Genomic DNA, 56,963 nt, shown 5'->3' on the forward strand with positions numbered 1-56,963 from the left:
CGGCCGCGACGAGCGACAGCGTCAGCGTCAGCGACGCGCCACCTGCCGAGCCGATCGCGAAGGCCGAGCCGGTCGCGAGAGTCGCTGCGCCGCAAACCTTCTCCGCTGCCGCAGTCCCCGCGCCCGCGCCTGCGCCGCTCTCGGTCCTTGGCGTCGTGCAGGAAGTCGTCAACGCGATCATCGTCAACGTCGGATCGCTGGTGATCAACACCGTGCAGGCGATTGAAGCCCTGGTCACCGGGCCGCCCGTGGTCCCGCCGGGCAGCACCGTCACCGTGCGGAGCTCCACGGTGCAGCTGAGCAACGGTCAGCGGGTGGCAGCCAACTGGTTCTACCCGAAGACCGAGACCGGTGAGCCGCCGACCAAGATGATCCTGCTGCAACACGGCTTCTTCGCGCTGGGTCCCATGTACAGCTATACCGCCGCGAATCTCGCCGAGACGACGGGCAGCGTCGTCGTGACGACGACGCTGACATCCAACCCCTTCGCGGGTGACTCGGTCTGGCTCGGCGGTACCGGGACGTCCGCCGCCATCGCCGACCTGTTCACCGGTGACCGTGCCGCGCTCACCGCGAGCGCCGTGGACGCCGGTTACGCGACGAAGTACGACTTCGGCACTGGTCCCGCGGTGTTGCCGCAGAAGTTCGCTCTGATCGGGCATTCGCTCGGCGCCAACCTGGTCTCGGGCGCGGCGGGGTTCCTGGTCGACAACGGCGCCGCCGACGACCTGGTCGGCGTCATCCTCCTCGACGGGGTGCCCATCGGGACCACGCTGCCCGTCGCACTGAAGAAGCTGGACGCCTACGCAGAAAGCCTGGGCGGGCACTACATCCCGGTGCGCGAGATCGGCGCACCGCCGAACCTCTACAACTCCACCAGCAAGGTCAACACCGACCTGACGGCGGCTCGACCGGGCCGGTACAACGGCGTCATCCTCGACGGCGGTGTGCACTCCGACTCCATGCGGGGCGGCAACCCGCTCATCCAGTTGTCGCTGTACATCGCCGCAGGCTTCCCGCTGCCGCAGAACCCGCCGGCCGTGGATTCACTGTCCGCGCAGTGGTTCAACGAATGGTTCGCCGGCAACACCAGCGAGGGAGACGGCCTGATCCCCGGCACGGTGCTCGACGTTCCCACGCCCAGCGGCACGGCCCACGGCGTCGTGATCGGTGACCCGCCTGCGGTGCTGCCGCTGCTCGCACCGGTCGACATCGCGTCGTCGACGCCATCGACCATTCCCACGGCGAACCCGACGCTGGCCACGCTGGCCGCCTAGGCCACATTCGGCGAAGCCCCTCGTAGGCCAGGTTGGTCGACGCCCTAGGCTGACGAGAACGGTATTACCAAGTTCGCCAAAGGTGGTTCTCAGTGGATCGTCAAGAAGCCGGGGCCGACGGTATACGGCTGCTGGTCGTCGGAGCGTCGTCCGGAATCGGTCACGCCGTGGCCGTCAACGCAGCGGAGCGCGGCGCCAAGGTCGCGGTCGCCGCCCGCCGCATGGATCGGCTGACCCAGCTGGCCGACGACATCGGTGGTTTCCCCTTCGAGCTCGACGTCGAGGACCCCGGCGCCATCAAGCGGGTCGTCGACGCGGCGGCCGACACCCTCGGGGGACTCGACGCCGTCGTGTTCACCAGCACCGTGGTGCCCTTCGCCCACATCGAGGACACCGACGTCGCTACCTGGGTCCACGCGTTCAGCGTCAACACCGTCGGCGCCAACAACGTTCTGCGCGCCGCCCTGCCGCATCTCACCGCCAACGGCGTGGTGCTGGTCGCCTCGAGCAACGACGTGGGCCGGCCCCGCGCGGGGGTGGCCGCCTACGACGCCAGCAAGGCCGCACTCGACGAGATCCTGCGCTCGTGGCGCAGCGAGCACCCTGAGCTGTCGATCATCCGCGTCGGCATGGGGCCCACCCAGGACACCGAGATCCTCCGCGGCGCTGACCGCGACCTCTTGGCCCAGCTGTTCGAGTCGTGGACCGAACACGGCCAGCTTCCCGCTCAGATGTCGGCACTGCGCGATGTCGCAGGCACGCTGGTATCGCTGGTCACCATGTCGCACGCCAACCCGACCGTCGTTCCCGAGGTGGTGCAGTTGGCGCCCCGCATCAAGCTGTCCGACGGCTGAACCTCTACGGTCGCCCCGTGGGTCCCGTGCGACGAGGCCCGATCGCGAGTAGGTTGGCCAGCGGGAGATTCATGACCATCAGCGTCTTCGAACTGTTTTCGATCGGCATCGGGCCGTCGAGTTCGCACACGGTGGGACCCATGCGCGCAGCCAAGAGCTTCGCCGACGAGGTCGCACTGCGCGCGCAACTCGAGGCGACGGCCGACGTTCGGGTGGACCTCTTCGGCTCACTGGCAGCCACCGGATCCGGTCACGGCACCATGGCCGCCATCCTGCTCGGGCTGGAGGGCTTCGCGCCGGAGACCATCGATACCGACGAGATGGAACGACGACTGCAGACCGTCCGGGAACAGGGCCGGATCCAGTTCGCAGGCAGCCGACCCGTCCCGCTCACCGAGGCCGCGATGGTGTTGCGGCCATTGACGTTTCACAAGCGGCATGCCAATGCCATGACGTTCACCGCACTCGACGAGCACGGCGCCGAACTCTTCACCCAGACGTACTTCTCCGTCGGCGGCGGGTTCATCGTCACCGCGGACGACGACGACGGTGGCGGGCCCGTCAGCGTCGAGGTGCCGATGGCGTTCGGGAGCTCCGAGGAACTGATTCACCTGGCCGATCTCCACGACCTGCCGATCAGCCAGATCATGCTCGCCAACGAATGCGCCTCACAGCCCGAAAGCGAGGTCCGCGCAAGGCTTCTGCACATCCACGACGTGATGATGCAATGCCAGCGCAAGGGTATCGAGCGCACCGGGCACCTGCCCGGCACCCTGGGCGTCCGCAGGCGTGCGCACGACTGGCACGAGCGGCTAGTTCAGGACGACCCCGACCGTGACGTCGCCTTCGCCGAGGACTGGGTCAACCTCGTCGCGCTCGCGGTGAACGAGGAGAACGCCTCCGGCGGGCGGGTCGTCACGGCTCCGACGAACGGCGCAGCCGGGATCATCCCCGCGGTGCTGCACTACGCACTGCACTACACGCCGCCGGGACGTCAGGACCCCGACGACGTCGTCGTCCGGTTTCTCCTCACCGCGGGTGCCATCGGCTCCCTGTTCAAACAACGCGCGTCGATCTCGGGAGCCGAGGTCGGGTGCCAGGGCGAAGTCGGATCCGCCGCGGCGATGGCGGCGGCGGCCCTGGCCGAAATCCTCGGTGGTACGACGCATCAGGTCGAGAACGCCGCGGAGATCGCCATGGAGCACAGCCTGGGCCTCACCTGTGATCCGATCGCCGGGCTGGTGCAGATTCCGTGCATCGAACGCAACGCCATCTCCGCGGGGAAGGCGATCAACGCGGCCCGAATGGCGCTGCGCGGTGATGGGATTCACCGCGTCAGCCTCGATCAGGTGATCGAAACCATGCGCGTCACCGGGGTCGACATGAGCTCCAAGTACAAGGAGACCTCGACCGGCGGACTGGCCATGCACGTCCCAGTGAACCTCGTCGAGTGTTGAGGTCCGGCCGTCACCTGCCGTGCGCGGCGAAGAACTGAGCGCTGGCCAACGACGCATTGGTCGCGGTGGTGGTCAGCCCGGCGTCCGGCGGAGCGAAGTTCCCGGTGGGCCAGGTGTGGCCGCCCCCGTTGATCTGCAGCAGGACCACCGCAGTGCCGTCGGCGCATCCCACGCCGGAGACGCGGCGTACCACCGTGCCGTCACCCGCACTCGGCAGGTCGTCCTCCTGCGGCGCGCCGGCGCAGCGGTCCAGATCGCGCCACCGTGAAGCCATCGCCGCTGCGGACACGATGTCGCTCGCCCCGCCGCGGCCCAGCATGCCACCGCCGCCGAAGGGAACTATCGGGTCGGCGGTGCCATTGAACTGCAGGACCGAGACCGGCCGGGACGGGGCACACGGCACACCCGACCCGAGCGTGCCCGCCACCGGGGCGATGGCCGCGATGACGTCGGCCCGGTCGCAGCCCATCCGCGTGGCCATGAACGCACCCGCCGACATCCCCGTCGCGAAGACCCGGCCGGGCGGTATGCCGTAGTCGCTGACGAGGCGATCGACCAGTGCCGTCAGGAAGCCGACGTCGTCGACCCCCTGCCGGTCGGGAATCGAGGCTCCGCGCCCGTCGGCCCAGCTCTGGTCGATGCCGTCGGGGTAGGCCACGACCAACCCCAGCGCGTCGGCGGCCGCGTCGTAGTTGGTGGAGGCTGCCTGTCCTGCGCCCGTGGACCCGGCTCCGTGCAGGTTGATCACCAGACCCGACGGCACGCCGCCAGGGGCATGGACCAGGTAGGTGCGCTGCAATCCTCCGAACGACAACTCCCCCCGAGCGTTGCCGACGGGGATCGCCGACGCCACCGGGGCCAACCCCAGCAGCGCGCAACCGAGCACGGTGGTCCACGCCGTCAGGCGTGCGAGGGCGTTCACGAGGGGTTTGGCCACACGGTCAGTATTGGTAGCGAAGTTGGACGGCGGGTGAATATTGGGGGCCTTGGCGGATTTCCGCATTGCGCAACACGTAGTGCCGCAGCGGCAGATGGACCTAGTATTCGACGACCGCGTCGAGGCGGCTCCTATGAGTGGGAGGACGACACCATGGGTTACGTCGCACGTATCGGTCGCGCCGGGGCACTGGCGGTTGCCCTGACGTTCGGGTTTGCGGAAGCGACCACGCTGGGAATCGCCCACGCCGTCCCGTCGGATTCGACTTCGGCGCCCACGCCTGCGGAGGATTCGTCCTCGCCGTCGCAATCACCGTCGTCCTCGACCTCCGAACCACCTGCTACGCCGACGACGGGAGGAGCCGGCACAACCTCAGCCTCGGGGTCGGCGGCGGCGCCGCCGCCGGAATCCATGACGGCGTCCTCGACGACCGTGCTCGACGACGGCCACGGTCCGGTCGTGACGATCAGCAGCTCCGGCGGGGCCCACGCGTCCCCCGATCCCCACGACGACGCCGAGGAAGCCAACGATCGGGTGGACGTCGCGCGCGCATCGAGTCTCCAAGTGGCGAAGAATGATTCGCGGCTGGTACCCGAGGCGACTCCGGCCACGAGGCGCGCGACGTCGCAGGCGGCCACCGTCGACGAACACGAGCAAGCGACGGTGCGGAGCATGGCGGCACCCGCCGACGATGAAGTATCGCCAGCCGCGGTGACACCGGCGATGGCGATGGTCGTCGCTGCCCCCCAGCTGCACGTCGCAAAGGTCCCGGAGCGGCCGCGCCCCCTCCTGATCGGTGCCGTCGCGCAACTGGCCGGTGCAGTTCTGGACGCGCTGATGACGCCCTTTGGGCCCGGCATGCCACTGCAGTCCCCCATGGTGTGGACGGTTCTGGCCTTCGTAAGAGATGAGTTCAAGCGGATTCTCCTCCCGTACGCCGCACCGGCGAACACGGCGTCCAGCCTGGTTGAGAGCCCGAACCTACTGGTCAACCCGGGCGCAGAGGCCGGCGATCCGTCCCTGTCGGGCTACGCCGCAGTGACCGTGCCGGGCTGGGAGTTGACCGGCACACCAACGGTCATCAGGTACGGCACCGAGCGCCGATTTCCGTCGCCGACGGCATCACCGGGCCCGGTGCTTCCTGGCTTCTTGGCGTTCCCCCGCAGTGCCGGCGCCACCCTTGCCCAGGGCGCGCAGTTCTTCGGCGGCGGCCCCGTGGCAGATTCCACACTCACTCAGATCGTCGACCTCAGCGCCGCACACGCATCGATCGACGCGGGCGTTGGCGTCTTCACCCTTGCCGGCGACCTCGGCGGGTTCTTCATCGACCCGTCGAGGACCAAGGCGGAGGTCGACTTCTTGGACGGCACCGGCGTCAAGCTGGGCACCGGCGCGCTCCAGTCGGTGTCGGCCTGGGACCGCTTGTTCGCGACTGGCTTCATCCACCGCCAGACCTCGGGTGCGCTTCCGGTGGGTACCCGCAGCGCGAAGGTCGTGGTGAGCTTCGACGATCGCAACCCGATACTGGGCAATTACAACAACGCCTACGCGGACAACCTGTCGTTCACCGTCAACGATCCGACTCTGACCCCAGCGCTGCTCGCACCGCCCGTGGTGCACGTCGGCCCGCTGGACCACGTGTTCATGGTGTATTTGGAGAACAAGGGCGTCGGCCAGATCGTCGGCAGCCCCAACGCGCCGTACCTCAACCTGCTCATCGACAACTACGGGTACGCCTCGAACTATTACGGCGTGACCCATCCCAGCGATCCGAACTACTACCCGATCATTGGTGGGTCCGACTTCGGGTTCAACTACAACTGTCCGTCGAATTGCTTTCCCACCGGCACGCCGAACCTGGCCGACAACATCGAGGCGGCGGGGAAGTCGTGGGCTGGGTACGCCGAGGGTGGCGGCGGCTACTCCACGCCCACCGATCGGCTTCCCTTCCTGGCCTTCAGCGATATCTTCAACGACCCCCAGCGCGTCGCGACCCACCTGTTCGACATCTCGGCCCTGGGCCAGGGCCTGACCAATCCAGATACCGCCCCGAACTTCGTCTGGTTCGCCGCGGACGACGGGACCAACATGGAAGGCCCTACCGACCTTCCGTTCGGCGTTCTCAATTGGCTTCTGGGGTTCCTCAACCCGGCTCACCAATACAACGTCAAGGCGGGCGACGACTGGCTTCAGGGCCCGTTGACGACGATCTTCAACTCGCCCACGTGGCAGGACGTCGACGAGAAGAGCGCCATCTTCGTGACGTTCGACGAGGACTACAACAATCTCACGACCGGCGTCGGCAATGAGGGCAACCACATCGTCACTGTCGCCATCCCGTCGCTGGGAGCCGTTGCCGGTGGGATGCGTGCAGGCGGCTTCGTCGGCGATGTCCACTACAACCACTACAGCTTGCTGCGCACCATCGAAGCCGCGCTCGGCCTCTCGGCTCTCACCAACAATGATGCATACGCCCAGCCGATGAACGAGTTCTGGGCGTGAGGCGAGATCCGCCATAACGCAAGAACGCGCCAAACTGCGCAAAAGGCAACGGCCGCAGGCGACAATGACCCGATGCGCTTCGGAAACTTCATGGCTCCGTTCCACCCCGTCGGGCAGAACCCGACGCTCGCCATCGAGCGGGACCTCGACTTGATCGTGGCGATGGACCGGCTCGGCTTCGCCGAGGCGTGGATCGGCGAGCACCACTCCGCCGGGTTCGAGATCATCTCCTCCCCCGAGGTGTTCATCGGCGTCGCCGCCGAACGGACCAAGCACATCAAGCTCGGCACCGGCGTCAGCTCGCTGCCGTATCACCACCCGCTGATGCTGGCCGATCGCATGGTCCTGCTCGACCATCTGACCCGGGGCCGGGTGATGCTCGGCTGCGGTCCGGGTCAGCTGACGTCGGACGCACACATGCTCGGCATCCCCGCCGACGCGCAGCGGCCCCGGATGGAGCAGAGCCTGGACGCGATCATGCGCCTACTCCGCGGTGAGACGGTCACCATGCACACCGACGGATTCACGCTTCAGGACGCCCGCCTCCAATTGAAGCCCTACAGCGAGCCGTGTTTCGACGTCGCCGTTGCGGCGTCGTTCTCCCCCACCGGTCCGCGCGGGGCAGGTAAGCACGGTGTCGGCATGCTGTCGATCGCCGCCACCGCGAAGCAGGGCATGGATCTCCTTGCGCAGCACTGGCAGACGTGGGAGGACGTCGCACTCGAACACGGCCACGTCGCCGACCGATCGAAGTGGCGCCTCGTCGGTCCGATGCACCTGGCCGAGACCCGCGAACAGGCCGAGCGCGACGTCGAGCACGGCATCGTCGAGTTCTCGAAGTACTTCAAGCACCTCCTTCCCGCCGGTCCGGTGCAGGGCGACACGGTGCAGGAGATCCTTGCCAACAATCACCAGTCCGGCTTCGCGGTGATCGGCACGCCCGCAGACGCGGTGGCGAAGATCGAGGAACTCGTCGAGGCGAGCGACGGCGGCTTCGGCACCTTCCTCCTGTTCGACCACGACTGGGCGGCGCCTGCCGCGAAGCTGCACAGTTACGAGTTGTTCGCCGAGTACGTGATGCCGCACTTCACCGGTCAGCTCGCGGGGCCGCGGGCGTCGCAGGACTGGGTCCTCGACAGCGGCACCGAGTTCATGGACCGCGCCGCCCACGCGATCGGCAAGGCGATCGAGGATCACGCCGCACAGCAAGCGGCCAAGCAGGCATGACGTCCCCGGTCGACCCGCTGTTGCAGGAAATGCTCGACGAGTACCAGCTCCGCACACTCGTTCACGCCTACTGCCGCGCAGTCGACCGCGGCCAGCTCGAGTCGCTGCGGAACCTGTATCACCTCGACGCCGAGGACTCTCACGGCGCTTTCTCGGAAGGCTCGGCCGACGACTTCATCGGTCAGCTCGCCGCCGCGCGTCCCTACCTTCGCTCGATGCAGCACCACGTCACCACGGTGAACTTCGCCATCGACGGGGAGGTGGCCGAGGGCGAGATCTACACCATCGCCACCCACACCCTGATCGCCGGCGATCGGGACGTCGACGTCGTCGTCGGCGGGCGCTACCTCGACAAGTACGAGAAGCGCGACGGCTCGTGGAAGTTCACCGAGCGAGCCACCGTCACCGACTGGGCTCGGGTGGACGACCCGTCTACCGCTCGGTTCGACCACCCGATCACCGTGGACACCCCCCGCGGCCGACCGGACGCGACCGATCCGTCGCACCAGTTCTTCACGCTGCCTTACCGGTAGCCCCGGGGGTTCTAGAACGGACTGCTGTTGGCTTGCGACCTGGCCGAGTCCGGACGCGGACCGAACCGCTGGATGTAGTCCTCGTGCATTCGGGCATCCCTACGACGTTTGATCGTGTCGACCAGGTTCGGGTCGAGGCCGTGCTGCACCAGGCGGTACCGACGCCACACCTTGTTCAGCGCGAGCGACATCAGGATGACCCAGATGTAGATGGGTGCCGTCATCTCCATGTGGACGTACAGCGACGCGGGAAGTAGCCAAAACGGGGCGAGCACGAACAGCGGCGGGATGGCCATTCGGGTGATGTGGCGGCGGACGGCGCCCTCGCCTGCGAGATCCTCGGCGACCCAGTGACGCATCGAATCGGGTAGCCGCCGACCGTAGGAATAGGCGACGTACTGCAGGGCTGAGGGACGGGCGGTGGCCATGATTGCTCCTGGTGGATCTTGGGATGGATGGGTCATGCGTCGAGCGCGCCCGCGGCCAGCGCGGCTGCGTTGACTCGCGTCAGGACGCGACGGAGTTCCTCGAGTTCGGTCAGGTCGACGCCCAACCGGGCGACGACCGCAGGCGGGATGTCCAACGCGCGGGTCCGCAACGCCTCGCCCTCGGCGGTCAACTCGACGTCGGTGGCACGCTCGTCGACCGCACTCCTGGCGCGGGTGATCAGGCCGAGCGCCTCGAGGCGTTTCAGCATCGGCGACAGCGTGGCCGAATCCAGTTGCAGCGCAACGGCAATCTGCTTCACCGACAATGCCGCTGCGCCGCTGTCGGATTTCCGGTGATCCCATAGGGCCAACATCACCAGGTACTGCGGATGGGTGAGACCGAGCGGTTCCAGCAGCGGCCGGTACACCGCCAGGACGGCCCGGTTGGTGACGGCCAACGCGAAGCACACCTGGTGTTCGAGGGCGAGCGGGTCGATCTCCGGGGACAGCGTCGTCATACTTAGATCGTACGCTAATAGTTAGGGCACTAACAATACCGCCGAATGGGTAGACACATTCGGAGAAGTGTCCTCGCGATCCCTCGGGCGGATCTAGCCTGAACCCGAGGTCAACCCCAGGAGGATTCCGTGACCGCGTCGATTCAGCTTCCCATCGAGCAGACACATCCACTCGAGACGCCGCCTCAACTGCGCGCGCTGCAGGCGGCCGGGGTGATTCACCGCATCCGCACCGAGGTCGGCGATGACGCCTGGCTGGTCACCGGGTATGCCGACGTGCGCCGTCTGATGGACACCGCATCGCTCGGCCGCGCGCACCGGGACCCCGCGAACGCACCCAGGAGCAGGACGTCGGCGTTGTTCGGCGGCCCCGTCGGCAACTTCGACACCGAGAAGGCCGACCACGCCCAGATGCGGCGGCTGCTTCAGCCGCACTTCTCGCCCAAGCACATGCGCAGCCTGCAACCCAAGGTCGAGCGGCAGTGCGCCGAGCTGCTCGACCAACTCGAAGCCCAGGGCCCACCGGCGGACCTCCTCGCCAGCCTCGCCCTGCCCCTGCCCGTGCTGGTGATCTGCGACCTGCTCGGCGTGCCCTACGCCGATCGCGATCGGTTCCGCGTCTGGGTCGACGAAGCCGCGTTCGCCCAGGACGACGCCGCCTCCGAGGCGGGCCTCGTGGCACTGCTCGCCTACGGGATGGAACTCGTCGGCCTCAAGCGGATCCACCCCGACGATGACGTCATCTCCCGGCTCTGTGACGAACCCAATCTTGCCGACGCCGAGATCGCGCTGCTCGCAATGCAATTGCTCTTCGCCGGGCACGAGACCACGATGATGCAGATCTGGCTGGATACGGTGCTGTTGCTCACCAACCCCGGGCAATGGCAACTGCTGCTGGACGCCCCCGAGCTCATCCCGAAGGCCGTCGAGGAACTCATTCGCACCGGGATGCCAGGCGGCATTGGGGTACCGCGCTACGCCAGCGAGGACATCGCCGTCGGGGAGGTGACCATCCGCGCCGGCGACCTGGTGCTGTTGGACCCGGGCTCCGCCAACCACGACCCAGCGGTCTTCCCCGAGCCAAACCGCCTCGACATTCACCGCACCGGCAGCCCGCACGTCGGATTCGGCTACGGCCTGCACTACTGCATCGGAGCCGCGTTGGCGCGCATGGAACTCAATATCGTCTTCTCGCAACTGATTCCACGATTCCCACACATGCGGCTCGCCGTCGAGGCCGCTACCCTCACGGCCGGCTTCCACTCACTGTCGCACGGTCTGGTCGCACTGCCGGTGTCGTGGTAGCCGCGCCGAAGTCACGCGCCCGCGACGTCAGCCTCCCAGCGGGGCGATGAAGTCCGACGTGTAGTGCTCGGCCGGGATCTGGGAGAACTCCGCCGCGCGGTCGATGAACACCCAGGCACCGGTGGCACCGGCTCGTCGAGTGTCCTGCACGGTGGTCTGCCCGTTGCCCAGCTGGTCGGTGTCCAAGGCGCCCACCGCGACACCGGCAACCCCTGGCCCGCAGTCGCGCGTGCTCGGTAGCGGCGTCTGAATCAGCCTGACGGTGTAGTGGGTGTTGGGGGGTGCGTACCCGAACGTCACCTGGGCGATCACGGTGTTCCCGGCGGTGCTCACCGAAGCGACGCCCTGCGCATTCCCCACCGTCGGGACGTACGTCTTGGCGCTGTGATCGCACAACCTGAAGACCCCCGCCAATGGCACGCGCACCGGGCCCGCGGATGGCGCCGCCGATGCCGGGCCCGACACCACCATTGCGGAGGTCGCGACGATCGCGGCCACTGCCGCTACCGTTGCGAGACGCTTAGCCATGGGACTTGTTCTCCACGACGTCCGGGGCCACCTCGCGGGTGGCCATCCCGCCCTGGCGACCGTGGTCGGCCGGCCCCGGCGGAGGGTCGGTGGCCTCAGCGGCAGCCTCGTCTTCGGTCTTCGAGTCACGTTTGCTCATGGACACCGAGTGCCCCGGTCGGTACAGGTTCAAGCCTGCGAATATGACGCCCATGACCCTCCGGTGACGTCCGCCCGTCGACCGTTTCGCGCTGAGCGCGGTGGGCATTTACTGAGTTCATCAACATCCGGAAGGCACTTCAAGCGTGAGCGACCTCCCTACAGACGCGTTCGGAATGGCTGAACCCCGACGGGTCGTGGTCACCGGCGCCTCGGGCAACGTCGGGGCGGGCGTGCTCCGGGCCTTGGCCCGTGAGCTGCCCGGCGCCGAGGTGATCGGCGTGTGCCGCCGCCCGCCCACGACGGGACAGGTCTACGAGCGCGTGCGCTGGCACGCCATCGACCTGTCGGCACCGACGGCCACGGCGGATCTGGAGCCCGCGATGCGGGGTGCCGACGTGGTGATTCACCTCGCGCTGGCGGTGCATCCGGTGCGTGACGAAGAGTATCTGTACCGGGCCAATGTCGTTGGGAGTCAAGCCGTCTTCGACGCGATGGCCGACGCGGGAATCCGGCAGCTGGTGTATGCGTCGAGCCTTGGCATCTATGCACCCGGGTCGACGACCCCCGTCTCGGAGTCGTGGGCGACTACCGGCCAGCCGACGTCGATCTACAGTCGGCACAAGGTGGCGGTCGAGAGCCTGCTGGATCGATTCGAGGCGGAGCACCCGGATACGGTGGTGGCCCGCTTCCGCCCGACGGTGGTGGTACAGCGGGAGACCGCGTCGATGATCCGCTCGCTGTACGTCGGCCCGCTGGTTCCACGGCTGGCATACGACCTCGTGCGGCGGGCCGGCGTGCCGGTCCTTCCCCTGCCGGCCGGGCTGGCGCTGCAGTTCGTCCACGCCGACGACGTCGGCGACGCGGTGATCCGGCTCATTCGTCGCCGCGTTCGGGGCTCGTACAACGTCGCGGCCGACGCCTTGGACGCCGAGGCGCTGGCGGCCTTGGTCAAGGCACGCCCGGTCGACGTCGACGCCCCGTTCATGCGAACGGTGATCACTGCGTTGAGCCGGCTGCGGCTGATCGCCCTGACCCCCGGTTGGTACGACGTGGCGATGAACAGCCCCGTCATGGATACCTCGAAGGCGCGGCGAGACCTGGACTGGTCACCATCGCGGTCGTCTGCCGAGGGTGCGTTGGAACTCCTGGACGGTCTGGCCGAGGGCGCCACCGGTACCAGTGCGGCAATGGGATTCGAGGACGGAGATGGGATGAACGGGCAAGTAATGATGCGGCGCGTGCATGACGCGTCGCTGCTGCTGTGGTGTGCCATGGCGGTGGCGCGGGCGACCGGGAGGGGCCGTGCCGGAGTTCCGGATGCGGCCGTCATCGGGACCAACCTCGTCGCGGGGACCCCAATGGCCCTCGACCGCCTGCGCGAGCGGCGGCGTGATCCCGTGGCGCTGTTGGCCCCGGCCGCCGTCGGTGCGGCCGTGCTCTCGACTCTGCGCGGCGGCTGGGCACCGGTCGCGGCCACCACGGTGCTCGGGGTGCTCGCCCTGGCCGAACGCAGAAGGGCAACGACGTGATGACGACCTCAGACGTCAGGGCTGGCGCCGAACCGCGAGTTGTCGTGGTGATTGGGGCCTCCAGTGGAATTGGCCGAGTGACCGCGTTGTCCTACTCCCGCCGCGGAGACCGCCTCGTCTTGGCCGCTCGGTCCACGGACGCGCTCGAACGAGTGGCCGACGAATGCCGCCGAGAAGGTGCGGCCGCAGTCCTCGTCCAACCCACCGACATCGCCGATGCCGACCAAGTCGACATGTTGTTCGACCGCGCGGTGGAGCGTTTCGGACGAGTGGACGTCGCAGCGCAGTGCGCGGCGATCACGGCCTTCGGCCGATTCGAGGACCTTCCGGCCGACGTCTTCGAGAACATCGTGCGCACCAACCTCTTCGGAGCGGTGAACGTCGCGCGGTCGGCACTCAATCACTTCCAGAGCCGTGGTACCGGCCATCTGGTGTTGGTCGGGTCCCTGCTCGGCGTCATGGCGGTGCCGTACCAATCCGCCTACGTGGTAAGCAAGTTCGCGATGAACGGCCTGGTTCGGGCGCTGCGCCAGGAGAATCGGCATCTGCCGGACGTGCGCATCCACGGCATCTACCCGGGGCCAGTCGACACCCCGGTGTACGAGACGGCCGGCAACTACCTCGGCCGTACGCCGGTTGTGCCACCCACCGCCGACGCCCCGGAGGTCGTCGCGGCCGCCATCGTCCGCGCGACCAGCCGGCGGCGGTCCAGCGAGCGCCAGGTCGGGTTGGTCAACCGCCCGGCGATCGCCTTCTACCGCCTACTCCCTCGCGTCTTCGATGCCGTGATCGGCCCCATGCTGCAGACTGTCTCGTTCTCGTCGGAGAAGACCGAGTCCAACGCAGGCAACGTCTTTCGCTCCTAGCTGGCGACGTCAGTCCTCGCGACTCTCTCCCTGGTCACCAAAGGTGACGTCGATCTGCTGAAATGCCTTGGCGCGCTGAGCCTTGGCCTGCGCCGTGTAGGTACGCCGATCGCCACGGGTGAGCGTCACGTCGTCGGTGAACTGGGTGAGCAGGGCACGCGGATGCAGGCCCTCGATCGCCACCACGTTCGCCGTCGCGCAGATGAGAAGCGTCGTCGCGATCATGTACAGGAAGGCGAGCATGCCGAGAACGAGCGCGAACACGCTGTTGGTCGCGCTCGCGGTCTTGACGACGTGCGCCACGTAGGCCGTCCCAACCCACTGCACGACCTGCCAACCGACCGCTGCGCTGATCGCGCCAGGCGCGATCTGGCGGTAGGTGACGTCCCGGGCCGTCGCGACCCGGAAGGCGACCATGCAGACCGCCGAATTGATCGCGATCGCCGCGACCACGAGCATCATCTTGCCGAAGGCGCCGAAGGACTCCGATGCCCGCCCGACGGCGGAGAGCACGGTGGTCGCCACCAGACCCGTGCCGAGCAGGACGAGCAGCAAAGAGCTGCGCAGACGAGACCGCAACGGGTCGGGCCGGTCGTTGCGCGGCACCGCCCACAACGTGTCCATGCCGTTCTGGACCGCCTGACCCACGCCCAGTCCGCCGTACAACGCACCCGCGATGCCGATGACGACGCCGAGTACCCCGCCGCTGAGCCCTTGCGGTTCACCCAGTTGGTCGCCGATGACGGGGAACTGGGCGAAGGCGGACTGCAGGATCTGCTGTTGCAGTTCGGGATGGCCGACCAGCACGACCCCCAGCACCGTGGTCAACAGCAACAGTGCCGGGAACAGCGACACGAACGCGTAGTAGGTGATCAGCGCAGCGAGGTAGCCGCCCTGGTCGTCGATGTACTTGTAGATGACGGCGATCGCGAAGCCGACCGAACGGTGTCGACGCTGAAGCCGATCCAACCAACCGACCATATGTGCGTCTCCCGGACCCGAATGCCGCCACTTCCCAGCGCCTAGTACCCCGAACATCACCCGCCGACACCGACCGCGGTAAAGGTTCGCCTCCGTCGAACGGGGTACCGCGTCACCATGAACACAAGGGAGTACGGTCCGGGCCGACTGGCCGACGTCTTCGGCGAGTCGTCGCAACCCACGGTTCTGCTGTGGCACGGGATGCAGACCGATGCCCGCGCCAGCGTCCGCACGCTTGCGCAGTCGATCTCGCACCACGACGTTGCCGTGGTGGCGCCCGACTGGGACTCGCACGCGCCCGACGGTGGCCGCGCCGCACTGCTCGAATCGATCGACTTCGCTCGTCGAATCGCCGCCGACCCCGACGGGATGGTCCTCGTCGGTTGGTCGATGGGCGGTCTCGCCGCAGCAGCACTGACTGTGAATTCGACGAGCTTCGACGTCTCGTTAGCCCACACCGTGTGCCTCGCGGGCGCGTTCTCGGCGCTCGCGCCAATCTCGGGCCGACTGGTGGCCGACGACGTCCACGCCGCCCGTGTCGCGCCCGGATCGCGAACCCCATTCACGTTGTTGCACGGCACAAACGATGATGTGGTCCCGGTCAGCGCCAGTGCGGCGTTCGCCGACGCGCTGCGGCGGGCCGACTGGCCGGTCGAGTTCGAGGAGTTGGACGCTGACCACGGATCGATCGCCGGCGCCGCCTACGATCCCGATCTCGACAAATACCTGCCGGCGCAGGACCGCACGACCATGCGCGTCGCCGACGCCGTCGCCGCCCGCATCGCCGCCCTGATCGGGCGCTGACGACCCGTCACGACGCGGTGCGTCGGGTCGCCACTCGAGACACCAGGTAGAGCACCGCCCCGACCGCGACCAGGATGGCCGCGAACAGCCACACCTTGGCACTCTGCTGAGTCAGCAACAGCACACATGACGCGACGCCCAGCACGGGGACTACCGTCCACACGCGAAAGTGGTCGTGCGACACCGTGTCTCGCCGCAACACCAGCACGGCGACGTTGGTCGAGATGAACACGAACAGCAGGAGGAGCACCACGGTCTCGGCGAGCGTCGAGAGGTCACCCACCAAGGTGAGCAGCATTGCCGCCACCGTCGTCGCGACGATGGCGACCCACGGGGTCCGGCGCTGCGGAAGCACCCGTCCCAGAGCGGCGGGCAGCAGACCTTGCTCGGCCATCCCGTAGGAGAGTCGACTCGCCATGATCATCGTGAGCAGTGCGCCATTGGCGACGGCCACCAGCGCGATGGCGCTGAACACCCACGCTGGGACACCGACGCCCGAAGCGGCGACGACGGCGAGCAACGGGCCCGATGACTCGGACAGTTCGTCGGGTGAAAGCGCCGTCGCCGAGGCAATCCCGACGAGGGCGTAGACGACGCCCGCCGTGATGAGGGCGCCGAAGAGCGCCCTGGGATAGACCTTGCGAGGGTTGCGGATCTCCTCGACGACGTTCGCCGACGTCTCGAAGCCGACGAACGAGTAGTACGCGACGATGGCGCCGCTGAGGATGGCCAGCGCCGGCGTCGTGCCGTCGGGGAATTCACCGATGCGGCCGACGTCGCCGCGCCCGCCGCCGACCATCATCGAAACGACCACCACCACGATGAGCAGACCGCTCAACTCGATGACCGTCATCACGACGTTGCTCTTCACCGACTCGCTGATCCCCCGAGCGTTGAGTGCCGCGACGAGGGCCAGGAACACCACCGCCGCAGGCACGGCAGGCACGTCGATGAAGGTGGCGAGGTAGTCCCCGGCGAAGGCGAGCGCCAGACCGGCGGCGCTCGTCACCCCCGCGGCCAGCATGCAGAACCCGACCAGGAACGACACCAGGGGCCGCTTGAACGCGCGGTCGGCGAACACCGCGGCGCCGCCCGCCTTCGGGTACTTGGTGACGAGTTCGGCGTAGGACCCCGCGGTGAGCAGGGCGAGCAGCAACGCCACCAGCATCGGCGCCCACAGTGCGCCGCCGACGTCGTTCGAGAGCACGCCCATGAGGGCATACACCCCTGCGCCGAGGACGTCGCCGAGGATGAAGAGGAACAGCAGTGGCCCGGTGATGCCGCGTTTGAGCCGGTCCTCCGCGTCGCGCGCGTCGGTGATGGTTTCCGATGTCATGAATGCCTCCTGTCGTTCGGCGACATACCCCCCTGACCGGCGGCGCAAGCATCGGGCGGCTTCGGGACAGGTGACCTGGCGATCTTGACGGCACCGCCGATACAGTTCGGACATGCGTAGGGCATTCGTGGCGCTGGTCGCGCTGGTGGCATTCATGATCTCGACGGGTTGTGGGAGTGGCGCCGGCGGTGGCATCACCACCACGACGGAGCAGATGCCGACCACCACGACGACCAGCGCGTCGTAAGGCGCGCAGCCCTCAGATCCGCGGCGGCGGTGTGGCAGCCGGGCCCAACAAGTCGGCGCCGCCGTTCGACGAGGTGCGCCGCCACCGCCCATACAGCGGCAACTCGCGTATCCCCTCGCCGCGCGGGATCGACCACCGTCGGGCAGTGAACCGCAGCACGGTGCGCGCGTAGCGGGTCGTCTCGGAGTACCACCGCCATTCGTACAGGCGACCGGTCGCCAAATACTGTGCCAGCGCCTCGGATTCGACGCCCTGCAGATACGGCCGGATCCACGTCACCATCACCCAGGCCTGATCGGCCATGTCATCGGAGACCCGGAAGGTCCAGTCGATCGGATCGTCACCGGCGGCCATGGTGTGCCGCATGGCGGGGCGTACCTCCCCGGCATCCGGCGCACCGAACAGCTGCACCCCACGCTCTGCTCGTCGCCCACTGAGCCGTTCGTCGATAATTCCGTTGCGGTGACCTTCGACGGCTCGATGTCATCCGCACTCGCTACTGAGGGCGCGTCAGACGAGGTCTGCTGCGACGAGGCGTCCAGCACGCCGACGCGGGAACGTGCGAGCCATTAGCGACCCCAGGTGAGGGTGGCCGTCGAACGTGGCATCAGCGCCCAGGTCCGGTCGAACTGGTGGGCGCCGTCGACGTCCCCACGGGTCCAGCAGGAGTCGAAGGCGCAGGCGTGGGCGGCGGCGATTCACTGCCGCGAAGCTGTGCGTCGGCATCCGGATAGAGTTGTCGGAATATCGGCGTGAACAGGACGTTCTGCGGTGACTCGCCCTGCAGGGTGAGGTACACGGTCGCCAAGATGACCACTGTGTTGCCGGCCTTCGGGTCGTGTACGGCGAGTCCCGAGAATCCGACGATGTTTCCTGGATGCCCGTACATCGGGCCTGCCCCCTCCAGCCCGAAACCGTAGGTTCCGAATCCCAGCTCGGCCGCGGGCCCCGCGGCGGACGGGTCCATCGGCTTCAAACTGGCCAATCGCCACTGCCGGGACGTCTCGTCGAGCAACGATCCGCCGACGATCGCCTCGATGAAATCCGCGACGTCCGCTGCCCGGGAGGTGACCGCACCTGCCGTCCATGCCCACGACGGATTGTCATTGGTGTGATCGGCGGGCGCGAGGGCACCGGTCAGCGCTGCCTTCTGCTGGGCCTCCGGAAGCGGACCTTCGTACGCCTCGTTGGGCCCCCACATATATCCCCGCGGATACGGGGACGGCAGCGCAGAATCGTCCGCGGCCGGTAAAGCCGTGTCGCGCAGCCCCAATGGATCGAAGATCCGGGTCTGCAGCGCGGACGCCGCCGACATGCCCGTGAGTTCTTCAATCACGAGCCCGAGCAGAACGTAGTTGGTGTTGCTGTATTCGTACTGCCTGCCCGGTGCGAAGTTGGGCGGATGAGCGAACGCGACGTCCAGGAGTTGCCGCGGGGCCCAGACGGTGTCGGGACGTTCTTCGAGGGTGGCGGAGAACGCCGGGTCACTGGTGTAGCTGTACAGCCCGCTACGCATCTCCGCCAGCTGGTGGATGGTGATGTTGTCTCCGTTTGGCACCCACGGCAGGTAGCGCGATATCGGATGAGTGATCTCGAGCATCCCCTCTTCTTGCAACTGGAGGATGACAGTGGTGGTCAGTGTCTTGGTAATACTGCCGATGCGCACGTGGTCATCGATCGAGGGCGGAACCTTGCTTCCGATGCCGGCCACGCCGAACGTCGCTGTCCAATCACCTTTTTCGCGACTGCGGACCAACACGATCGCCCCGGGGATCCCGTTGTCTCTCAGGATGGCTGGCAGCTCATCGTGGAGGGCCTCGGCGTAGGCGGGGGCCTGAGGTACCGCGACGTCGCCGGGTGGTCGCGGGTTTCTCGCGCATGCCACCAGCGCAGCCTCCGCGCCGGCAGCACCGGCGAGGAGAAGCAGCGATCGGCGACCGATCACCACACCCGGCTACCGCCACCCCTGGGTAGCGCTGCACCCAGTGTCCTACTGACGGTGTCGTGACCGACGCATACCTTCGGCAGGTCGTGGAGGGCCATCCCTGAGGGTCCCACAGTCACGGTCGCGCAGAGTCCTATGCGACGAAGTCCCCGATCACGCGGCGCCGTGTTCGACGCCTTCGTCCGGCGCAGTACGCCCCGCTACGGTGGCGCAGTCCTCGATTTGATGACGCGGCGTTGACGCCAAAAAGCCCAGGCTCGGGATGTCTCCCTGACCTGGGCTTCTCAGTGGAGCTGCCGGGAATCGCAGTTGGGTGTCAGCGGTCAGGTAATTCCCCCAGCGTGAGGGGTTGTCCGTCACGGAATTCCTCCACCCTGTCTGTCACGTAATTCCCCCACCCGGGGCGGTGTGGCAGCCGGTTGTGGGCTTCGCATACAGGTTCGCTCGACTCACGGATCGACTCGTGAGGAAGGGCGCCGATGGCGAGGAGAAGTTTCGACGTGTTCGACCTGATCGAGTTGTTGACCCATTGGCATGCGGGTCGGTCCCAGCGCCAGCTCTCGGAGAGTCTTGGCATCGACCGCAAGACGATCGCGAAGTATCTGGCGCCGGCGATTGCCGAGTCGCTGACCCCGGGCGGGGAGCCGGTCACGGAGGCGGCGTGGGCCGCCCACGTCGGCCGGTGGTTCCCCGAGGTCGCCGACCCGGGTCTGCGGGCCACGACGTGGCCGGGGATCGAGGTGCACCGCGATCGGATCGTCGACTGGCTCAAGGCCGAGGTGAGTGCGGCGACCGTGGCGCAGCGGCTGCGCGACGACCATGGTGTTGCGGCGTCGGAATCCTCGGTGCGGAGATGGATTTCGGCCAATCTCTCCGAAGAGTCGACGCGGGAGAGGGTGACCGTGGCACGCGGGCCGGTGCCGGCGGGCAGTGAGGCCCAGATCGACTACGGCAAGCTCGGGATGTGGTTCGACCCGGTCAGTGGTCGACGCGTCACGGTGTGGGCGTTCGTGATGGTGCTGGCTCACTCGCGGCACCTGTTCGTCCAACCCGTCCTGTGGATGCACCAATCCTCCTGGTGCGCATCGCATGTGGCGGCGTTCGAGTTCTTCGGCGGTGTCCCCGCCCGGCTGGTCCCGGACAACCTGAAGACCGGTGTCACCCGGTCGGATCTGTATGACCCGAAGATCAACAAGGCCTACGCCGAACTGGGTTCGCACTACGGCTGCCTGATCGACCCGGCGCGGGCGAACAAACCGAAGGACAAACCACGCGTCGAGCGTCCGATGCAGTACGTTCGGGACTCGTTCTGGCGGGGCCGGGAGTTCACCTCGCTGGAGCAGATGCAGGCCGCAGCAGTGGTGTGGTGCCGTGAGGTCGCCGGGGCCCGGGCGTCGCGGGCGCTGGATGGTGAGCAGCCCGGGTTCGTGTTCTCCACCGTCGAACAACACGCCCTGCTGCCGTTGCCGCGCAATGCGTTCCAGCTCGCGGTGTGGTCCTCTGGCAAGGTCGCCACCGACTGTCACGTCAAGGTCGGCGCGGCGCTCTACTCGGTGCCGTGGCGGCTGATGGGCCAGCAGGTCCACGCCCGCACGTGCGGGGACATCGTGCAGATCGTGCACGGCGGGGACGTCGTGGCCACCCATGTCACCCATCCGCGGGGACGGGCCACCGACTTCGAGCACTACCCGCCGGAGAAGATCGCCTTCACGATGCGCAACCCCACCTGGTGTCGCCGGACGGCCGCCGAGGTCGGGCCGGCCTGCACGCAGGTCATCGCCGAGTTCATGGAAGTCAACGCCATCCACCGTCTGCGCAGCGCTCAAGGTGTCCTGGCACTGCGCAAGACCGTCGGCGACGTCCGCCTGGAGACGGCCTGCGCGCGGGCCATCACCGTCGGCGATCCGAGCTACCGCACCGTCAAGGGCATCCTCGCCGCCGGCACCGAACTCGACGGAACCATCCCGCCGACGGCACCGCACGCCCCAGCACATCTGCGCGGACCCGAAGCCTTCGACACCACCACCGGTGAGACTGCATGACTTCCAACGTCTATCCGTCTGTCACCCAACATCATTCGATCCGAACATAGGACAACATCACCATGAGCATCCTCGATCCTTCGCTTCGCAATGCGCTGCGCACCCTCAAACTCACCGGCATGCTCGAGACCCTCGATGCCCGGTTGGCCCAAACCCGCGACGGCACCCTCGGGCACCTGGACTTCCTGCAGGTCCTCTGCGAAGACGAGATCGCCCGCCGCGAATCAGCAGCACTCACACGGCGCATCCGCCGCGCCAAGTTCGAGGAACAATCCACCTTCGAATCCTTCGACTTCACCGCCAACACCAAGCTCCCCGCGGCGATGCTGCGCGATCTCGCGGCACTACGCTGGCTCGACGCCGCCGAATCAGTCATCCTCTACGGACCCGTCGGAGTCGGGAAAACCCATATGGCACAAGCACTTGGACACGCCGTAGCCCGCCGCGGCGGCGACGTCCGCTTCGCCAAGACCTCCCGAGTGCTCTCCGATCTGGCCGGCGGCCACGCCGATCGCACCTGGGGCCAACGTATCCGCGAATACACCAAACCGCTGGTGCTGATCCTCGACGACTTCGCGATGCGCGAGCACACCGCGATGCACGCCGACGACCTCTACGAGTTGATCTCCGACCGCGCCGTCAACGGCAAGCCGCTCATCCTGACCTCCAACCGCTCACCCAAGGACTGGTACAACCTGTTCCCCAACCCCGTCGTGGCCGAATCCCTGCTCGACCGCCTGATCAACACCAGCCACCAAATCCTGATGGACGGACCCAGCTACCGACCCCGAAAAAGACCCGGCGCTCACGCGCCGGTAGACAACACCAAGCCAGCCCGGTAGACCTACACCCGAGGCCCACCGGTGGCGGAATTACATGACAGACGACCCGGCGGAATTACCTGACGGCCGACAGTTGGGTCAAGAAATGCGCTGAACTGCCGAAATGCAGGGTCACACGACGCGAAATACTTCAGGCGACGCGGAAGCACCTGCGGCAACGGGTCAATTGTTGACGCCGTAAACAGCATCCCGGGTCAGTCAACTGCAGCTTTGCGAGGCAACTCGGGTCGGTGCGTCGCCGTGAATTCACGCCGGCGTTGCGCCCGGCCGCAAATGCGCGGCGCCGCTCATTGAGCCTTCGCCTGGATCGACGGCATACGCCGGAAACTGGCCGAAGATCGCACCAGGGTTTCCTGCTGGCCCCCATGCCGAGTTCCGCGAAGACCTTTCGTTCAGACGACGCGAACGGCATCGAGCACGCGAGTGCCAAGCTCGCGGTCGCCCGCGATGCTCAACCCACACTCCCGCCACGGCCGCCGATGGGTTCCCCACGCCGGGAAGTCCTCAGCCGCACCGACAATCGTGGCGGCCGCGGCACCACCGGCGACCGATGTCGCGCTCAGCACACCGCCTCGGCGCTGTAGGGTCCAGTCGGCGCTCCCGGAACCGTTGAACCGCAACGTGATTCGCTGCCCCTCGTCCAACGGGATGCGGTCACCTCCCAACGCGGCCGCCACCAGCATCATCCACTCCAACGTTGCGGTGATCACCGCCGGCGCGGGAGTGGGCAATCGCAGGCCGAGTGCCGGTGCGATGTCGTGATAGAGATGCGTGTAGGTGTCGAAGACGATCGCCGAGGGCAGCACGCGCGACGGGAAGCTGCCCAATTCGGCCATCGGCACCTTCACCGCACCCACTCCAGGGAGCTGGGTGAGGCCGAGCAGCCGCCGGGCCCGGGGCGCCCACTGTCGATATTCCGCGACCAGGTCGGCGTCCGGCCAACTGCGGCGGATGGTGACGGCGTCTTCGTTGAGGCCTTCGATGTCCTTCGACCGCGCCACCTTCAGCATGAGCGGGCCGAACAACTGACGCACAGCCGACGACATGTGCGCGACGACGTCGTGGACAGTCCAGCCGGCGGCACGGCTCTCGGTACGCCACTGCACTGCGGTGAAGCCGGTGATCGTAGTCTCCGTCAACGCCTGGATCTGCTCGACGGCCGCCACGCGGACGGCTGATTCGACCCCTGTCACTTGCTTCATCCCGCTCGGTGATGTTCCCGCCGAATTGCTCGCCGCGGCCTACAGCCCGTAGGTCTTGGCGATGATGTTGCGCTGCACCTCGCTGGTCCCGCCGAACACCGTGCCGACCACGGTTTCCCGCATCATCTGTTCCATACCGGCCTCCTGGGTGTAGCCCATGCCGCCGAGCATCTGCATGCCCTCGATGGCGATGTGCTTGGCGAGTTCAGTGGCCTTGAGCTTGACCATGGAAGCCTCCCGCGGCATCAGGGTTTCGGGATCCTCGTCGGCCCGCTGGGCGATGTCATGCACCAGCAGCCGAGTGGCTTCCACTTCGGTGGCCATGTCGGCGATCCGCTGAGAGAGCGCCTGGAAGGTGCCGATCGGAACGCCGAACTGGTGGCGCTGGGTGACGTAGGTGACGGTGTCGTCGAACGCGCGACGCGCCTGCCCAAGCGCGTACGCGCCGATGATGATCCGTTCGATGTTCAGGCCGGCGACCAACTGATACCAGCCCTGGCCCTCCACTCCCACCAGCCGCGACTCGTCGACCAGGCAGTCGGTGAAGAACACGTCATTGACCTTCAGGCCCAGGGTCTTGATCGGCAGGACCTCGACACCGGCCGAGGCGGTCGGCACCGAGAACATCGAGATGCCCTGATGCTTCTCGCCGGCGTCAGAGGTCCGCGCCACGAGCAGGATGTGATCGGAGATGTGGCCGTTGGAGATCCAGGTCTTCTGGCCGTTGAGCAGATAGCCCCCGTCGACCTTCTCGGCCTTGCAGCGCAACGACGCGACGTCGGAGCCCGAGTCCGGCTCGGACATGGCGATTGCGGTCGGCTTGCCGCTCACCACGTCACCGAGGATTTCACGCTTGAGGTCCTCGTTGGCGAACTTCAGGTAGGTGTGCGCCACGATCAGCGTGACCATGAAGCTGCCGAACGGGATCTTGTTGTACATCAGCTCTTCGGCGAACAGGCAGGCGTCGAACAGCCCGCCACCGGAGCCGCCGTACTCCTCCGGAATCGACAACCCGAGGAATCCCAGCTCGGCCAGTTTTCGGCCGATCTCGGCGTTGCTGTTGCTGTCCCCGTCCTGGGTCAGCTCGGCCAGCTTCTCGCGGCTGGGGCACTCCCGCTTGGCGAAATCGCGGATGGTGTCCACCATGCTCTTCTGCTCATCGGTCAATCTCAGGCTCATGCGATCACCCTTCGTGTTGTTGATTGTTGGGTTCGGCTACCGGCTCTGGCGACGGGCTGATACAGCTCGTCGATCAATGACTTGTAGTTCTCGGCGATCAGGTTTCGCCGCAGCTTGAGCGTGGGCGTCAGTTCGGTGGTGCCGGGCGCCCAGGCATGGTCGAGAACGCGGTAATGCTTGATCTGCTCCACTCGCGAGACTCTCTGGTTTCCTGCGGTGACGGCGGCGTCGATCTCGGCGAGCAGGTCCGGGTGGCCCGCTAGGTACGCGAAATCGCTCGCCGCCAGTTCGCGGTGCTCAGCCCACGCGGCGACGCCGTCAGAATCCAGGACCACAAGGGCCACAAGATAATTGCGCTGGTCACCCACCGCGACGACATGCCCGATCAGAGCCGATTCCCTTTTGATGGAATTCTCGACGACGGTAGGCGTGATGTTCTTGCCGGCGGAGGTGATGATCAGCTCTTTCTTGCGGCCCACCACCCGCAGGTCACCGTTGTCGTCGATGCGGCCGAGGTCCCCGGTGTGCAGCCAACCGTCGCGGTCGACAGCCTCCGCGGTCGCCTCTGGGCGGCCCCAGTAGCCGGGGGTGATGTTGGGGCCGCGCGCCAAGATCTCACCGTCGTCGGCGATTCGCATCTCCACCTCGCGGTGGCACGTCGTCCCGACCGCGCCCGGTCGCGGGGCGGCCAGCGAGGACAGCGTGATCAGGCCGGTGGACTCCGTCATCCCGTATATCTCGATCAAGGGGATACCGATGGCGTTGAGTGTCTCCAGCAGGTCCTCGTCAACCGGGGCCGCACCGCACACGGCGATGCGGCAGCGGTCCAGGCCGATCGCCGCACGCAGCATGGCGGTGTTCGGTAGCGCGTGCAGGGCGGCGCGTCCGAGGGCGGCGGGCTGGCCGGTCGCTGCTGCCAGCCTGGCCGCCATCGCGTTCACCATCTTCTCCCACACCCGAGGCACCCCCAGCAGGAAGGTGGGCCGAGCCTCGATCAATCCCATTGGCAGCGAGTCCATCTCGGGCACGAAGTGCACGTGCGATCCCCACGCCCAGGCCAGATAGTGGGACTGGAACCGTTCAGCAACGTGGGCGAGGGGCAAGTAGGACACCATCCGGGAACCGGGGCCGAGTGGGTCGTCGTCCTCTGGGGCACCGGCCGAGGCGGCCTCCTTCTCGGCGAGTTGCCGGCCGAAGGCGGCGCTGAGCCAGTCGGCGGTGAAACGGATTCCGCGGTGAGTCAGGATGACACCCTTGGGGTTCCCCGTGGTACCGGAGGTGTAGACGATCGTCGCCGGGTGATCCGACGTGATCGCTGCGGGCGAAAAGGCTTGTCCGCCAACTGTATGTTCCCGGCCCCGGGCCAGCACGTCGGTGAAGGACAGCACATCGGCATCGGCGGCACCGTCGAGGACGATCACGTGCTCCAGCCGGGGCAGGGCCTGGCGGATGCTCTGCCACGTCGGCAGATGGAGCTGATCGGTGATGACTACCTGCATCCCGCAGTCGCCGGCCACGTAGGCGGCCTGTTCGTCGCTGAGGGTGTTGTAAACACTGACCCCGATGGCACCGGCAAGCAAGGCGGCGGTGTCGGACACCAGATGCTCGTAACGGTTGGCCATCTGCATTCCGACGACGCTGCCCTGTCGCACACCGAGTTCAGCGAGGCCGGCGGCGAGGGCCCGCGCCGTCTCACCGTATTGACGCCAAGTCAGCGTGGTGCCGGCATCGGTGAGTGCCGGCTGCTCGGGAATCGTGTCGACGTTGCGTAGAAAGAGGTCGACGAGCGTGCCGGTGTCACCGGCGGGGGCGGGCAGTGTCATGACGGCAGCTCCTCGGTCAGACGGTTCACCCGTTGGTCGTAGGCGGTGCGCGCGCCGCGATCCTGGCCGGCCAGCACCCGCTCGGACCCGAACAGACGCAGCACCGGGTCGGAGATCCCCTGCGGCAGGAATCTGTACATGACCGCCAGCACGGCGAAGGTCCACGGCGTGTAGACCCGGCGGCGCGGACGGCGGGCGGCCTCCACGATGGCCTCGGCGATCGACTCCGGGGTCGCCAGACGAAAGCCCCGGACCGGCGTCAGCCCCGATGTCAGCTCGGTGTCGGCCTGGCCCGGCAGCACGAGGGTGAATTTCACTCCGCTGCGGCGCATGTCCAGCCGGGCAGCATCGGTCCATGCGATGATCGCCGCCTTCGACGCGCAATAGTCGGCAAACGCGGGGCCGACGATCACCCCGAGCATCGAGGAGACGTTGATGATGTGTCCGCGTCGACGGGGAGCCATGTGAGTCAACGCGACTCGCGTTCCGGTGGTCATGCCCAAGAAGTTGATGTCGTTGACTCGGCGGGCCAGCGCGTCGCCGATCTCGGTGACCGGCGCCACCGGCATGATCCCCGCGTTGTTCACCAGCACGTCGACCGGACCGAGTTCGGTGATCGCTTCGAAGAGCCTCTCGAACGACTCCCGGCTGGTCACATCCAGCGGCAGGGCCAGTGCCGGCTGCAGCCTGTCCTTCGCAACGGCGAGGGCGTCGGTGTCGATGTCGGCGATCACGACTCTGGCGCCGGCTGCGATGAATGCCTGGGCGGTGGCCGCGCCGATCCCGCGTGCCGACCCCGTCACGACGACGACCGATCCCTGCAAATTGCGCTTCACGGGACATACCATACCTCAGGGTATTGTCTGCCGTGACACGTTCCCAATCGCGCCGCCGGCCCCGGCCATGACCTAAGTTCAAGCAAAGGACTCTGATCGAACTGAACGGCGGGACACGATGACGGCCTCCCCGGCGCGGCTCACCCAAGACGACTATTTCGCCTTCGCGTTGAAGGTTCTCGCCGAGGGCAGCCACGAAGACCTGACCATCCAGGCGATGTGTGACGGGCTGCAGATCACCAAGGGCAGCTTCTACCACCACTTCGGCAGCTTCCCCGGCTTCGTCGAGGCATTTCTGCACCATTGGGAGCGGGAGACCGCGGTCAACGTTGAGAATCTCGCCAGGCGAATCGAAAGCGTCACCATGCGCCAGCGGTTCATGGAAGCGCTCATCGAGACGATTCCGCATGACGCGGAGGCGGCGATCCGGGTCTGGGCCCGCACCGACCCCACCGTGCGGGCGGTCCAAGAACGCGTGGACAAGAGCCGCACCACGATGCTGGCCGACTTCTTCGTCCTGCACATGCCGATGGCCCAAGCGCGGCTGATCGGCGAGCTCTACAACGCGGTTCTCGTTGCCGGACAGATGTCTTCGAAGCCGGTCGCCGTCAAATCCCTGCGCCAACAGATGACCGCGCTCAGCAAGCTCGTCGTCGGGCGGTACGGACACATCTTCCGCGACGACGTCCCGGCCAAGCGCTAGTCCCGATCAGGCCCTCAACATACCCTCGGGTATGGTACCCTACGCACCCATCATGAGCACCTCTCCGCCACCCCTGCTCGACGAGCTCGGCTTCTGCATGCTGCTCGGCGGCTCAGATCAGACCCGCGATCTGATCGCCGAGAACCGCAAGGCCGAGCAGTTGGGTATCGGCCATGCCTGGATCTCCGAACGCTGGGGAACCAAGGAGGCCGCGACGGTCTGCGGCGCTGCCGGCGCGGTGACCGAGCGGATCCACATCCACACCGGGGTCACCAACCACAACATTCGTCACCCCGAGGTCAATGCGGCCTTCATCGCCACCATGTGGCGCCTGACCGGCGGCCGGTTCACCCTCGGAATCGGCCGGGGCGGAACCATGGCGCACCGGGCCTTCGGCATACCGGCAGCCACCAACGCACAGATGGAGGAATTCGCCACCGTCATGCGCCGGATGCTGCGCGGCGAGACGCTCGTGGGTTACGACGGACCCCTGGGCACATACCCGGCATTGCGCCTGTTGCAGTCCGGTTTCTCCGAGGAGGTGCCACTCGGCATCGCGGGGCTTGGCCCCAACACACTGCGGGTCGGCGGACGCGCCTACGACGAGGTGCTGTTGTTCACGTTCTTCAGCGACGAGGCGCTCACCCGATCGGTCCAGACGGTCAAGACCGCAGCCGAACAGGCCGGCCGTGACCCCGACGACGTCGTGATCTGGTCGTGCCTCGCCACGGTGAGCGACGGTGTGCCCTACGAAGACCGGATGATGAAGACGGTGGGGCGGCTGGCCGCCTACCTGCAAGCCATCGGGGACACTCTGGTGGCGGTCAACGGCTGGGATCCTCTGTATCTCAGCCGGTTCCGCGAGGACCCGCTGGTCCGGAGTTACAGCGAAGGCGGCGTCCGGCCGATGGACACCCCGGGTACGCCCGTCGAGCATCTGGAGCGGGTCGCGGAGATCATCCCCAACGAATGGTTGACGACCGCGGCCGTCGGTACCCCTGAGCAGTGCGCCCGGGAGATCCGGCGGCAGATGGAGCTAGGTGCCGACAAGGTTTTCATGCACGCCTCCACGCCGTGGGAACTCGAGCCCGTCGTGGCCGCCTACCGCGCCGCCAACCCCTGACGATTCGGAGCATCGATGACTGAGCTGCTGATCCGCCGTGCCGAGGAGATTACCGGTGACTGGCTCGCGGCGGTCTTGGGCACGTCCGGCCTGCGGCTGATCTCCGCCGACCGGATCGGACTCGGCCAGGTGGGCCATACGTTCCGAGTATCATTCAGCAACAACGACTCTCGTCGGCGAACCGTCGTGGTGAAACTGGCCTCCGATGACGAGTCCAGCCGTGCCGCCGGGGTGGGACTGGGGATCTACTACCGCGAGGTCGCGTTCTACCAGAACCTGCGTGATCGGATCGAGGGGCCGCTGCTGGCCTGCCATCTGGCCGAATACGACCCGGCCGAGGGCTGGTTCACCCTGGTGATCGACGATGCCGTCGGAGCCGAGGTGGGTGACCAGATCGCCGGATGTGATGTCGCCACAGCGGAGAAGGCAATGCGCGCCCTGGCCCGGTTGCACGCCCCGGTGTTCAACGATGCCGACGTGTGCGGCCTGGAATTCCTCAACCTGCCGATCCTGGTCAATCAGGCGATGCTGTCGGGTCTGCTACCGCTGTTCCTCGACCGCTACGGCGACCAGATCGCCTCAGAGCACGCCGAGGTGTGCCGACGATATGTCGCGACCGCGGACGCCCACGCCGCTGACGTACAGCCGCCCACCGGACTGGTCCACGGCGATTACCGGCTGGACAACCTGCTGTTCGGCGCCGACCCAGAATGCCTGGTGATCGACTGGCAGACCGTGCAGTGGGGCCCGGTGATGACCGACGCCGCCTACTTCCTCGGTAGCGCGCTCGACGTCGACGCCCGCCGCGCGAACGAACAGCGCTTGGTGCGTCTCTATTTCGATACTCTCGTCGAACACGGCGTCTCCGGCTTCACCTGGGCGCAGTGTTGGACGGAATACCGGCGCCAGGTGTTCTGGGGTCTGACCATCATCCTGTCCTCCAGCATGCTGGTCGGCAGGACCGACCGTGGCGACCGGATGTTCATGGTGATGCTGCAGCGCGCCTGTCAGCAGGCCCTGGATCTGGAGTCGCTGAATCTGCTTCCCGCGGTGGCGGTCTGATTCACACCGTCCGCACGTCGAAGTCTGAGACCACCGGCTCGCGCAGCAGTTCGGTGTGCCGATCGGGCACCCACGGGAAGAGTTCCGGAATCCCGTCCGTGCCCAGATACCAGCTGTTACAGCCAGCCACCCAGGTGGTGTTCGGCATGGCGGCCCTGATCTCGTCGTTGTAGCGATCCGTGGCGATGTCGGTCGGGGCGACGGCTTTGATGCGCCCATCGCGGATCTGCTGAATCCACCACAGCGCGTAGCGGGCCTGGTCCTCGGCGATCGGCACCAGTGATTGATTGCCTACCGGCGAGTGCGGACCGAGCATCAAGAACATGTTTGGGAAGTTCGGCACCGCGACCGAGCGGTACGCTCGGGCGCCGGTGGCCCATTCGCCGGCCAGAGACCGGCCGCTCTCCCCCAGCACCGTCATCGGCTGGGCGTAGGCACGTGCGTCGAATCCGGTGGCGTACACCAGCACGTCGAGTTCGTGCAGCATGCCGTCGGCAGTCACCACACCCCGGGGCTCGATGTGGTCGATCGCGTCGGTGACGACGTCCACACCCGAGTTCTGGATTGCCCGGTAGTAGCGGGGGCCCAGGATTCCGCGGCGGCACAGTGGCTGGTCCGTGGGCGTCAGAGTGGCGCGCAACTGCGGGTCGCGCACCGCGAATCGCAGATTCCACCGAGCCATGTTGGCGAACAGCCAGCGCTGGAATCCTGGCCGCACCGGTGCAGGTCCGATCACCTTGCGGACGAAGCCGCCCCAGAACCGGTATCCGGCCGCGCCCAGTACCGGCCAGCGCCGGATGGCGGCCTTGGTCCATGGCCCGTAGTGGGCGTTGACCCAGGGCAGCACCCACTGCGCGCTGCGCTGGAACACCGTCAGCTGTCTGACGTTGCCGCCTAGCGCCGATACGATCTGCACGCCGGTGGAGCCGGTGCCGATCAGCCCGATGCGTTTGTCCCCCAGCGCAACCGAATGATCCCAGCGCGACGAATGGAACGCCGGCCCGGCGAAGGTGTCCTTGCCGGGGATGTCGGGATAGCGCGGAACGCGCAGGATGCCCGTCGCCAACACCAGCACGTCGAACTGCTCCTCGCCGTCGGCAGTGGCGATCCACCATGTGCCGTCGTCGTAGCGTGCGGCGATCACGTCCGTGTGGAATCGAATGTGCGGCAACACGTTGCGCTCGACAGCCACGTGGCGGAAGTACTTCTGGATCTCGGGGCCCGGCGGCATGAGCCGCGACCACTCCGCGTTCGGCTGGAAGGAGTAGGAGTAGTAACGCGATGGAACATCGCAGTACAGGCCCGGATAGGTGTTGTCCCGCCAGGTCCCGCCCACTTCGCCGGCTTGCTCGTAGATGGTGAAGGACTCGATACCCGCACCGAGCAGTGTGACTCCCATGCAGATGCCGGACATCCCGGCGCCGATGATCGCCACCCGCGGCGACGCCGTCGGCGACTCACTCATGCGGCCGCGCACCTCAGCGCGCAGGTGGCAGGAAACGGCCCGTCAAGGCCATGAGCACCCGTTGGTAGCCCGATCCAGTGACCCGCACGAAGAGGTCGAAGACCTTGGCGTCGTTGCCGATGAGTACCCGGGGCTTGTTTCTGGCCACCCCGTCCAGAATGACGTTGGCCGCCTTCTCCGGTGAGGTGCGGGCCAGCTTGGCGTCGAAAACCTGTGCCATGGTGGCCGTGTCGACACCGTCGGCGCCGCTCATGTTTCGGACGATGGGCGTCTGGATGCCACCGGGATGCACCGTGGTGACCTTCACCGGATTCTTCGCCATCGTCATCTCCATTCGGAGGGCCTCGGTGAACCCGCGCACAGCGAACTTGGCCGAGTTGTAGGCGGCCTGTCCCGGCATTGCGAACAGTCCGAAGACGCTCGAGACGTTGATGATGTGCCCGTCGCCGGAGGCGATCAGGTGCGGCAGGAATGCCTTGGTGCCGTTGACCACACCCCAGAAGTCGATGTCCATCACCCGCTCGATGTCCTTGAACGAGCTGACCTCGACATCGCCGCTGAAGCCGATGCCGGCATTGTTGTAGATCTGGTTCACCCTGCCGAAATGGGCGTTGATCTGATCTGCGTAGAGCAGGAACTGCTCGCGTTCGGTCACGTCGAGGCGGTCTGCTCTGACGGACGCACCGATCGAGGTCAGGAGCCGCTCAGTCGCCGACAAGCCCTCGGTGTCGATGTCGCTGATCGCCACCGCCGCGCCGCGGCGCCCCAGTTCGGCGGCCAGCGCCCGACCGATACCCGACCCGGCTCCGGTGACCACGACGACTTTCCCGGCGAATCCAGACATCAGCACTCCTTCCGATCGCCGTCAATATCAGCTGTGATGGTGGAGCGCTTCGCCTGGGTCGGCTCGAGAACCACCATCACTTGGTGATCAACCCGTACGCCCAGTTCCATCGGGACTCATCCGCGAAGAGGTGCCGAGATGTCCGCCGAGCCGGCGCCACCCGTGGGCGGAGAATGCGCGCATGGCGGCCAGCGCGAAGCGGTACTGACCCTTGGGCGCGGAGTACCACAGCGGTTCGGACTTCTGGGTCGGGATTCGCGGGGCAGTGATCGCCTGCTGGCGACAGAACTTGAGCACTCCGTTGGGCCCGCCCGCCCGGTACCCGATGCCCGAGTCCTTCCAGCCGCCCATCGGCAACGACGGGCAGAACACGTTGATCAGGGCGTCGTTGATGTTCACCGCGCCGCACTCCAAGCGGCGTGCCACCCGTTGACCCCGCTTGGTGTCCCCGGTCCACACCGAGGCGGACAGGCCGTAGGTCGAGTCGTTGGCCATGCGGATGGCCTCTTCCTCGTCAGCCACCTTCAGCACCGGCAGGGTCGGTCCGAACGTCTCTTCGGTCATACACGACATGGCCGGGTCGACGTCGGCGAGCACGGTGGGGCTGAAGAACGTGCCGACCCCCGTCTTGGTGCCGCCGGTCAGAATGCGCGCCCCGGCTGCGGTCGCCTCGTTGACATGTCTTTCGACGATGTCGCGTTGCGCGGCCGTGGCCATGGCTCCGGTGTCGTACCTGAGACCGCCACCGGACTCGCTGCCTTGCTTGATGTTTCGGACGCGCTCGGTGAGCTTGCCCACGAACTCGTCGTAGACGGGCGCTTCCACGAACACCCTTTCCACCGAGATGCACACCTGCCCCGAGTTGAACATGCCGCCCCAGGCGATGCCGTTGGCTGCACGGTCCAGGTCGGCGTCGGCCAGCACGATGGCGGGGTCCTTGCCGCCGAGTTCGAGACTGAAAGGAGTCAGCCGCTCAGCGCACGCCACGGCGACCTTGCGGCCGGTGGCCGTCGACCCGGTGAAGTGGACGTAGTCGGAGTTCTGAATCACCGCCTGTCCCGTGGCGGCGTACCCGGTGGACACTGCGAGCACCGGCAAGGCGCCGACTTCCACCCAGCCGCGGACGAACTCGACCGCTGATAGTGGCGTCACTTCGGAAGGCTTGAGCATCACCGCGGCGCCGGCTGCCAGTGCGGGCACTACGTCCAGAGCCAACATGGCCAGTGGAAAGTTCCACGGTTCGATGATCCCGACCAGGGGGAAGGGCCGGTACACAGTGGTCAGCTTCTTCACCCGATACAGCGGGGTATGCGGCTTGGCGGTGCGGTCGGTGAGAAACGCCTCGGCATTTCCGGCCCAGTAGTCGATGGCGTCGGCTACGGCGACCGGCTCGACGCTGGCATCGCCGCGCGACTTGCCGGTTTCCGACATCAATACCTCGGTGAGGTGGTCCGCGTTGTCGAGAACCCAGTTCTGCCACTTGAGCATCCACGTCTTGCGGCTACGAGGGCCGATGGACTCCCACTCGGTTTGCGCCAACCGTAGCTCTCTCGCCTTGGCAGCGACGGTATCGGGTTCGTCGACGGGAACCGAGCCGACCGTGCGCCCGTCGGCAGGGTTTCGGACGGTGATGGTGGCTGGATCGCTGCGCGGCTCGGCCGTCGTCATGTCGACTCCTTCGATCTTGAATCCAGTCTTGCCGTCGACCAGAACAGCCTTGGGCCATATTCGTCACCGTGGCGGTGCGACCCGATCGCGGTCAGCGACGCTCGAAGCCTCAATTCCACTGGGGCGCACCGCCGCCAGCGAGGTCGATGACGGTGTTCGCGAGCGCAGCGCCCTCGCGGCCCACGACCCCGACGCTCAGGAGAATCTGTTTGTCCTCGCGCCACATGTCGATCTGGAGCGTCTCACCGGGAAAGACCGGTTGGGCGAACCGCGTCGAGTACTTCGCCACCGCGGTGACGTCGCCGCCGAGCAGCTCGTCCACCGCCGCCTTCAGCGCCATGCCATAGGTACACAGGCCGTGTAGCAGCGGAAAGTCGAAACCGCCCAGTTTGGCGATGGCCGGGTCGGAGTGCATCGGGTTCTTGTCGCCGCACAGCCGATAGAGCAGAGCCTGCTGGACCATGATCGGCCGCTGCACCGAGACGTCCGGCTTACGGTCGGGCAGTTCCACCGAACGGCTTTCCCCCTTGTCACCGCCGAAGCCGCCCTCGCCCCGGATGAAGGCGTGATACCGGTTGGTCACCAGCGTCGACCCGTCGGCCGCACAGGTGTCGGCTTCCACCACCAGCAGAGCGGCTTTTCCCTTGTCCCACAGTTCGGCCACCCGACCGCTATGGGTGACCGTCGCCGACCTGGGTAGCGGCTGGTGCACGATCATCTCGTGCTCGCCATGCAGTAGCGCCGTCGGCGGAAAGCTGACACCCTCCAGCGCGAGGACCGCCGCCATCGTCGCCATCGGCCCGTTCACCGAAAAGCTCGGCAGCACCTTGAGACGGTCCTCCAAGCAGTACTCCAGTTCGCCCGCATCGGTCTGCGGCACACCGCCTCCCAGACCCAGGTGATAGAGGATCACGTCATCGGCATCCCACGAGGTGCGGTAAGAACCCAGATCGCTTCCCACGATGGACGGGTCGATCGGCATCCGGAATCTCCTGACCAAAGCACTTGTCGGTCCGCGACTTCGCCAATACCATACCTGATGGTATTCTCTGCTGGTTCCAGAATGGCTGGGCTGAGGGAGCAGGGTGTTATGAGCGGACGCGTTTTCGTCGTGGGAACCGGAATGACCAAGTTCGAGAAGCCGGGTCGCCGGGAGAACTGGAACTTCCCCGACATGGTCAAAGAATCGGTGCCGGCCGCCCTGGCCGATGCCGGGTTGGAGTACTCCGACATTCAAACCGCGTTCGCCAGTTTCGTTCAGGCACCGACGTGCTCGGGTCAGCGCGCACTCTACGAAGTCGGCCTCACCGGCATTCCGGTGATCAACGTCAACAACGCCTGTGCCTCCGGGTCCACCGGCCTCTTCCTGGCCCGGCAGGCGGTCTCTTCCGGTGCGCTGGACTGCGCACTGGCGGTGGGTTTCGAGCAGATGGCACCCGGAAGCCTCAGCCTGGACACCGGCGGCCTGCCGACTCCATTGGACAAGCATCTGGGCGTGCTGGCCGAGATGGGTCCGTTCAGCGGCGCCCCGCTCACTCTGGAGATGTTCGCCCGCGCCGGCATGGAACACATTCAGAAATACGGTTCCACACCGGAACATTTCGGCTGGATCGGCTGGAAGAACCACCACCACTCGGTCAACAACCCGTACGCCCAGTTCCAGAAGGACTTCACCCTCGAAGAGGTGATGGCGTCGGCCGCCGTCGCGCCGCCGCTGACCAAGCTGCAGTGCTCGCCGACCTCGGACGGTTCGGCGGCGAGCATCTTGGCCAGCGAGCGGTTCGTCGACGAGCACGATCTCTGGGCCAAGGCCATCGAGATCATCGGCCAAGCTCTGGAAACCGACCAGCAGTCCAGCTTCGACCCGCCATCGGCCATCAAGGTCGTCGGTGCGGATGTCTCGGCGCGCGCCGCCCGACGCGCGTACGACATGGCCGGCGTGGGACCCGAGGACATCGATGTCATCGAGTTGCACGACTGCTTCTCGGTCAACGAGGTGCTCACCTACGAGGCCCTCGGCATGGCAGCCGAGGGTGAGGGACACCTGCTGGTCGACAAGCAGGACACCACTTACGGCGGACGCTGGGTGGTCAACCCCTCCGGCGGGCTGATCTCCAAGGGCCACCCGCTCGGGGCGACCGGACTGGCCCAGTGCAACGAGCTGACCTGGCAACTGCGCGGAACCGCCGATGCCCGCCAGGTCGACGGCGCCGTATACGCACTGCAGCACAACCTCGGACTGGGCGGCGCCGGAGTCGTCACGATCTACGCCAAGCCCACCCGCTGAGCCACACCAAAACCCCTGAGCAGAAAGACAAACATGGCGGACATCAGGTTTGACGAGCAGGTTGCCGTCGTTACCGGCGCAGGACACGGACTGGGCCGCACCTACGCACTGGAGCTGGCGCGCCGCGGCGCGGCGGTGGTCGTCAACGACCTCGGGGTCGACGTTCACGGGCTCGGCACGGGTCCCGCCGCACAGGTCGTCGTCGACGAGATCAAACAGGCGGGCGGACGGGCCGTGGCCAATACGGACTCGGTCGCAACACCGGAGGGCGGACAGTCGATCGTCGATGCAGCGATCAACAGCTTCGGCCGGATCGACGTCCTCATCAACAACGCCGGAATCCTGCGCGACAAGAGCTTTCACAACTTGTCCTTCCAGGAGATGGACGACATCTTCGACGTGCATCTGCGCGGCGCCTTTTACGTCAGCCAACCCGCCTACAAAGTCATGCGAGAACAGAAGTACGGCCGATTCCTGTTCACCTCCTCAGCCGCCGGCCTCTTCGGCAACTTCGGGCAGACCAACTACTCTGCGGCGAAGCTAGGCCTGGTGGGGTTGTCGAACACCATCGCAATCGAAGGCGCCAAGAACGGCATCAAGTCCAATGCCATCGCCCCTGTCGCCCGCACGCGGCTCACCGAGGAGTTATTCGGTGCGATGGCCGAAGTCACCGACCCGGAGTTCATCACTCCGCTGGTGATGTACCTGTGCTCACGCAACTGCGAATTGAGCCACGAGGTCTTCTCCGTAGGCGCGGGGCGTTACGCCCGGGCGTTCATCGGGGTCAATGAAGGGTGGTTCTCCGGCAAAGGTGGCGTCCCGACTGCCGAGGACGTCGCCGCACACATGGATCAGGTCCGCGACCTGAGCGACTACATCATCCCCGACGACGCGAACGGCGAACTCGCGATAATCGCCAAGGTGCTCGGCTAGGTCGGACACCGAACATGACGAACGCGGTCATCATCGACGGTGTGCGCACGCCGGTCGGGCGGCGCGGCGGGGCCTTGGCAGGCTGGCATCCCACCGACCTGCTCGCCCAGACTTTGCAGACCCTCGTCGATCGCACCGGTATCGATTCCGCCCTTCTCGACGATGTGATCGTCGGATGTGCACTGACCCGGGGGGAACAAGGCTCCAATTTCGCCCGCTACGGTGTCCTCGCCGCAGGATTGCCGGAATCGCTGCCTGCCACCACCATTGACCGCCAATGTGGATCCGGCCAGCAGGCAGTGCATTTCGCCGCTCAAGCCGTGCGCAGTGGCGACTATCGCTTTGCCATCGCCGCCGGAGTCGACTCGATGAGCCGGGTGCCACTCGGTGAACTGTTCGACCCGTCACTGGGTCCCGGACCCTGGTATGGGCAGCGCTCGCAGATGCGCTACCACGGCGGCCTGGGCGCGCAGGGTCCAGCCGCCGAGGCCGTCATCCAAAAATGGGGACTGACCCGCGAGGAACTCGACGACTTCAGCGCCGAGAGCCACCGAAGGGCGGACGCCGCCACTGAGGCTGGATTCTTCGCCGATCACCTGGTGGGCATCGATGGCCTGACCCGCGACGAGGGCATCCGATCCGACATCGACCGGGCCAAGATGTGGACTCTGCGAACGGTTTTCGCTGACGACGGTGCCATCACCGCGGCAAACTCCTCCCAGATCAGCGACGGCGCGGCCGCACTGCTGATCGCCGACGAGGATGGGGCCCGCACGGCGGGTCTTCGTCCCAAGGCGGCCATCCGGGCGATGACGGTGGCCGCTGACGACCCCGTTCTCCAATTCACCGCCGTACTGCCGGCAGCCCGCAGCGCCCTCGACAGAGCAGGCCTGAGTATCGAGGACATCGACCGGGTGGAGGTCAACGAGGCGTTCGCCTGCGTTCCAGTGCTTTTCGCCAAGGAGTTCGGGATCGGGTTCGACCGGCTCAACGTCAACGGCGGGTCGATCGCCATCGGCCATCCCCTGGGCTCCACAGGCGCCCGGATGATGACCGACCTGGTCTACGAACTGCATCGGTCCGGATCCCGTTACGGGATGTTGACCATCTGCGAGGGCGGCGGGATGGCGAACTGCACGATCATCGAGCGGATCGACGGCTGATGTACATACCCTATGGTATGGTACTGCTCGTGCGGATCCTGGTGGACGAGAGCAAGTGCGTAGGTGTCGCCTTGTGCGAGAACCGGCTCCCGCAGTTGTTCGAGGTTTCCGATGACGGGTTCGTGATCGCGAACCCCGGTGATGTTCCCGCCGACCTGCTCGGCGAGGTGCGGCTGGCCGTCGAACACTGCCCCAGCGGGGCACTGGGTCTCGTCGACTGACCGGAGAATCCATGCCTGCCTTCACTGAACCCGGTGAACTTCGTCGTTACGTCGGCGCGGTGTTCGAGCACGCCCTGGCGGACGATGACCTGGGCCCGAAGCTGTCCGGCTTGGGCATCGTGCTGCGAATGGTCACCACCGATCCCGACGACCAGCTGACGGTGGACCTGACCAACAAGGTCGTCGGCGCCGAGGACACCACGCCGAACACCACCATGCACCTCTCCTCGGAGACCGCCAACGGATTCTGGCAGGGCAAGGTCAACATTCAGGCCGCGATGGCCCGCCGCAAGGTGAAGGTCGACGGCAAGCTGGCACCGCTGATGGGCCTGCTGCCGGCGGCGCGACAACTCTTCCCCGTCTACGTCGACGTACTTCGCGGTGACGGCCGCACCGACCTCATCGTCGACTGAACCACAGGAGCATTCATGACGAAGGCGCTGACAGCGGCGAACCGGCCCTACTCCGACATCGACATCTCCAGCATCGCGTTCTGGGGTCAACCGCCGGAGGTGCGCGACGAGACCTTCGCCGTCCTGCGGGAGCGCGGTGGTGTCTCTTGGCACCCCCCGGTCGAAGCCCAGCCCGTGGAGCCCCAGTCCCCCGGCTTCTGGGCGGCGACCACCCACGCCGTCGTCACCGAGGTGAGTTCGGACTGGCAGCGCTTCTCCAGCGCAGGCACCTCTCCCTCGGTCTATGAGTTCGACCCGGAGATGATGGCCACCAGCACCTCCTTCGCGCCGATGGACCCACCACAGCACACGCGCTACCGGCGGCTGGTGAGCAAGGCGTTCTCCCCCGGCCAGCTCAGGCGTATCGAGTCGCTCATCGCCCAGCACGCCAAGGTCGCCGTGGACGGGCTGCTCGAACGCGGGCCATGCGATTTCGTCCAGGCAGTCTCCAATTACGTTCCCTCCCATGTGATCGCCGACATGGTCGGCTTCGAGGACGACAAGCTTCGCACCGTCGTGCTCAAATCGGTGACCAAGATCCTCGCCTTCGGCGACCCGGATGTCCGCGACGGCCAGGACACCATCGAGTTCTTCGCGCACACGCTGCTCGACCTACACTCCGCCGGATACGCACATCTCGACGAGCGCCGCTCGAACCCCAGCGATGATCTGATGACCGCGCTGATCAATGCCGAGGTCGACGGTGAGCGGCTCGCCGACCAGGAAATCGTCTCCTTCTTCACCACGCTGGTGACGGCCGGCATCGACACCACCTTGAACACCATGACCTTCGGCTTGCGGGCACTCACACAGTTCCCAGATCAGCGGGCCCTGCTGCTCTCAGACATGCCCAGGCACATGGGCCCGGCGGTGGTGGAGATGGCCCGCTGGACCACCCCGGTGTCCTCGTTCGTGCGCCGCGCCACCGAGGACACCGAACTCGCCGGTGTCCCGATCGCCGAGGGTGACCGGGTGGCGCTGTGGTACCGATCCGCCAACCGCGACGAGACGATGTTCGACAACGCCGCAGCATTCGACATCCTGCGGGACAACACCCGTCAGGTCGCCTGGGGTGCGGGCGGCCCGCACTACTGCCTCGGGGTCAACCTGTCGAAAGTCGAACTGTCCCATGTCTTCACCGAACTTCTCACGCGGATTCCGACGATCCGTGCGGTCGGTGAGGCCAAGTACGCGTCATCGCCCATGGTGAACAGCATCGAGCACCAATTCTGCGAGTGGGACTGACGGCAGATGCCAGGACCCTTGCGGCGCCTGCGCGTGGTCGAACTCGCCGGCATCGGCCCCGGTCCACACGCCGCGCAGATCCTCGGCGACCTCGGCGCTGATGTCGTCCGCGTCAAACGGGCTGGCCCGAGCGGGCTGCCTGAGGTGATGACCCGCAACCGACGCTCGGTCACCGCCGACCTCAAGACCGCAGGTGGTCGAGCCCTGGTGCTGCGCTTGGTAATTCACGCGGACGTGCTCATCGAGGGATTCCGACCCGGTGTCGCCGAACGCCTCGGCGTGGGCCCGGATGACTGCGCGGCGGTCAACGAACGGCTGGTGTACGCCCGGATGACGGGATGGGGGCAGAGTGGCCCCCGCAGCCAGCGCGCCGGCCACGACATCAACTACCTCTCGCTCAACGGTGTGCTGCACGCCATCGGCCGGGCCGGCGAGCGGCCAGTCCCGCCGCTGAACCTGGTGGGCGACTGCGGCGGCGGCTCCATGTTCCTGGTCACCGGTGTGCTCGCCGCGCTGTGGGACCGCCAATTCTCCGGCAGCGGCCAGGTGGTCGACGCCGCCATGGTGGACGGCTCCAGCGTGCTGAACCAGATGGTGTGGGATCTGCGGGCGCTGGGCATGTGGAGCGACGAGCGCGGGGTCAACATGGTCGACACCGGCGCGCCCTACTACGACACCTATGAATGCGCCGACGGCCGCTACGTCGCGGTGGGCGCGATCGAACCGCAGTTCTACGCCGAGTTGCTCACCGGCCTCGGCCTAGATGCCGGCGTGCTGCCCGGGCAGAACGACACGAGCCGGTGGCCGCAGTTGCGTACTGTGATCGCCGCGGCGTTCCTGGCCCACGACCGCGACCACTGGGCGAAGACACTCGCCGACACCGATGCCTGTGTCACCCCGGTACTGTCCTTCGCGGAGGTGCAGACCGACAGCCACATCAGCGAGCGCCGCACCTTCCTGTCCGACGGCGACCATCTGACACCGGCCCCGGCACCGCGGTTCTCCCGGTCGGTGCCCGACGACCCCGGCCCCGAAGCGCCAGTCGACGCGGAATCCGTTCTGGCACAGTGGGCGGCGGCCCGATGAGCCGGACGGCCATGACCATCGACGCCGACGGGGAGGGGCGCCTTGCAGCGGACTTCACCGCGGCTTCCGACGACGCACTCGACGGACCGCGGGGACGACCGTGCGTCGTCATGGCCCACGGCTTCACCGGCACCCGCGACTGCGGCCTGGACGGCTTCATCGATGTGCTCACGGCAGCAGGCGCGCACGTCCTGGCCTTCGACTACCGACACTTCGGCCAATCCTCCGGCATCCCAGACCAATTGGTGAGCCCCGCACGGCAGATCAGGTACTACCACGCCGCGATCCATCACGCGCGCGCCCTTCCCGGTGTAGACCCCTACCGCATCGCGGTGTGGGGTGTGTCGCTCTCCGGTGGTCATGTCATGCGGGTGGCGGCGGAGGATCGGCGATTGGCTGCCGTCGTGAGCCTAACGCCGGGTATCGACGGCGGCGCGGCGGTGGCACTCATGCTGCGCACACGGGGTCTGCGAGATCCGATGCGCGTCGTCGGACGTGCCGCCGCGGACGTGGCCGCAGCCGCACTCGGTCGCCCGCCCGTCCTCACCCCGGCGATCGGACGTCCCGGAGACGCCGCCGCCATCACACCACCGGGCGCCCTCGAGGCGATGACCACCATCGCCGGCCCCATGTGGCGCAACGAGTTTCCGGCTCGCGGTCTGCTCGCCGTCGGGGCCTATCGCCCTGCCAGCAAGGCGGGACGGATCAGGTGCCCGGTGCTCATGCAGATCGCTGACCACGACCAGGTGGCACCGGCCCACAGCGCTCGCCGGATTGCCGAGCGTATCGGCGCGAGCACCCAGCACTATCCGTGTGACCACTTCGACGTGTACACCGGCATGGCTTTTCACGAGCAGGTCGCCGCACATCAGGTCGAGTTCCTGCGTCGAGTACTGAGCTCACCGACGGATCAGAAGGACCGCTCATGACCCCCGACCATCACACCGTCATCATCGGCGCCGGCTTCGGCGGAATCGGCACCGCGATCAAACTCGACCAGGCCGGCCTGTCCGACTACCTGATCCTGGAAGCCGGCGACGGGCCCGGTGGCACCTGGTACTGGAACACCTATCCCGGTGTGGCGGTGGACATCCCATCGTTTTCCTACCAGTTCTCCTTCGAACAGAATCCGAACTGGTCCCGGTCTTATGCACCCGGGCAGGAGTTGCGCGGCTACGCCGATCACTGCGTGTGGAAGTACGGACTCGCCGAACGAATCCGCTACGGGGCAACAGTGGTCAGCGCTGACTTCGACGAGCCGGACAGCTTGTGGCGGCTGAAACTAGCTTCTGGACAACAGGTTACGGCCCGCTTTCTGGTCAATGCGTGCGGCCTGATGACCACCCCGAACGTGCCCGACTTCGACGGTCTCGACGACTTCACCGGGCCGCGGTGTCACACCGCGCGCTGGGACGCCACCATCGATCTGGCCGGCAAGCGGGTGGGCGTCATCGGGACCGGGGCGTCGGCTGTGCAGGTGATCGCCGAGATCGCGCAGTACGTCGACCACCTGACGGTGTTCCAGCGGACTCCGGTGTGGTGCTTCCCCAAGTTCGACTTCGAAATTCCCGCGTCCGCCCGCCGGGTGATGCGACTGCCCGGCGGAAGGCACCTGCTGCGGCTGGCTAGCCAGAGCTACGTGGAGGTGCTCTTCCCCGGGGTGGCGAACTACTTTGCGAAGCTGCCGATCAAGGGTCAGGCCGAGAAGATCGGCCGGTCCTACCTCGAACGCGAGGTGCGCGACCCGGCCACCCGCGCGAAACTCACGCCCACCTACGCGGTCGGCTGTAAGCGGCCGGCCTTTCACAACACGTATCTGTCGACGTTCAACCGCGACGACGTCGACCTCGTCACGGACCGGATCGAGAAGATCACCTCGGGCGGGATCATCGCCGGCGGCGCCGAATACGACGTCGACGTCCTGATTCTGGCCACCGGGTTCAAGATGATGGGTGAGGACTGGATCACCTATGAACTGACCGGAACGGGTCAACGATCCCTCAACGAGACGTTCGCCAAGGACCGCCAGCGTGCCTACGAGGGCGTCAGCGTCCCCGATTTTCCCAACCACTTCCTGATCTGCGGTCCCTACGGTTACGTCGGGTCCTCCTACTTCGCTCTCATCGAAGCGCAGAGCCGCCACATCGTGCGCTGCCTGACCCGGGCGCAAGAAGTGGGTGCGGCCCGCGTCGAGGTGCGTCTGGAGGCCAACGACCGCTACTTCGCGGAGATGATGGCCAAGCGCGGCCGGCAGGTGTTCTGGCAGGACAGCTGCCGCAACGCCAACAGTTACTACTTCGACGCGCACGGCGACGTCCCGGTCCGCCCGGGGACCACGTTCGGAACCTACTGGCGCAGCAAGCGTTTCCCGCTGGAGGACTACCACTTCGACCGGACGATGGCGGTCACCGCCGCTCAGGTGCGGTAACCGCCGGGGCCGGCCTCCGACGTCCGGGCCGCAATCGAGGAGTCCAGATCACATGGTGGAGCAGGATGGCTTCGAGGGACTCACCGTCGACGTTCGCGACGACGGTGTCGGTGTCGTCCTGTTCAACCGTTCCGAGAAGTTCAACGCGTTGACCGCTGCGACCCTCGGCATCCTCGCGCGGGCGCTTCGCACGCTCGGTGACCGGCAGGACTGCGGTGCCGTCGTGCTCTCCGGCGCGGGGGCGGCCTTCTGCGCCGGCATGGATCTGAACGATCCCGGACTGGCCGAACCAGAACGCGACCCGGTGCAGCAGGCATACGGAGCGATGCGCGACGCGGTGACGTGCGTGCTGACGATGCGGGAGATCCCACAACCGGTGATCGCCGCCGTCCGCGGTCCCGCAGTGGGTGGCGGCTTCGCCATTGCTGCGGCCGCCGACATCCGCATCTGTTCGCCCGATGTGGCGTTCATGGCGCCCTTCGTCAAACTCGGCATCTCGATCGGGGACATGGGGCTGTCGTGGTTGCTGCCCAGGCTGATCGGAGCGGGTGCGGCCGCGGAATTGTTCTACAACGGAGGGACGCTGGGCGCCGAAGAGAGCCTGCGGCTCGGGCTGGTCCAGCACGTCGTCGACGATCCACTGCAGGCCGCTGTCGAACTCGCCGCGAAGGTGGCGTCCCGGCCACGCCTCGCCGTGCAGATGTCCAAGGAACTCCTCAACGCCAGCATCGCCGCCGGCGGTCTGCGCGAGCACCTGGAGATGGAGATGCGCTCGCAGGTGATCGCGCTAATGACGCAGGATCATCGCGCGGCAGTGCGGGCATTCGGGTCGCGAACCAGGGACGACGCCAAGCCCGGCGGATAGCTCCCGGGATGCATGTCTTCGGTCAAACTAACAAAGCAGGCCAGGCCTTTCGGCCTGGCCTGCTTTGTTGTGGAGCTGCCGGGAATCGAACCCGGGTCCTACGGCATTCCCTCGAGGCTTCTCCGTGCGCAGTTCGCTATGTCTCTACTTGGATCTCTCGGTCACGCGAACAAGCCAAGATGACGATCCCAGTCGCTGTTTGATGTCCCCGTATGTCCCGCGACCGGACGTATGGGTTTGTCCCTCTTGATGACGCCAGGGTCCGGGTCGAGGGCTCTCCCGGTCTGACGGACACACCGTCGCTTAGGCAGCGAGGGCGTAGTCGCGCTGATTGGAATCGGCGCTTAATTGGTTGCAACGACGCTTACGGTGGTCATTTGCCTGCACCGGCACGCTTCCCTTGATTCGATGCGCGAAGTCGAAACCGTTCAGCCCCTCGCACCCCTGCCGAACTTCAGCAGGAATACCGATCTTACTCATCGATCCGACAACGGCCAGTGAATAAGGGTCCCGGTCAGGTCACGTCGGCGAGATCAGGGGACGCGGACAGTCCCTCCGGGTGGTGTCAGACGCCGAGCGCAGGCCCGATCGTCGAAGGCGGCAAAACGCGATCAATGCATTCCCGCGGCGATGAAACCCACCGAGATCAGCGCCAACACCATGCCGACCACCTGCCAGCGCGTCACCCGCTCCTTGAGCACCACCAACGCGAGCCCGACCGTGGCCGCGGGATACAGCGAGATCAGGACGCTGGTCAGCGAGAGCATCGACGCGTGCAACGCGAGAAGCAACGCGACGTTGGAGACGGTGTCCAAGACCCCCGCCGCCAACGCCAGTTTGAGCGGCACTCCCGACGGCACGGTGAGCTGGCCCGAGACGGCGGCGATCCCAACGACCGTCAGGCTGGCCGTCAACCGGGCGAACACCAGTGGCCACAACCCCGCCTCCACCGGCGCCTGATCGATGAGCACGAAGTTCAGGCCGAACGCGAGCCCAGCACCCAGCGTCAGCCACGCCACCTTCGTGGTGAACCGGTGTGCGGTCAAATCCCCTTCACGCACTTGGCGGCTGACGAAGACCACCGCGATCAACGCGATCGCGATGCCCACGTACGCGAGAGCACTCGGCCGCTCCCCCAGCGTCACCCCGGCGATGACGGGGACACCTGCGACCAGGATGGCCGTCAACGGCGACACCATCGACATCGGCCCCGACGCCAGCGCAGCGTAGAACCACCACACCCCGAACGCCTGGCTGAGGCCGCAGAGCCCGCCCCACACGATTGCGGGCGTCGACACGTGCCCGCCGACCACCAAGGACAGCATGGTGAGCAGCACCAACGCCACCGGATAGGACACCAGCACCACCCGCAGCGCGGCGACCCGTCGTGACGCCAGACCTCCGACGAAGTCGCTGACCCCGTAGCCGAGCCCGGAGATCAGGGCGAAGACGATTCCGATCAGGTCATGCCCTTGGAGCGCCTGCCAAGCTCCCGGGTGACTTCGCGGTCGGCGTCGCGCTTGGCGATGTCCTGACGCTTGTCGTGCGCCTGCTTGCCGCGGGCCAGGGCGAGTTCCACCTTGACCTTGCCCTCGGTGAAGTACAGCGACAGCGGCACCAGCGAGAGGTTGCCGTCCTTGATCTTGCCGATCAGATTGTCGATCTGCGTGCGGTGCATCAACAGTTTTCGATTGCGCCGCGGCGCGTGATTCGTCCAGGAGCCGTGGTGATACTCGGGGATGTGGAGGTTGCGCAACCACACTTCGCCGTCGTCGACGGTCGCGAAAGAGTCCGCCAGCGACGCTTGACCCTCCCGCAAGCTCTTCACCTCGGTACCCATCAACGCCACCCCGGCCTCGAAGGTCTCCAGGATCGAATAGTTGTGGCGCGCCTTGCGATTGGTGGCCACGACCTGATTGTTGCGGTGCTTCTTGACGTCCGCAGCCGACTTCTTGACCACCGCTAACGCCGTACGTACAGCCGCAGGGTGACGTACCCCGTGACGCCCGCCATGGCCACGCCGACGAACAGCAGGATCGGGGCGATGTACAAGATGTCGGCGTAGTCGATCCGGGCGATCAGATTCGCTTGGTAGAACTGGTTGAGCGCCTGCTCGAGGAACAGTGCCCGGACCACGATCAGGCCGAGGATCGAGATCACCACACCGATGAACGCCGCGAGCATGGCCTCGACGAGGAAGGGCAGCTGCGTGTACCAGCGGCTGGCGCCGACGAGTCGCATGATGCCCACCTCCGTTCTTCGCGTGTACGCGGCGACCTGAACCATGTTCGCTATCAACAGGATCGCGCCGACCGCCTGTACCAGTGCCACCGCAAACGCCGCGGCACTCAACCCGTCGAGCACCGCGAAGAGCCGGTCGATCAGCTCCTTCTGGTTCAACACGTTCAAGACGCCGGGCTGTGCCTTCAGCGCTTCGTCGAAGTCCGTGTGCTGCTCGGGATTGTCGAGCTTCACCACGAATGATGCCGGGAACGCGTCCTTGCCCGCAACGTCTTTGTATTGGGGAAACTTCCTGATCGCGTCGTCGTAGGCGTCCTGCTGGTTCAGGAACCGGACCGACCGCACGTCGTCGCGGTCCTCGATCTGCTTGCGCAACGCCTTGCACTGATCCGCATCGCACGTCGGATCGTTCGCCGACACGTCGTTGGTCAAGAACACCTGACTCTCGACGCGATCCAGATAGATGGTGCGCGAACTGTCGGCGAGGCGGACCACGAGGAGCCCACCGCCGAAGAGGCCGATCGAGATCGCGGTCGTCAAGATCATGGCGACCGTCATGGTGACGTTGCGACGAAGTCCGGTGAGGACTTCGTTGACGAGAAAGCCGAAGCGCACTTAGCGGTCCATTCCGTAGACACCGCGCTGCTCGTCGCGAATCAAGCGACCGAGCTCGAGTTCGATGACACGCTGGCGCATCGAGTCGACGATGTGGTGATCGTGGGTGGCCATCAGCACCGTGGTTCCGGTGCGGTTGATCCGCTCGAGCAGATCCATGATGTCCTTGCTGGTTTCCGGATCCAGGTTTCCGGTGGGTTCGTCGGCCAACAGCACCAGCGGCCGGTTCACGAAGGCACGAGCGATGGCGACGCGCTGCTGCTCGCCGCCGGAGAGTTCGGTGGGCAACCGGCTGGCCTTGCCCGACAGGCCCACCATCTCGAGGACGTCGGGCACGACCCGATTGATCACGTCCGAGCGCTTCCCGATGACCTCCAGCGCGAAGGCGACGTTCTCGAACACCGTCTTCTGCTGCAGCAGGCGGAAGTCCTGGAAGACACACCCGAGAACCTGCCGCAGGCCGGGGATGTGTCGGCTGGCCAGCTTGTTCACGTGGAACTTCGACACCTGGATGTCGCCGTGGGTGGGGGTGTCCTCAGCAAGCAGGAGCCGCATGAACGTCGACTTGCCCGAACCGGACGGTCCGATGAGGAAGACGAACTCACCCTTCTCGATCTTGAGCGAGACATTGTCCAGAGCTGGCCGTGCCGAGGATTTGTACTGCTTGCTCACGTGGTCAAGGGTGATCATCACGGCACGCCAGTGTAGCGGGGCCCAATGGGAGGTTCGGACTACCCGGCCGGCAAGGGCGCAGGCGACACCGGCCCGACACCCGGCACGGCGCCCGTCGTGGTGGTCACGGTGCCCGAGCGGTTCGGCAATGGCCAGGACGTCGAAGGCGCAGGCGTGATCGTGGTCCCCGACAATGGACCTGGACCGTCGGGGTCCACGACGGTCGTCGGCGGGGGGCCGGTGGTCGTCGTCGCGCTCGTCGTTTCCGACGGGCTCGTCGTCTCCGTCGGAGAGGTTTCCGTGGTGGTCATGGTCGTCGTCGGGGTGCTGTAGGTCGTCCTGGGCCGCGTCTCGACGTTGGTGCGGGGCACCCAGGTGTACTCCGGGTCCGGGACATAGCCGGGCGGTACAACTTGTGGCGCCTCCTGGACCGTCGGATCCGGTGGCGCCGGAGCGTAGGTCGAATGGAGCCACCAGGTGAAGCAGAACGCCACGATGAGAGCGAACGTCGACGTCCGTACCCGCCCGCCGGGCAGATACGCCGGCCAGTCGCGTCCTTCGCCGTCCCTCCGGAACTTCATCGGTCATCCCCCTGGGCCTGCGGGTCCTCGGCGATCGCCGTTGTAGCGGACGGCGACAGCGCACCGATCGTCGGCGTGGCCTCCACCGGGCTGGCGATGCCCGCCCTGCGCAGGGCGGCGACGATGAGGACGCGGAGCTGTCGACCCACTTCGAACTGCTTGCCGGGCAGCGTGCGCGCGACCATCCGCAGGTTCACGGTGTCGAGTTCGATGCTCTCGACGCCCATCAGCTGCGGCTGGTCGAGCATGAGAGCCGCCATCTGCTTGTCGTCCATCGCGCTCTCAGTCACCTGGTGCAGCACGTCGTTGACCTTGTTCAGATCGGCTGTGGTGGGAACCGGGATGTCTACGACGGCGCGCGCCCAGTCCTTCGACTGGTTGACCGTCTTCACGATCTGCCCGTTGGGGATCGTGAAGACCTCGCCCTCGCTGGATCGCAACTTGGTCACGCGCAGCGTGACGTCCTCGACCGTGCCCTCGGCGGGCTGCGCGATACCGCTCACCGTCAGCGCCACGAGGTCACCGAAGCCGTACTGCTTCTCAGTGATGATGAAGAACCCCGACAGCAGGTCCTGCACGACGCGCTGGGCGCCGAAGCCCAGGGCCGCGCCGAGGACTGCAGCGGGCGCCACCAGGGAGCCGACCGGTATCGCGACGATGTCGGTGATCTCCACGAGGACCACGACGCACAGCAGGGCGATCGTGACCCAGGAGATCACCGAGGCGACCGCTTGACGGTGCTTGGTGGCCTCCGATCGCACCAGCGCGTCGCTCTCGCGGAAGTCCGCATCGATGCGGCGGGTGATCCTGCGCGCGGTCCACTGCACGAATCGCGCGGCCAGGATCGCAGCCAGGACCAGCATCACGATGCGGAGGCCGCGCGTGATGATCCATTCGCCGATGTCGCCGCGCCAAAAGTCGTGCCAACTGTCGGCCAATCCGATGGCCAAATACGTGTTAGTCGTCATCTTTCCTATTGCGCCAACGGATCCCCGCTTCGAGGAATCCGTCGATGTCGCCGTCGAGTACTGCGGCCGGGTTGCCGACTTCGTAGTCGTTACGCAGGTCCTTGACCATCTGATACGGGTGCAGCACGTAGGAGCGCATCTGGTTGCCCCACGAACTACCGCCGTCGCCCTTGAGGGCGTCCATTTCAGCGCGTTCTTCTAAACGCTTGCGTTCCAACAGTTTTGCCTGAAGGACTCGCATTGCCGAAACCTTGTTCTGCAACTGCGACTTCTCATTCTGGCAAGTTACGACGATACCGGTGGGGACGTGGGTGAGTCGAACCGCCGAGTCGGTGGTGTTGACCGACTGCCCGCCGGGCCCGCTGGATCGGTAGACGTCGACGCGGACGTCACCGTCGGGAATGTCGATGTGATCGGCGGTGTCCACGACGGGCAGCACCTCCACGTCGGCGAAGGAGGTTTGACGCCGGCTCTGATTGTCGAACGGGCTGATCCGCACCAGGCGATGGGTGCCCTGCTCCACCGACAGGGTGCCGTAGGCATACGGCGCGTGCACCGCGAACGTCGCGCTCTTGATGCCCGCCTCTTCGGCGTAGGACGTATCGAACACCTCGACGCCGTAGTCGTGCTTCTCGGCCCAGCGGATGTACATCCGCATGAGCATCTCGGCCCAATCGGCGGCGTCGACGCCGCCCGCGCCCGACCGGATGGTGACGACGGCCTCGCGCGCGTCGTACTCACCCGAGAGCAGGGTGCGGACCTCCAGGCCCTGGATGTCCTCGCGCAGCTTTGCCAGCTCGACGTCGGCGTCTTCGAAGGCCTCCGTACTGCTGGCGCCCTCTTCCTCGGAGGCGAGCTCGTACATGACCGGGAGGTCGTCGAGCCGCTGCCTCATTTCCTCGACCCGGCGCAACTCGCTCTGCGTATGCGACAGCTCGCTGGTGACCTTCTGAGCGCGCGTCTGGTCGTCCCACAGCTTGGGATCCGACGCGGCGTCCTCGAGGGTCTTGATGCGGTCGCGCAGGCCGTCGACATCGAGTACCCGCTCCACCGTCGTCAGAGTGGTGTCGAGCGCGGTGATGTCGTCTTGCCTGTCGGGATCCACGGGAGATCAGGGTACCGACCGTTGCGCCGGTCTAGCATCGGCTTGGTTACCAGACCGGCGATCACGCGACAGCCCCTTGCGGATCGGCGGGCGAATACGACTTGCCGTCGGAAGGTTCATGCATGCGCTCTCATCGCGTCGCGATCGTCGGTTCGGGTCCGTCGGGCTACTTTGCCGCCGCCTCCCTGCTGAAGTTCGCCGACTCGACCGCCGACTCCGAGACGCCGACGGACGTACGCGTCGACATGCTCGAGATGCTGCCGACCCCGTTCGGTCTGGTGCGCTCGGGCGTCGCGCCCGATCACCCGAAGATCAAGACCATCAGCGCGCAATTCGACAAGACGGCGACCGATCCCCGCTTCCGGTTCTTCGGCAACATCCGGGTGGGTGAACACGTACAGCCGGCCGAACTGGCCGAGCGCTACGACGCGGTCGTCTACGCCGTCGGCGCCCAGGCCGATCGTCCCCTGGGCATCCCCGGCGAGGAGTTGACCGGAAGCGTGGCCGCCGTCGACTTCGTCGGCTGGTACAACGCCCACCCACACTTCGAGGAGATGTCACCCGATCTGTCGACGGGGCGGGCGGTGGTCGTCGGCAACGGCAACGTGGCCCTTGACGTCGCCCGCCTCCTGGTCAGCGATCCCGACGCGCTGGCCAACACCGACATCGCCGACCATGCCTTGGCGGCCCTGCACTCGCGGGGGGTGGAGGAGGTGGTGATTCTCGGGCGCCGAGGACCACTGCAGGCCACGTTCACCACCATGGAACTGCGCGAGCTGGGCGACCTCGACGCGATGGCCGACGTGGACGTGATCGTCGACCCCCTCGACTTCGTCGGCATCTCCGACGAGGACCTGGAGGCGGCGGGCAAGACCGCCAAGCTGAACATCAAGACCTTGCGTGGGTACGCCGAGAAAGGACCGCGAGGAGCCAAGCGGCGCATAGTGTTTCGCTTCCACACCTCCCCCATCGAAATCAAGGGGACCGACCGGGTCTCGTCGATCGTGCTCGGCCGCAACGAGTTGGTGAACGACGGTGGCCGTCTGGTCGCCAAGGACACCGGTGCGCGCGAGGAACTGGCGACCCAACTCGTCGTCCGCGCCGTGGGATACCGGGGCGTGCCGACACCGGGATTGCCGTTCGACGAGCGGTCGGGAACCATCCCGCACACCGACGGCAGAATCGACGGCAGTCGCAATGAGTACGTCGTCGGCTGGATCAAGCGGGGACCGTCGGGCGTCATCGGCAGCAACAAGAAGGACTCGCAGGACACGGTGAATACCTTGGTGGCCGACCTTGGCGCGCCCCGCGAACTGGACGGTGTCACCGACGATGCGGTCGAGTGGCTGCTGTCGCGGCAGCCGTTGCTGGTCACCGACGATCACTGGAAGCTGATCGACACCCACGAACGAACGTCCGGGCAGCCGGGCGGCAGGCCGCGGGTGAAGTTGACCAGCGTGGCGGAGTTACTGCGGATCGGGCACGGCTGACGACGATCCCGCGAGGCACGAGCCGGTGAGGAGTCGGCCCAACAGCCACGGCTGATCGGCCACGGCTGACGCTCAGCCGCGCATCGGCGTCGTGACCGAGTCGGCTTCGATGGTGATCAGCACCCGCGTCTCATCCGGGTTTCCGCTAAAGACCGGATACGGGATTCCCAAGTACTTCTGCGAGATCTCGTCGATGCTCTCCCGTCCACCCTCGGTGGTCGTGGACACCACGCGGCCGCGCACGCCGTAATAGCGATTGACGTCGTCGGGGTCGGCGACGTTGACCGCGACGCGCGGATCGCGGGCGATGTTCCTGGCCTTCTGCATCCCCTCGACGATGTTGATGACCACGTTCTCACCGTCGGTCGTCACCCAGGTCTCCGTCAGCTGCGGCGATCCGTCCGGCATGAGCGTGGCGATGAAGCAGGGGCTCGGCTTCTGAAGCAGCTCGATCAGGCCTTCGGGCAGCGGTACGGACATGAAATCTCCTCTGGTCGGTTCGCTTGTCGTAGCCATTATCTATAGTCGAACACATGTTCGATGAACTGTTGGCAGCCAACCCGGATGCCGACGAGGCAACCCTGATGGACCGCATCGCGGCGCTGGAACGGGAGAAGTCCGCCGCAGCCGCCGAGCAGGCGGTGCTGACCGCGGACCTCGATGACAAGCGTCGGGCGCGGGAGGCGGCGGCGGGGGTGCCAGCGGCCAAGCGGGGTAAGGGTCTGGCCAGTGAGATCGCCTTGGCGCGGCGTGATTCGCCGAACCGGGGTGGCCGACATCTCGGGTTCGCCCGGGCGCTGGTGCACGAGATGCCCCATACGTTGGCGGCGTTGGCGGCCGGGGCGCTCTCGGAGTGGCGGGCCACGCTGATCGTGCGGGAGTCGGCGTGCCTGGACCTCGAGGACCGGCACACCCTCGACGCCCGGATGTGCGCCGACCAGGCGTCCCTGCACGGCAAGGGTGACCGGCGGATCGAAACCGACGCCAAGGCCATCGCCTACGAGCTGGACCCGCATGCCGTCGTGGACCGGGCGGTGCGCGCGGAATCCGAGCGCACCGTGACCAGCCGACCCGCCCCCGACGACATGGCCTATGTGACCGCGCTGTTGCCGATGCCCCAAGGGGTGGCGGTCTATGCCGCCCTGCGCCGGGCCGCTGACACCTGCGGTGACGGCCGCGGCCGCGGGCAGGTGATGGCCGACACCCTGGTCGAACGGGTCACCGGCCGCCCCGCCGAGGTGCCGGTGCCGGTCGCGGTGAACGTGGTGTTGACCGACGAGGCGCTGCTGGGCGGGAGCACGACCGCGGCGCGGGTGCCCGGGTACGGGCCCATCCCGGCGGAGGTGGCGCGGCGGTTGATCGGCGCTGCGGTGGGTGATGCCCGGTCGCGGGCGACGGTGCGGCGGCTCTACGCGCATCCCGGCAGCAGTGCGCTGGTGGCGATGGAGTCCCGGGCCCGGTTGTTCCCCAAGGGGTTGGCCCGGTTCCTCGACCTTCGCGATGACACCTGCCGCACGCCGTACTGCGATTCCCCGATCCGCCATCACGATCATGCTCGCCGGCACGCCCGCGCCGGGCCGACCTCGGCGCTCAACGGGCTCGGGGCGTGTGAACGCTGTAACTACGCCAAGGAGGCGCCGGGCTGGTCGGTGACCACGGCTACTGACGAACAGGGTTGCCACACGGCCGAATTCGTCACTCCGACCGGTGCTCGGCACCGGTCGGTGGCGCCGCGGCTACCCGGGTTGCGGAGCACGCTGTTCAGCGACCGCGAGATTCGGATCGCCGTGACGATCGCCGAACCCGCCGCCTAGCGGAGTTCGGTGGGGCCGGCCGGCCCAGGCGCCTCGGGCGGCTGGGACGGTGCGAAACCCCACTTCTCCGGGTTCTTCGGTGAGTACACGATGGGCATCAGTTGGCCCATGGTCGGCGACGTGCCCACCTGCATCGTCATGCGCGCGTAGACCTCCTGCTCACGAACGGTCGGGCCGTTGATGACGCCGGTGATGGTGACGAACTGCGAGCCGTCCGACTCGGGGCCCGCGCTGACCCCGGTGACGAGCAGGGTGCCGTGCGCGAGTTGTCCGCCTAGTCCACCGGGACCGCGCCTCCCCCTCATCCTGGGTGCCAACAACAGCACGATGCCACCGACCAACAGCAAGAGCACGGCGATTTCCCACACACCGGCCATGGTAGGACTGCACGCATGGGAGTCCACCAATGACCGGCGTCTCGGACGACATCACCCTTGCCCTCCGCATGGCCGACGAGGCCGACCAACTGACGTTGGACCGGTTCGGCGCATTGGATCTCCGCATCGAGACCAAACCCGATCTGAGCCCGGTCACCGACGCAGACGAGTCCGCCGAGGAGTTGCTCCGCAGCCTGCTCACGGCGAACCGTCCCGATGACGCCGTGCTGGGCGAAGAATTCGGTGGCACGGCGGTTTTCGCAGGGCGCCAATGGGTGCTCGACCCGATCGACGGCACCAAGAACTTCGTCAGGGGCGTGCCCGTCTGGTCGACGCTCATCGCGCTGCTCGAGGACGGAGTTCCCACGGTCGGCGTGGTCAGTGCGCCTGCGCTGGCGCGACGATGGTGGGCCGGTTCCGGCGAAGGGGCGTTCGCGTCGTTCAACGGGTCCAGTCGACCGATCACCGTGTCGGGTGTGTCGGACCTCGACTCGGCCAGCCTGTCGTTCTCCGAGTTGAGCACCGGCTGGGAGGAGCGCCGCGCAGCCTTCATCGAGTTGGCCGACGCGGTGTGGCGGGTGCGCGGGTACGGCGACTTCTGGTCCTACTGCCTGTTGGCCGAGGGCGCGGTCGACGTCGTCGTCGAACCCGAGGTGAAGCTCTGGGATCTGGCTCCCCTGGACATCCTCGTCCGCGAGGCCGGCGGCCGGTTCACGAACTTGGACGGCTCACCCGGCCCGCACGGCCGCAGCGCCCTCGCCACGAACGGGTTGCTCCACGACGAGGTGCTCGCCAGGTTCGCCCTGCCGGGCTGATCGCGGGTGATCTCGGTAACAGGTATCGGATACCTTACTCAAGAGTAAGATACGGTCATGGAGCATTGCCCCAACGACGCGAGGCTGCCGACATGACCAATAGATCCGAAAGCTCCGTGGGCCTGAAGAAGCACAAGCGCTCCCCGACCGCCTACGGGTTGGCCTTGATCACCCCGCTTCTCGGACAACAGTTCCTGGACAAATACGGTCTGCGGAAGCCGTTCAATCGCGGACTGCGCTTCGGCGTCAAGACGGCGTTCTCGGCGCTGGGCGCATCGACCCGGCAGTTTCAGCGCGTACAGGGCCTCGGTAAGCCACCTACCCGGCTCGCCCCCAACGGGACCAGGCGGTCCGACTACTTCGACCTGACCCCGGACGACGAACAAAAGATGATCGTCGAGACCGTCGCGGAGTTCGCCGAGGAATTGCTGCGCCCGGCCGCCCACGACGCCGACGCTGCGGTCACCTTTCCCACCGACCTCGTCGCCAAGGCCACCGAGATCGGTGTCACCGCCATCAACATCCCCGAGGACTTCGACGGGATCGCGGCCCACCGCAGCACGATCACCAACGCCCTCGTCGCCGAAGCACTTGCCTACGGCGACATGGGGTTGGCCCTTCCGATCCTGGCGCCCGGCGGCGTCGCGTCGGCGTTGACCCACTGGGGCAGCGCGGATCAGCAGGCGACCTACCTGCCCGAGTTCGCCGGCGACAACGTCCCGCAGGCATGCGTGGCGATCGCCGAGCCGCACGCCCTGTTCGATCCGACGGCGCTCAAGACGGTCGCCGTGCGCACCCCCGGCGGCTACCGCCTCACCGGCACCAAGTCGCTGGTGCCGGCCGCCGCCACCGCCGAATTGTTCGTCATCGGCGCACAGCTCAACGGCAAGGCCGCACTCTTCATCGTCGAGGCGGGTTCCGAAGGCCTCACCGTCAAGGCCGATCCGAGCATGGGTATCCGCGCCGCGGCGCTCGGTCGGGTCGAGCTGAACAACGTCGCGGTGCCATTGCACAACCGGCTCGGCGAGGACGAATCAAGCGAGGCCGACTACGCCCAGAACTATTCAGAGGCGATCGCGCTCGCCCGATTGGGTTGGGCCGCACTGGCAGTCGGCACGTCGCATGCCGTGCTCGACTACGTCATCCCCTATGTGAAGGAACGCGAGGCGTTCGGCGAGCCGGTCGCACGGAGGCAGTCGGTCGCCTTCATGTGCGCCAACATCGCGATCGAGCTCGACGGACTGCGCCTGGTCACCTGGCGTGGCGCGGCGCGGGCCGAGCAGGGCCTGCCGTTCGCCCGCGAGGCCGCGCTGGCCAAGCGGCTCGCGACCGACAAGGGCATGCAGATCGGTCTCGACGGCGTGCAGTTGCTCGGCGGTCACGGCTTCACCAAGGAACACC

Annotated in this window: 56 protein-coding genes and 1 other RNA gene (2 of these 57 cut by a window edge); 31 read left to right on the top strand and 26 right to left on the bottom strand. The window is 66.6% G+C overall.

The window, feature by feature from the left end:
* The 3 genes from QUE68_RS20930 to QUE68_RS20940 all read left to right on the top strand — a co-directional run.
* Positions 1-1,277: the 3' portion of a hypothetical protein gene (locus QUE68_RS20930; protein ID WP_286274359.1), read on the top strand. The gene continues 394 nt to the left of window position 1, outside the view; only the last 1,277 of its 1,671 coding nucleotides appear in the window; its start codon lies off the left edge, out of view; the stop codon is at positions 1,275-1,277.
* 92 nt (positions 1,278-1,369) lie between these two features.
* On the top strand, positions 1,370-2,131 hold the full coding sequence (locus QUE68_RS20935) for an SDR family oxidoreductase (protein ID WP_286274360.1): 762 nt from the start codon (positions 1,370-1,372) through the stop codon (positions 2,129-2,131).
* 71 nt (positions 2,132-2,202) lie between these two features.
* The gene (locus QUE68_RS20940; RefSeq protein ID WP_284228175.1) at positions 2,203-3,588 is read left to right on the top strand and encodes an L-serine ammonia-lyase; all 1,386 of its coding nucleotides are present in this window, start codon (positions 2,203-2,205) and stop codon (positions 3,586-3,588) included.
* A 10-nt stretch (positions 3,589-3,598) separates the two neighbouring features.
* Here QUE68_RS20940 and QUE68_RS20945 read toward each other — a convergent pair whose 3' ends face one another.
* Positions 3,599-4,525, bottom strand: coding sequence for a CE1 family esterase (locus QUE68_RS20945; RefSeq protein ID WP_284228177.1), 927 nt, complete (start codon positions 4,523-4,525; stop codon positions 3,599-3,601).
* 153 nt (positions 4,526-4,678) lie between these two features.
* Here QUE68_RS20945 and QUE68_RS20950 point away from each other — a divergent pair, with 153 nt between their 5' ends.
* The 3 genes from QUE68_RS20950 to QUE68_RS20960 all read left to right on the top strand — a co-directional run bounded on the left by QUE68_RS20950 (position 4,679) and on the right by QUE68_RS20960 (position 8,787).
* On the top strand, positions 4,679-7,027 hold the full coding sequence (locus QUE68_RS20950) for an alkaline phosphatase family protein (RefSeq protein WP_286274361.1): 2,349 nt from the start codon (positions 4,679-4,681) through the stop codon (positions 7,025-7,027).
* Between the two features lie 72 nt (positions 7,028-7,099).
* The gene (locus QUE68_RS20955; protein WP_284228180.1) at positions 7,100-8,254 is read left to right on the top strand and encodes an LLM class flavin-dependent oxidoreductase; all 1,155 of its coding nucleotides are present in this window, start codon (positions 7,100-7,102) and stop codon (positions 8,252-8,254) included.
* On the top strand, positions 8,251-8,787 hold the full coding sequence (locus QUE68_RS20960; RefSeq protein WP_286274362.1) for a nuclear transport factor 2 family protein: 537 nt from the start codon (positions 8,251-8,253) through the stop codon (positions 8,785-8,787). Before QUE68_RS20955 ends, QUE68_RS20960 begins: the two co-directional genes overlap by 4 nt.
* Positions 8,788-8,798: 11 nt before the next feature.
* Here the strand turns inward: QUE68_RS20960 and QUE68_RS20965 are convergent, their stop codons facing one another.
* The gene (locus tag QUE68_RS20965; protein WP_284228182.1) at positions 8,799-9,215 is read right to left on the bottom strand and encodes a DUF5313 domain-containing protein; all 417 of its coding nucleotides are present in this window, start codon (positions 9,213-9,215) and stop codon (positions 8,799-8,801) included.
* Between the two features lie 32 nt (positions 9,216-9,247).
* A complete protein-coding gene (locus tag QUE68_RS20970) occupies positions 9,248-9,733 on the bottom strand; it encodes a MarR family winged helix-turn-helix transcriptional regulator (protein WP_286274363.1) in 486 nt (161 codons plus the stop codon).
* Positions 9,734-9,874: 141 nt separating this feature from the next.
* Between QUE68_RS20970 and QUE68_RS20975 the strand changes: the two genes are divergently transcribed.
* On the top strand, positions 9,875-11,038 hold the full coding sequence (locus tag QUE68_RS20975; protein WP_454786378.1) for a cytochrome P450: 1,164 nt from the start codon (positions 9,875-9,877) through the stop codon (positions 11,036-11,038).
* Positions 11,039-11,065: 27 nt separating this feature from the next.
* On the opposite strand, the gene QUE68_RS20980 is transcribed toward QUE68_RS20975, so the two are convergent.
* Both QUE68_RS20980 and QUE68_RS20985 read right to left on the bottom strand, forming a co-directional pair.
* Entirely contained in the window at positions 11,066-11,566 is a 501-nt protein-coding gene (locus QUE68_RS20980; RefSeq protein WP_286274364.1) for a hypothetical protein, read from the bottom strand.
* Positions 11,559-11,705, bottom strand: a complete 147-nt coding sequence (locus QUE68_RS20985; protein ID WP_286274365.1) for a hypothetical protein — start codon at positions 11,703-11,705, stop codon at positions 11,559-11,561. The genes QUE68_RS20980 and QUE68_RS20985 overlap by 8 nt, the downstream gene beginning before the upstream one ends.
* 175 nt (positions 11,706-11,880) lie before the next feature.
* On the opposite strand from QUE68_RS20985, the gene QUE68_RS20990 reads away from it, so the two are divergent.
* Positions 11,881-13,236 (top strand): NAD-dependent epimerase/dehydratase family protein, encoded by a 1,356-nt coding sequence (locus tag QUE68_RS20990; RefSeq protein ID WP_286274366.1) that lies wholly within the window; start codon positions 11,881-11,883, stop codon positions 13,234-13,236.
* 77 nt (positions 13,237-13,313) lie between these two features.
* Positions 13,314-14,102: an SDR family NAD(P)-dependent oxidoreductase gene (locus QUE68_RS20995; RefSeq protein ID WP_286274367.1), complete on the top strand. Its 789-nt coding sequence runs from the start codon at positions 13,314-13,316 to the stop codon at positions 14,100-14,102.
* Between the two features lie 9 nt (positions 14,103-14,111).
* Here QUE68_RS20995 and QUE68_RS21000 read toward each other — a convergent pair whose 3' ends face one another.
* Positions 14,112-15,083 (bottom strand): YihY/virulence factor BrkB family protein, encoded by a 972-nt coding sequence (locus QUE68_RS21000; RefSeq protein ID WP_286274368.1) that lies wholly within the window; start codon positions 15,081-15,083, stop codon positions 14,112-14,114.
* Between the two features lie 117 nt (positions 15,084-15,200).
* On the opposite strand from QUE68_RS21000, the gene QUE68_RS21005 reads away from it, so the two are divergent.
* Entirely contained in the window at positions 15,201-15,887 is a 687-nt protein-coding gene (locus tag QUE68_RS21005; protein WP_286274369.1) for an alpha/beta hydrolase, read from the top strand.
* Positions 15,888-15,894: 7 nt separating this feature from the next.
* Here QUE68_RS21005 and QUE68_RS21010 read toward each other — a convergent pair whose 3' ends face one another.
* Complete coding sequence (locus tag QUE68_RS21010; protein WP_286274370.1) at positions 15,895-17,223, bottom strand: APC family permease; 1,329 nt, start codon at positions 17,221-17,223, stop codon at positions 15,895-15,897.
* 112 nt (positions 17,224-17,335) lie between these two features.
* Here QUE68_RS21010 and QUE68_RS21015 point away from each other — a divergent pair, with 112 nt between their 5' ends.
* Positions 17,336-17,470 (top strand): hypothetical protein, encoded by a 135-nt coding sequence (locus tag QUE68_RS21015; protein ID WP_286274371.1) that lies wholly within the window; start codon positions 17,336-17,338, stop codon positions 17,468-17,470.
* Positions 17,471-17,482: 12 nt separating this feature from the next.
* Here QUE68_RS21015 and QUE68_RS21020 read toward each other — a convergent pair whose 3' ends face one another.
* Both QUE68_RS21020 and QUE68_RS21025 read right to left on the bottom strand, forming a co-directional pair.
* Positions 17,483-17,881, bottom strand: a complete 399-nt coding sequence (locus QUE68_RS21020) for a hypothetical protein (RefSeq protein ID WP_284228196.1) — start codon at positions 17,879-17,881, stop codon at positions 17,483-17,485.
* A 196-nt stretch (positions 17,882-18,077) separates the two neighbouring features.
* Positions 18,078-19,415, bottom strand: coding sequence for a serine hydrolase domain-containing protein (locus tag QUE68_RS21025; RefSeq protein WP_286274372.1), 1,338 nt, complete (start codon positions 19,413-19,415; stop codon positions 18,078-18,080).
* Positions 19,416-19,915: 500 nt separating this feature from the next.
* Here QUE68_RS21025 and istA point away from each other — a divergent pair, with 500 nt between their 5' ends.
* Entirely contained in the window at positions 19,916-21,457 is a 1,542-nt protein-coding gene (istA, locus tag QUE68_RS21030) for an IS21 family transposase (RefSeq protein ID WP_284231462.1), read from the top strand.
* A gap of 62 nt (positions 21,458-21,519) precedes the next feature.
* Positions 21,520-22,299, top strand: a complete 780-nt coding sequence (istB, locus tag QUE68_RS21035; protein ID WP_284230424.1) for an IS21-like element helper ATPase IstB — start codon at positions 21,520-21,522, stop codon at positions 22,297-22,299.
* A 392-nt stretch (positions 22,300-22,691) separates the two neighbouring features.
* Here the strand turns inward: istB and QUE68_RS21040 are convergent, their stop codons facing one another.
* The 4 genes from QUE68_RS21040 to QUE68_RS21055 are packed head-to-tail and all read right to left on the bottom strand — an operon-like array spanning position 22,692 to position 27,339.
* Positions 22,692-23,501, bottom strand: coding sequence for a maleylpyruvate isomerase N-terminal domain-containing protein (locus QUE68_RS21040; protein ID WP_286274373.1), 810 nt, complete (start codon positions 23,499-23,501; stop codon positions 22,692-22,694).
* Positions 23,502-23,540: 39 nt separating this feature from the next.
* Positions 23,541-24,680, bottom strand: a complete 1,140-nt coding sequence (locus QUE68_RS21045) for an acyl-CoA dehydrogenase family protein (protein WP_286274374.1) — start codon at positions 24,678-24,680, stop codon at positions 23,541-23,543.
* Complete coding sequence (locus QUE68_RS21050) at positions 24,677-26,503, bottom strand: AMP-dependent synthetase/ligase (RefSeq protein ID WP_286274375.1); 1,827 nt, start codon at positions 26,501-26,503, stop codon at positions 24,677-24,679. Before QUE68_RS21050 ends, QUE68_RS21045 begins: the two co-directional genes overlap by 4 nt.
* Complete coding sequence (locus tag QUE68_RS21055; protein WP_286274376.1) at positions 26,500-27,339, bottom strand: SDR family NAD(P)-dependent oxidoreductase; 840 nt, start codon at positions 27,337-27,339, stop codon at positions 26,500-26,502. Before QUE68_RS21055 ends, QUE68_RS21050 begins: the two co-directional genes overlap by 4 nt.
* A gap of 118 nt (positions 27,340-27,457) precedes the next feature.
* On the opposite strand from QUE68_RS21055, the gene QUE68_RS21060 reads away from it, so the two are divergent.
* Genes QUE68_RS21060 through QUE68_RS21070 form a run of 3 tightly spaced genes read left to right on the top strand, consistent with a single transcriptional unit; the run spans position 27,458 to position 30,227 of the window.
* A complete protein-coding gene (locus QUE68_RS21060) occupies positions 27,458-28,042 on the top strand; it encodes a TetR/AcrR family transcriptional regulator (RefSeq protein ID WP_284228203.1) in 585 nt (194 codons plus the stop codon).
* Between the two features lie 52 nt (positions 28,043-28,094).
* Positions 28,095-29,165: a TIGR03857 family LLM class F420-dependent oxidoreductase gene (locus QUE68_RS21065; protein ID WP_286274377.1), complete on the top strand. Its 1,071-nt coding sequence runs from the start codon at positions 28,095-28,097 to the stop codon at positions 29,163-29,165.
* Between the two features lie 15 nt (positions 29,166-29,180).
* Entirely contained in the window at positions 29,181-30,227 is a 1,047-nt protein-coding gene (locus QUE68_RS21070; protein WP_286274378.1) for a phosphotransferase, read from the top strand.
* A gap of 1 nt (position 30,228) precedes the next feature.
* On the opposite strand, the gene QUE68_RS21075 is transcribed toward QUE68_RS21070, so the two are convergent.
* From QUE68_RS21075 to QUE68_RS21090, 4 genes are all read right to left on the bottom strand, one after another.
* A complete protein-coding gene (locus tag QUE68_RS21075; RefSeq protein WP_286274379.1) occupies positions 30,229-31,692 on the bottom strand; it encodes a flavin-containing monooxygenase in 1,464 nt (487 codons plus the stop codon).
* 13 nt (positions 31,693-31,705) lie between these two features.
* A complete protein-coding gene (locus tag QUE68_RS21080) occupies positions 31,706-32,536 on the bottom strand; it encodes an SDR family NAD(P)-dependent oxidoreductase (protein ID WP_284228207.1) in 831 nt (276 codons plus the stop codon).
* Between the two features lie 87 nt (positions 32,537-32,623).
* Positions 32,624-34,204 carry an aldehyde dehydrogenase family protein gene (locus QUE68_RS21085; RefSeq protein WP_286274380.1) on the bottom strand — a complete coding sequence of 527 codons (1,581 nt, stop codon included), beginning with the start codon at positions 34,202-34,204 and terminating at the stop codon, positions 32,624-32,626.
* Between the two features lie 109 nt (positions 34,205-34,313).
* On the bottom strand, positions 34,314-35,186 hold the full coding sequence (locus tag QUE68_RS21090; protein ID WP_286274381.1) for a MaoC/PaaZ C-terminal domain-containing protein: 873 nt from the start codon (positions 35,184-35,186) through the stop codon (positions 34,314-34,316).
* 108 nt (positions 35,187-35,294) lie between these two features.
* On the opposite strand from QUE68_RS21090, the gene QUE68_RS21095 reads away from it, so the two are divergent.
* From QUE68_RS21095 to QUE68_RS21140, 10 genes are read left to right on the top strand one after another with little or no spacing between them, the layout of a single operon-like run.
* Positions 35,295-36,491: a lipid-transfer protein gene (locus QUE68_RS21095; protein WP_286274382.1), complete on the top strand. Its 1,197-nt coding sequence runs from the start codon at positions 35,295-35,297 to the stop codon at positions 36,489-36,491.
* A gap of 33 nt (positions 36,492-36,524) precedes the next feature.
* Positions 36,525-37,424, top strand: a complete 900-nt coding sequence (locus QUE68_RS21100; protein WP_286274383.1) for an SDR family oxidoreductase — start codon at positions 36,525-36,527, stop codon at positions 37,422-37,424.
* 14 nt (positions 37,425-37,438) lie between these two features.
* Complete coding sequence (locus QUE68_RS21105; RefSeq protein WP_286274384.1) at positions 37,439-38,587, top strand: thiolase family protein; 1,149 nt, start codon at positions 37,439-37,441, stop codon at positions 38,585-38,587.
* Positions 38,588-38,616: 29 nt separating this feature from the next.
* Positions 38,617-38,808: a ferredoxin gene (locus QUE68_RS21110; protein WP_284228214.1), complete on the top strand. Its 192-nt coding sequence runs from the start codon at positions 38,617-38,619 to the stop codon at positions 38,806-38,808.
* 11 nt (positions 38,809-38,819) lie between these two features.
* Positions 38,820-39,221 (top strand): SCP2 sterol-binding domain-containing protein, encoded by a 402-nt coding sequence (locus QUE68_RS21115; protein ID WP_286274385.1) that lies wholly within the window; start codon positions 38,820-38,822, stop codon positions 39,219-39,221.
* A gap of 15 nt (positions 39,222-39,236) precedes the next feature.
* Complete coding sequence (locus QUE68_RS21120; protein ID WP_286274386.1) at positions 39,237-40,505, top strand: cytochrome P450; 1,269 nt, start codon at positions 39,237-39,239, stop codon at positions 40,503-40,505.
* A 6-nt stretch (positions 40,506-40,511) separates the two neighbouring features.
* Entirely contained in the window at positions 40,512-41,591 is a 1,080-nt protein-coding gene (locus QUE68_RS21125; RefSeq protein ID WP_286274387.1) for a CaiB/BaiF CoA transferase family protein, read from the top strand.
* On the top strand, positions 41,588-42,520 hold the full coding sequence (locus QUE68_RS21130) for an alpha/beta hydrolase (RefSeq protein ID WP_286274388.1): 933 nt from the start codon (positions 41,588-41,590) through the stop codon (positions 42,518-42,520). Before QUE68_RS21125 ends, QUE68_RS21130 begins: the two co-directional genes overlap by 4 nt.
* Positions 42,517-44,019, top strand: coding sequence for a flavin-containing monooxygenase (locus QUE68_RS21135; RefSeq protein ID WP_286274389.1), 1,503 nt, complete (start codon positions 42,517-42,519; stop codon positions 44,017-44,019). Before QUE68_RS21130 ends, QUE68_RS21135 begins: the two co-directional genes overlap by 4 nt.
* Before the next feature lie 52 nt (positions 44,020-44,071).
* Complete coding sequence (locus QUE68_RS21140) at positions 44,072-44,884, top strand: enoyl-CoA hydratase/isomerase family protein (protein ID WP_286274390.1); 813 nt, start codon at positions 44,072-44,074, stop codon at positions 44,882-44,884.
* A 67-nt stretch (positions 44,885-44,951) separates the two neighbouring features.
* On the opposite strand, the gene ssrA is transcribed toward QUE68_RS21140, so the two are convergent.
* From ssrA to ftsE, 5 genes are all read right to left on the bottom strand, one after another.
* Positions 44,952-45,320: a transfer-messenger RNA gene (gene ssrA, locus QUE68_RS21145) on the bottom strand.
* A 175-nt stretch (positions 45,321-45,495) separates the two neighbouring features.
* Positions 45,496-46,323: an EamA family transporter gene (locus QUE68_RS21150; protein WP_286275893.1), complete on the bottom strand. Its 828-nt coding sequence runs from the start codon at positions 46,321-46,323 to the stop codon at positions 45,496-45,498.
* 20 nt (positions 46,324-46,343) lie between these two features.
* Positions 46,344-46,844, bottom strand: coding sequence for an SsrA-binding protein SmpB (smpB, locus tag QUE68_RS21155; RefSeq protein ID WP_286274391.1), 501 nt, complete (start codon positions 46,842-46,844; stop codon positions 46,344-46,346).
* Positions 46,845-46,846: 2 nt separating this feature from the next.
* The gene (gene ftsX, locus QUE68_RS21160; RefSeq protein WP_284228228.1) at positions 46,847-47,740 is read right to left on the bottom strand and encodes a permease-like cell division protein FtsX; all 894 of its coding nucleotides are present in this window, start codon (positions 47,738-47,740) and stop codon (positions 46,847-46,849) included.
* On the bottom strand, positions 47,741-48,430 hold the full coding sequence (gene ftsE, locus QUE68_RS21165) for a cell division ATP-binding protein FtsE (RefSeq protein WP_286275894.1): 690 nt from the start codon (positions 48,428-48,430) through the stop codon (positions 47,741-47,743).
* A gap of 27 nt (positions 48,431-48,457) precedes the next feature.
* On the opposite strand from ftsE, the gene QUE68_RS29550 reads away from it, so the two are divergent.
* Positions 48,458-48,745 carry a hypothetical protein gene (locus QUE68_RS29550; RefSeq protein WP_349816676.1) on the top strand — a complete coding sequence of 96 codons (288 nt, stop codon included), beginning with the start codon at positions 48,458-48,460 and terminating at the stop codon, positions 48,743-48,745.
* Between the two features lie 244 nt (positions 48,746-48,989).
* Here QUE68_RS29550 and QUE68_RS21175 read toward each other — a convergent pair whose 3' ends face one another.
* Complete coding sequence (locus tag QUE68_RS21175) at positions 48,990-49,961, bottom strand: mechanosensitive ion channel family protein (RefSeq protein ID WP_284228231.1); 972 nt, start codon at positions 49,959-49,961, stop codon at positions 48,990-48,992.
* Complete coding sequence (gene prfB / locus QUE68_RS21180; RefSeq protein ID WP_284228232.1) at positions 49,951-51,066, bottom strand: peptide chain release factor 2; 1,116 nt, start codon at positions 51,064-51,066, stop codon at positions 49,951-49,953. Before prfB ends, QUE68_RS21175 begins: the two co-directional genes overlap by 11 nt.
* 122 nt (positions 51,067-51,188) lie before the next feature.
* Here prfB and QUE68_RS21185 point away from each other — a divergent pair, with 122 nt between their 5' ends.
* Complete coding sequence (locus QUE68_RS21185) at positions 51,189-52,556, top strand: FAD-dependent oxidoreductase (protein WP_286274393.1); 1,368 nt, start codon at positions 51,189-51,191, stop codon at positions 52,554-52,556.
* 72 nt (positions 52,557-52,628) lie between these two features.
* Here the strand turns inward: QUE68_RS21185 and QUE68_RS21190 are convergent, their stop codons facing one another.
* On the bottom strand, positions 52,629-53,036 hold the full coding sequence (locus QUE68_RS21190; protein ID WP_286274394.1) for a PPOX class F420-dependent oxidoreductase: 408 nt from the start codon (positions 53,034-53,036) through the stop codon (positions 52,629-52,631).
* Positions 53,037-53,089: 53 nt separating this feature from the next.
* On the opposite strand from QUE68_RS21190, the gene QUE68_RS21195 reads away from it, so the two are divergent.
* The gene (locus tag QUE68_RS21195; RefSeq protein WP_286274395.1) at positions 53,090-54,370 is read left to right on the top strand and encodes a DUF222 domain-containing protein; all 1,281 of its coding nucleotides are present in this window, start codon (positions 53,090-53,092) and stop codon (positions 54,368-54,370) included.
* Here QUE68_RS21195 and QUE68_RS21200 read toward each other — a convergent pair.
* Entirely contained in the window at positions 54,367-54,738 is a 372-nt protein-coding gene (locus tag QUE68_RS21200; RefSeq protein WP_284228239.1) for a hypothetical protein, read from the bottom strand. The genes QUE68_RS21195 and QUE68_RS21200 overlap by 4 nt on opposite strands.
* Positions 54,739-54,776: 38 nt before the next feature.
* On the opposite strand from QUE68_RS21200, the gene hisN reads away from it, so the two are divergent.
* Both hisN and QUE68_RS21210 read left to right on the top strand, forming a co-directional pair.
* Positions 54,777-55,562: a histidinol-phosphatase gene (hisN, locus tag QUE68_RS21205; protein ID WP_286274396.1), complete on the top strand. Its 786-nt coding sequence runs from the start codon at positions 54,777-54,779 to the stop codon at positions 55,560-55,562.
* A 92-nt stretch (positions 55,563-55,654) separates the two neighbouring features.
* Positions 55,655-56,963 carry the 5' portion of an acyl-CoA dehydrogenase family protein gene (locus QUE68_RS21210; RefSeq protein ID WP_284228243.1) on the top strand. Its footprint extends 65 nt past the window's final position, so 1,309 of the gene's 1,374 nt are visible here — the first part of the coding sequence; the start codon lies at positions 55,655-55,657; its stop codon lies beyond the right edge, outside the window.

Origin of the sequence: Mycolicibacterium sp. TUM20985, from assembly GCF_030295745.1 — a bacterium.
GTDB lineage: Bacteria > Actinomycetota > Actinomycetes > Mycobacteriales > Mycobacteriaceae > Mycobacterium.

Bases quoted from the DNA above. Each gene is read 5' to 3' on its own strand.
- QUE68_RS21065 (WP_286274377.1), top strand. From the start codon at position 28,095: ATGAGCACCTCTCCGCCACCCCTGCTCGACGAGCTCGGCTTCTGCATG.
- QUE68_RS21140 (WP_286274390.1), top strand. From the start codon at position 44,072: ATGGTGGAGCAGGATGGCTTCGAGGGACTCACCGTCGACGTTCGCGAC.
- QUE68_RS21100 (WP_286274383.1), top strand. From the start codon at position 36,525: ATGGCGGACATCAGGTTTGACGAGCAGGTTGCCGTCGTTACCGGCGCA.
- QUE68_RS21045 (WP_286274374.1), bottom strand. From the start codon at position 24,680: ATGAGCCTGAGATTGACCGATGAGCAGAAGAGCATGGTGGACACCATC.
- QUE68_RS21130 (WP_286274388.1), top strand. From the start codon at position 41,588: ATGAGCCGGACGGCCATGACCATCGACGCCGACGGGGAGGGGCGCCTT.
- QUE68_RS21115 (WP_286274385.1), top strand. From the start codon at position 38,820: ATGCCTGCCTTCACTGAACCCGGTGAACTTCGTCGTTACGTCGGCGCG.
- QUE68_RS21070 (WP_286274378.1), top strand. From the start codon at position 29,181: ATGACTGAGCTGCTGATCCGCCGTGCCGAGGAGATTACCGGTGACTGG.
- hisN (WP_286274396.1), top strand. From the start codon at position 54,777: ATGACCGGCGTCTCGGACGACATCACCCTTGCCCTCCGCATGGCCGAC.
- QUE68_RS21120 (WP_286274386.1), top strand. From the start codon at position 39,237: ATGACGAAGGCGCTGACAGCGGCGAACCGGCCCTACTCCGACATCGAC.
- QUE68_RS21010 (WP_286274370.1), bottom strand. From the start codon at position 17,223: ATGACATCGGAAACCATCACCGACGCGCGCGACGCGGAGGACCGGCTC.
- QUE68_RS21095 (WP_286274382.1), top strand. From the start codon at position 35,295: ATGAGCGGACGCGTTTTCGTCGTGGGAACCGGAATGACCAAGTTCGAG.
- QUE68_RS21075 (WP_286274379.1), bottom strand. From the start codon at position 31,692: ATGAGTGAGTCGCCGACGGCGTCGCCGCGGGTGGCGATCATCGGCGCC.
- QUE68_RS21190 (WP_286274394.1), bottom strand. From the start codon at position 53,036: ATGTCCGTACCGCTGCCCGAAGGCCTGATCGAGCTGCTTCAGAAGCCG.
- QUE68_RS20990 (WP_286274366.1), top strand. From the start codon at position 11,881: ATGGCTGAACCCCGACGGGTCGTGGTCACCGGCGCCTCGGGCAACGTC.
- QUE68_RS20980 (WP_286274364.1), bottom strand. From the start codon at position 11,566: ATGGCTAAGCGTCTCGCAACGGTAGCGGCAGTGGCCGCGATCGTCGCG.
- QUE68_RS21040 (WP_286274373.1), bottom strand. From the start codon at position 23,501: ATGAAGCAAGTGACAGGGGTCGAATCAGCCGTCCGCGTGGCGGCCGTC.
- QUE68_RS20940 (WP_284228175.1), top strand. From the start codon at position 2,203: ATGACCATCAGCGTCTTCGAACTGTTTTCGATCGGCATCGGGCCGTCG.
- QUE68_RS21080 (WP_284228207.1), bottom strand. From the start codon at position 32,536: ATGTCTGGATTCGCCGGGAAAGTCGTCGTGGTCACCGGAGCCGGGTCG.
- istB (WP_284230424.1), top strand. From the start codon at position 21,520: ATGAGCATCCTCGATCCTTCGCTTCGCAATGCGCTGCGCACCCTCAAA.
- QUE68_RS29550 (WP_349816676.1), top strand. From the start codon at position 48,458: ATGGGAGGTTCGGACTACCCGGCCGGCAAGGGCGCAGGCGACACCGGC.
- QUE68_RS21175 (WP_284228231.1), bottom strand. From the start codon at position 49,961: ATGACGACTAACACGTATTTGGCCATCGGATTGGCCGACAGTTGGCAC.
- QUE68_RS20950 (WP_286274361.1), top strand. From the start codon at position 4,679: ATGGGTTACGTCGCACGTATCGGTCGCGCCGGGGCACTGGCGGTTGCC.
- QUE68_RS21005 (WP_286274369.1), top strand. From the start codon at position 15,201: ATGAACACAAGGGAGTACGGTCCGGGCCGACTGGCCGACGTCTTCGGC.
- QUE68_RS20960 (WP_286274362.1), top strand. From the start codon at position 8,251: ATGACGTCCCCGGTCGACCCGCTGTTGCAGGAAATGCTCGACGAGTAC.
- QUE68_RS20985 (WP_286274365.1), bottom strand. From the start codon at position 11,705: ATGAGCAAACGTGACTCGAAGACCGAAGACGAGGCTGCCGCTGAGGCC.
- QUE68_RS21195 (WP_286274395.1), top strand. From the start codon at position 53,090: ATGTTCGATGAACTGTTGGCAGCCAACCCGGATGCCGACGAGGCAACC.
- QUE68_RS21185 (WP_286274393.1), top strand. From the start codon at position 51,189: ATGCGCTCTCATCGCGTCGCGATCGTCGGTTCGGGTCCGTCGGGCTAC.
- QUE68_RS21000 (WP_286274368.1), bottom strand. From the start codon at position 15,083: ATGGTCGGTTGGTTGGATCGGCTTCAGCGTCGACACCGTTCGGTCGGC.
- QUE68_RS21050 (WP_286274375.1), bottom strand. From the start codon at position 26,503: ATGACACTGCCCGCCCCCGCCGGTGACACCGGCACGCTCGTCGACCTC.
- QUE68_RS21090 (WP_286274381.1), bottom strand. From the start codon at position 35,186: ATGCCGATCGACCCGTCCATCGTGGGAAGCGATCTGGGTTCTTACCGC.
- QUE68_RS20955 (WP_284228180.1), top strand. From the start codon at position 7,100: ATGCGCTTCGGAAACTTCATGGCTCCGTTCCACCCCGTCGGGCAGAAC.
- QUE68_RS20970 (WP_286274363.1), bottom strand. From the start codon at position 9,733: ATGACGACGCTGTCCCCGGAGATCGACCCGCTCGCCCTCGAACACCAG.
- QUE68_RS20965 (WP_284228182.1), bottom strand. From the start codon at position 9,215: ATGGCCACCGCCCGTCCCTCAGCCCTGCAGTACGTCGCCTATTCCTAC.
- QUE68_RS21125 (WP_286274387.1), top strand. From the start codon at position 40,512: ATGCCAGGACCCTTGCGGCGCCTGCGCGTGGTCGAACTCGCCGGCATC.
- ftsE (WP_286275894.1), bottom strand. From the start codon at position 48,430: ATGATCACCCTTGACCACGTGAGCAAGCAGTACAAATCCTCGGCACGG.
- QUE68_RS21105 (WP_286274384.1), top strand. From the start codon at position 37,439: ATGACGAACGCGGTCATCATCGACGGTGTGCGCACGCCGGTCGGGCGG.
- QUE68_RS21135 (WP_286274389.1), top strand. From the start codon at position 42,517: ATGACCCCCGACCATCACACCGTCATCATCGGCGCCGGCTTCGGCGGA.
- QUE68_RS21060 (WP_284228203.1), top strand. From the start codon at position 27,458: ATGACGGCCTCCCCGGCGCGGCTCACCCAAGACGACTATTTCGCCTTC.
- QUE68_RS21085 (WP_286274380.1), bottom strand. From the start codon at position 34,204: ATGACGACGGCCGAGCCGCGCAGCGATCCAGCCACCATCACCGTCCGA.
- QUE68_RS21015 (WP_286274371.1), top strand. From the start codon at position 17,336: ATGCGTAGGGCATTCGTGGCGCTGGTCGCGCTGGTGGCATTCATGATC.